Consider the following 57,671-nt stretch of genomic DNA (forward strand, 5'->3'; position numbering starts at 1 on the left):
CCTCATGAATTCGCAAGTGCAACCGATGTTTTCGAAAAAGCATTGGAACACGAAAAAATTGTGACCAAAAGTATTTTCAATATCCTAAAAAACGCTAATGAAGAAGGCGATTTTGCAACCGTTTCGTTTTTGCAGTGGTTTGTAAATGAGCAGGTTGAAGAAGAAGCGAGCGCATCGCAACTGGTAACCAAAATCAAAATGGTTTCTGACAATCCTTCCGCGTTATACCTTTTCGATCAAGAACTGGCGCAACGGGTTTTCACTCCGGATCCTGCGAATTAATTTTAAGAAAGAATCATAAATCCTGCAACAATCCTTTAGTTGCAGGATTTTTTTATACATATATCAGTTCGGTTTTCAGAACTTTTTTCCCCAGTTTTTCCAGTACAGTTTGGTATTCGTCGATTTGGATTTGGTGTTTTTCCAGTTGGTCACCGGTTTTAAAATCGATAATTACATAACCATTTCCTGTATCGATCAGCCGGTCTGGCCGGTAAATCTTCGAATCGCCATTATCGGAAATCATGATGTCTTTTTCATTGATAACAACCTGGTTTTCGGCAAAATAGGCAGCGTATTTTTCATTCTTGATGATTCCTAAAATTCTTTTGCTAATTTCAATTTTTTCCTCAGTTGTGATAATTCCGTCTAAAAGATAAGCTTGCAGAGTTTTTTCAACATCTTTTTCTGAATTGATCTGGGCTAAAATTTCGTGTGTGAAAATTCCGATTCTCACTTTTTCCATTCGGTTTTGGTAATTTTTCGATGGAGTCGCGATTTTCACAGCTGCTGGATTAGCTTTTTTTTCGGATTTGAAAACAATCGGTTTGGTAAGCAAGTTATTTTTCTCTTCTTTTTTTTGTTTTTTTAAATTTTCCTCGGAAACATCGTACCAATCGAAGCTAGAGATTTCTGCGCCGGATTCATCTCTCGGAATTCTAGCTTTAATAAAATCATAAATTTCCAAATGATTCGCGGATTTATTAGGCTTTTCAATATAAAAGAACAGTTGCTCCACCGCGCGCGTCGTGGCTACATATTGCAAACAGAAGCGGTCAATTTTATTTTGGTAAATATTTTCCTGATTAAATTTGGCCAAATCTTCATCATAGACTTCAAGTTCTTTGCTGAAAGAATCGATGTTCACCGCTGAAAGTCCGTTTTCGGAATCGATGTGGAGCCAGTTCGTGAATTTCCCGTCTTTATTATCGTTTTCCATCGGAAGCATCACCACTGGAAACTCCAAACCTTTGGCTTTGTGAATCGTCATCAGTCGTATTGCATCCAAGTTTTCCGATGCTTGAATGGTGGTTTTCTGCGCTTCATCTTCCCAATATTTTAGGAAATCTTTCAAGGTAGAACCTGCGTTTTGAGAATAGGCGTAGAGCATTTCCAAATAATTGAAAAGGAAGTCCGTTTCCTTCTGCTGTACAGAAAATTCCTGCAGAAAATGTTCCACGAAATTATAAAGATTGAGTTGCAGCAAACCTTCGCTACTGAGCTGTAGATCGTATTTTTCAGCGAGAAACGTCTGTATTTCCGGCTTGTTTTTTAATGAGATTATTTCCATGACTTCCGAACTGAAATCGTTCATTTCAATTCTGCCTAAAACTTTTAAGTAATAAAGCATTTTCACAGGAAATTGTAGATTCTTAGGATCTTCTTCCCATTTCAGAAACTCTGTTAAAGCCAGTAAAGTTGAGGAAAGATTCAGCGTTAATCCCGATTCTGAAATGGTTTTGATGTAATCTTCTTTGCCTTCGTAATTTATTTTTAAGTTACCGAGCATTTGAGAAAAATTGAAGATATCGAAATTTCCGCGGCAGAGAATGGTGATGTCGGAAAGTCGGAAACCGTTGTCCAGACAGCTTTGGATATCTTTTTGCATTTTCTCGGAAACTTCTTCATAAAAGACTTTTTTAGTTGCGTTTTCAATCAAATTGATTCGAACCCGACCTTCAAGTTTCGATTTTGAAATTTGATGAGAACCAATTCCGAAGATATTTCGGTGCGATTCCTTGGTAAATTCGGAAAGATATAAATAAAGTTGATTGTTGAAATCCACAATGTTTTTGGCACTTCGCCAATTATATTCCAGATTTTCGAGCTGGGCTTTCACCAAAGAATTTTCTTCTTGATTAATGATGTCGAGCATCAGTTGCGAATCGCCGCCACGAAAACGATAAATGCTTTGTTTGGGATCACCAACCAGCGTAAAACTCATTTCGTCCGAAGAAACTGCGTGATCTCTCAATGGAACAAAATTCTGCCACTGAAGTGAGGAGGTATCCTGAAATTCATCAAAAAAATAATGCGAAAACTGGGTTCCTACTTTTTCATAAATGAATGATGAAGGCTCTTCGCGAAGGTTTTCATGAATTAAAATGTTGAATTTGGAAAGCAAAACCAAATCGTTTTCTTCTTCAATAATCGCGAGTTGATCCTGAATGTCTTTATTTACTTTCAAAGGGAGAAGTGCGCGCAGGATTTTTTGCTGTTTTTGTATTTTAATATAATTTTGAATGATTTTTTTACGACTTTCCAATAAAAAATCTAGAATTTCGAAGATTTCTGCCTCGCGGTCTTTTGATTTACCGGATGCACCTTTCAATATTTTATTCACGCGGTTTTCTTCTTGCTCGATGGTTTCGTAAATCAGCGGAATTTTCTTGTCCAAAAACTTTTTGAAAAATCCACCAATTCCATTCGCTCCATCAGCAAAATCACCTATTTCGAGGTTTTTCTCTTTCAACAATTCTAAAACAGATTCCGCAATATTAATAGAATCTTCGCCTAATGATTTGATGCTTTCACGAAGATTTTTCTTAGATTTTTCATAAACTTCCCAATTGAAATCTTTGTTGTCATTCAATTTGAAATAATGTTTGTCTTGAACATATTCTTTGGCAGAATCGTACAAACTTTTGTTCAAATTTACTCTTTCATCATTATCTAAATTATAATTTACAAAATCCAGGAACGCCTCTGAAATGGTATTTTCGCTACCGATATCTTCTAGCATTTTGTCCACGGCTTCCATTAAAAAAGGTTCTGGATTGATTTCTAGGTTGAAATTTTGCGCCAATCCTAATTCATAAGAAAAGCTCCTTACCAAACGCGAATTAAACTTGTCGATCGTTCCGATATTCAGCGTAGAGTAGTTGTGAAGCACATAATCTAGGATTTTTTTTGATCTTTCATGAAGGTCTTTCAAAGGAATTCGATGGCCCTGATCTTCTAATTTCTTTTGAATATTTTGTAAATCACCATTGGTTTCGTAGGAATCCGACGAAAATTTTTTCAACCATTCGATGATGCGATGTTTCATCTCGTTGGCGGCTTTATTGGTAAAAGTAAGCGCAAGGATATGTCTTATTTTATCCGATTGTGACGGGTGTTTCAGGCAGATTGCCAAAAGATTTAGAACCAAAGCGTAGGTTTTTCCCGAGCCGGCAGAGGCGTTGATAACGGTGTAGTTTTTTTGCATTGTTCGATTAAATTGAGTTTAAAAATAAAGAAAAAATTTGTCATTTAGAAAAAAAATATTACTTTTGCAGTCCAAAATGAGATGTAAATTATGTTAATAATCCCAGTAAAAGATGGCGAAGCTATCGACAGAGCGTTAAAAAAATACAAAAGAAAATTTGATAAAACAGGAGTTGTAAGAGCTTTAAGAAGCAGACAGCAATTCATTAAACCTTCTGTAACATCAAGACAAGCTAAATTGAAAGCTGCTCACAAGCAAAGAAACTTGAGCAGAGACGAGCAGGCTTAATCAATATTTTCTTTAGAAAATACTTCAATCACTTTTCAAATAACTATATTTGAAAAGTGATTTTTTGTTTTATGCCATCATGATAGAAAGATTTCTCGAATATATCTCCGTAGAAAAGCGCTATTCTCCTCATACTTCCATAAGTTATCGGAAAGATTTGGAAGATTTTGCATTATTTCTCCTGGAAACCGAGGCGCATCAGGAATTCTCAAAGGTTGATAAAAAGGTGGTGCGAAATTTCATGGTGGATCTTACCGAAAAAAAACTTTCTAAAAGATCTATTAACCGAAAACTTTCAACTCTTAGGAGTTTTTATCTTTTTCTTTTAAAAATTGGTGAAATAGAAGTTTCGCCGCTTGAGAACATATTTTCTTTGAAATTCTATGTGGAGAAGCAAATTCCGTTTTCCCAAGAGGAAATGAGCAACCATCAGCTTGCGGAATTTCAACCGAAGAAAAAAAGCTTATTGAAAGAAGTGATTATTGATACACTTTATCAAACAGGTATCAGAAAAGCAGAACTTATGAATCTGCTCATGGAAGACGTAGATTTCAGCAATTTGGAAATTAAGGTAATAGGTAAAGGAAATAAAGCGCGGATCATTCCAATTTCTTCTGGTCTTGCGCAGAAAATGCAGGATTATTTGAAAGATCGTAAACCCCTGAAAGACCACGATTCGTATTTCTTCATCAATGCAAAAGGAAAAAAACTGAATGATAAATTTGTCTATTCAACAGTTAATTCCTACCTTAGTCTTGTAACTTCGAAGAAGAAAAAGAGCCCTCATATTTTGAGACATAGTTTTGCAACACATGTCTTGGAGCATGGGGCTGAAATTTCTAAAGTGAAGAAAATCATGGGGCACTCGTCGCTTGCATCAACGCAGGTGTACACAAGCTCTAATATAGAACAACTAAAAAAAGTTTTTAACAATGCTCATCCAAGAGCTAAAAAAAATGTAGAGTTATGAAAATTTCAGTACAGTCAATCGGATTGACACCACACGCACCACTTGAAGAATATATTGAAAAAAAGTTAAGCAAGCTGGAGACTTATTATGATAAAATTGTAGAATGTAAAGTATATCTGAAAGTGGAGAACAAGTCGGATAAAGAAAACAAAACTGCCGAGATTATTTTGGCTGTTCCGGGTGATGATATCGTGGTAAAGAAGACAACTTCAAGTTTTGAAGAAAGTTTAGATCTTTGTGCTGAGGTTGCTAAGAAGCTGTTAATCAAGAAAAAAGAACTCGCTTAAAAAAAAATGTGATTTTTTTTCTAAAATAATTTGTAGAATTCAAAAAAACTCCCTTATATTTGCACTCGCAAAAAGAGATAAGCGTTCTTTTGAAATCTATTTGCCTCCATAGCTCAGTTGGCTAGAGCAGCTGATTTGTAATCAGCAGGTCGTGGGTTCGAGTCCCTCTGGAGGCTCATTTTTGTAAATTAAGATATTGGGGAGATTCCAGAGTGGCCAAATGGATCAGACTGTAACTCTGCTGTCTTACGACTTCGCAGGTTCGAATCCTGCTCTCCCCACTTTTTTTACAAAAAATTTGCAGGTTCAAAAAAAAGTTTTAAATTTGCACACCGTTTGCCAACAAACACAAAAATGCGGAAGTAGCTCAGTTGGTAGAGCGTCAGCCTTCCAAGCTGAATGTCGCGAGTTCGACCCTCGTCTTCCGCTCAAAGAAAATCACAACCAACAAAGGATTGTGATTTTTTTTTAAAGTTTTGCCGACTTAGCTCAGGGGTAGAGCGCTTCCTTGGTAAGGAAGAGGTCGTGAGTTCAAATCTCATAGTTGGCTCTGTAGAAAATCCCTCGATTTTGGTTGAGGGATTTTTTTTTGAAACAATGTAATGGAACTGCAAAATTGACGTCATTGTTTGTACAAAAAGGATGATGTTAAATAAATTGTAAAATCATTAATGATTTTCATAAATAAATAATTTTCCTTAAATTTGCAATCCGATATTATAAGGAAACCAAGGTTGTCGCAATATTTGTCGATTGAATATTTATTTTTTTTTAAAAAAAATTTCCAATATTCAAAAAATCACTATATTTGCGCACTGAAAATTTTAATAAATAATTAAATAAATAATTAAATCATGGCAAAGGAAACGTTTAATCGTAACAAACCACACTTGAACATTGGTACCATCGGTCACGTAGACCATGGTAAAACTACACTTACTGCTGCAATCAGTAAAGTATTATCTGATAAAGGATTCGGTACTGCAAGAGATTTCTCCTCTATCGACTCTGCACCAGAAGAAAAAGAAAGAGGTATTACTATCAACACTGCTCACATCGAATATGAAACTGCAAACAGACACTACGCTCACGTAGACTGTCCAGGTCACGCCGATTATGTAAAAAACATGGTTACTGGTGCTGCGCAAATGGACGGAGCTATCTTAGTAGTAGCTGCAACTGACGGACCAATGCCTCAAACTAGAGAGCACATCCTTCTTTGTCGTCAGGTAAACGTACCAAGAGTATTGGTATTCATGAACAAAGTGGATATGGTAGATGATCCAGAATTGTTAGAATTAGTAGAACTTGAAGTTAGAGATCTTCTTTCTTCTTACGAATATGACGGTGATAACTCTCCAGTTATCCAAGGTTCAGCTCTAGGTGCTCTTAACGGAGATCCTAAATGGGTTGCTACTGTAGAAGAATTAATGGATGCTGTTGATTCTTGGATCGAACTTCCAGTAAGAGATCAAGATAAGCCATTCTTGATGCCAATCGAAGACGTATTCTCTATTACTGGTAGAGGTACTGTAGCAACTGGTAGAATCGAGGCTGGTGTTATCAACACTGGAGATCCAGTAGATATTGTAGGTATGGGTGATGAGAAATTAACATCAACTGTAACTGGGGTAGAGATGTTTAGAAAAATCCTTGACAGAGGTGAAGCTGGTGATAACGTAGGTATCTTGTTGAGAGGTATTGAGAAAACTGACATCAAGAGAGGTATGGTTATCGCAAAAGCAGGTTCTGTAACTCCACACAAAAAATTCAAGGCTGAGGTTTACGTTCTTTCAAAAGAAGAAGGTGGTCGTCACACTCCATTCCACAACAAATATCGTCCTCAGTTCTATGTTAGAACTACTGACGTTACAGGTGAGATCTTCTTGCCAGAAGGTGTAGAAATGGTAATGCCTGGTGATAACTTAACTATTACTGTAGAATTGTTACAACCAATCGCTCTTAACGTAGGTCTTAGATTTGCGATCAGAGAAGGTGGTAGAACAGTTGGTGCAGGTCAGGTAACTGAAATCTTAGATTAATTTCTAATTAAATAATAAAGTTCCGTAGGGAAACTTACGGAACTTTTTTTAATCTACGGGCATCGTCCAATGGTAGGATACCGGTCTCCAAAACCGTTGATCAGGGTTCGAATCCTTGTGCCCGTGCAAATAATAGATAATGAGTTTAGTTGATTTTTTAAAAGGTTCTTATACCGAATTTAAAGATAAAGTAGAGTGGCCAAAATGGCCAGATCTGCAATCTTCCACTATTGTAGTTACTATTTCTACTGTTATTTTAGCATTGTTTACTTTCGGTGTAGATTCATTATTCAGTAAATCTATCACCAATTTAATAACGATATTAATCAACCTGTTCAATTAAAATTATTTTCCAAAATGAGTGACTTGAAGTGGTATGTTCTGAAATCCATCAGCGGACAGGAAAATAAGGTGAAGGCCTATATTGAGAATGAAATGAAGCGTCTTGGTTTCGAAGCTTACGTAACCCAAGTGGTCATTCCAATGGAGAAGGTGATCCAAATGAGAAATGGGAAAAAGGTTCCGAAAGAAAAACCTTATTACCCAGGTTACTTAATGGTAGAAGCTAATTTGATGGGAGAAATTCCTCACATCATCAAAAATATACCAGGAGTAATTTCTTTTTTAAGTTTGACAAAAGGTGGAGATCCGGTTCCGATGCGTAAAGCAGAAGTAAACCGAATGCTTGGTAGAATGGATGAACTTTCAGAGTTCGCAGTAGATATTGAAATCCCATATGTTGTTGGTGATAGCGTAAAAGTAATCGACGGACCCTTCAACGGATTTAATGGTACAGTGGAAAAAATCCATGAGGATAAAAAGAAAATAGAAGTATCTGTAATGATATTTGGTAGAAAAACGCCGATGGAACTTAGCTTTATGCAGGTGGAGAAAGTGTAAGATACTTATAAAATATTATAAAAAGACTGTTCAAAAGAGCAGTCTTTTTATTTGGAAAAATCTCAAATGTGTTCGCCAGATTTCTTCTGTAAGTACGGCTCGATCAAAATTGAAATAAAATTTTTATAACTCATTACTAAAAATCAGTGGATTACACTTGCAGATTCAAAAATAATTCTTAATTTTGCAGTCCGAAATATAAGCTCGGTAGGTGAGAATCAGAGTTTATATAGAATAATAAATGCTTCCACATTCATTATTTACTAATTTTTAAAACAAAAAAATGGCTAAAAAAGTCTTTAAAATGGTTAAACTCCAGGTTAAAGGAGGGGCAGCAAACCCTTCTCCACCAGTTGGACCAGCACTAGGTTCTGCCGGTGTGAACATCATGGAGTTTTGTAAACAATTTAACGGAAGAACGCAAGACAAGCCTGGGCAAGTTTTACCTGTAGTAATTACAGTATACGAAGACAAATCTTTTGAATTCGTTATTAAAACTCCACCAGCTGCGATCCAATTATTAGAAGCTTCTAAAGTGAAGAAAGGTTCTGGTGAACCAAACAGAGCGAAAGTAGGAGCGGTTACTTGGGCACAAGTACAAAAAATCGCAGAAGATAAAATGACAGATCTTAACTGTTTTACGTTAGACTCTGCGATGACTATGATCGCAGGTACTGCAAGATCTATGGGATTGAGAGTAACAGGAACTAAACCAACTAACGCTTAAAACTAGTAGAAATGGCAAAATTAACAAAAAAGCAAAAGGAAGCTTTAAGCAAAATTGAGAAAAACAAAGTATATACTCTTGACGAAGCTTCTGCTTTGGTTAAAGAAGTGAACTTTGCAAAATTTGACGCTTCTGTAGATATCGCAGTTAGATTGGGTGTTGATCCTAGAAAAGCTAACCAAATGGTAAGAGGGGTTGTATCCCTTCCTCACGGTACCGGTAAAGATGTAAAAGTTTTGGCGCTTGTAACTCCTGACAAGGAAGCAGAAGCTAAAGAAGCTGGTGCAGATTACGTAGGTCTTGATGAATACTTACAGAAAATTAAAGATGGCTGGACAGATGTTGACGTAATCGTTACCATGCCGGCTGTAATGGGAAAACTAGGTCCATTAGGTAGAGTATTAGGTCCAAGAGGATTGATGCCAAACCCTAAATCTGGAACTGTTACCATGGAAATCGGTAAAGCTGTAACTGAAGTGAAAGCTGGTAAAATCGATTTCAAAGTTGACAAATACGGTATTATCCACGCTGGAATTGGTAAAGTATCTTTCGATGCTGCTAAAATTAAAGAAAACGCACAAGAATTGGTGCAAACTTTACTTAAATTGAAACCAACTGCAGCTAAAGGTACTTATGTAAAAAGTATTTACTTATCTTCTACCATGAGTCCTGGTATTGCAATCGATACTAAATCTGTAAACTAAAATCTGATAAGACAATGACAAAAGAAGATAAAGTATTAGTAATACAAGAAATAAAAGAAATGTTACAAGACGCGAAAGTGGTTTATGTAGCAAATCTTGAAGGAATGAATGCTGCGTCGACTTCAGATTTTAGAAGACAAGCATTTAAACAAAACATTACACTTAAAGTTGTAAAAAATACATTGTTGCAGAAAGCAATGGAACAAATCGACGGAGTAGATTACTCTGAAATGTTCCCAACTTTCAAAGGAAACACAGCGGTAATGGTAGCTGATACAGCTAACGCACCAGCTAAATTAATACAGGGATTCAGAAAAAAAGCTGAATTCCCTGCTTTGAAATCTGCTTTCTTACAAGAGACTTTCTACATCGGTGATGAAAACTTAGGCACTCTTGCCAACATCAAGTCAAGAGAAGAAATGATCGGAGAAATCATCGGATTGCTTCAATCACCAATCAGAAACGTACTTTCTGCTCTTCAAAACAAACCGGAAACTGTTGAGGCAAAAGCCGAAGAAACTGCTGCTCCAGCTGCTGAAGAAACCAAAGTAGAAGAAACTGCAGCTCCAGAAGCTAGCGCTGAAGCTACGGACGCACCTAGTGCAGAGTAATTAGACTCAAAAAAAATCAAAATAAATCGTTCAACAAATTAAAACATTACAAAATGTCAGATTTAAAAAATTTAGCGGAAACGCTAGTAAACTTAACCGTAAAAGACGTAAATGAATTAGCTGCTATCCTTAAGGATGAGTACGGAATCGAGCCAGCTGCTGCTGCTGTAGTTATGGCTGCAGGTGGTGGTGAAGCTGCTGAAGAAAAAACAGAATTCGATGTAATCCTTAAATCAGCTGGTGCTTCTAAATTAGCAGTTGTTAAATTGGTAAAAGATTTAACTGGTGCTGGTCTTAAAGAAGCTAAAGATATGGTAGATGGTGCTCCTGCTCCAATCAAAACTGGTATCTCTAAAGACGAAGCTGAAGCTTTGAAAAAACAATTAGAAGAAGCTGGTGCAGAAGTAGAATTGAAGTAATCATTACTCAATAATATAATAGAAGCGACAGGTTTACACCTAGTCGCTTTTTTTTTATGTTAAGTTTTGTTATTGTTGATAATAAGTCTTTATTTTTATTACCTTTGCAAAGTGAAAAAAAATTTATTTCCTTTCCCTGAGAAAGTAAAGTTTAGTGCCATTATATTACCAAAATGCTGGCATTTATCTTTTTTATTAACTTTTTTTTCACTTTTTACACTTTCTGCTCAGAAAATTCATGTAGACTCTCTCGCCACAGCAAATATTACTGTCGTTGGAGATGCCTGTATTTATTCAAAAGACGAAGCGTTCAATGAGCAAATATCAAATAACAAAAACCTACAGCAATATTCCAAAGTCATTAGATTTAATGATAATAAAATAAGAATTATTGCGAAAAATTCTGATGTACAGTCTTCTACAAAACAAAACTTTGCAAGGGCTAAGCCAGAGAAAAAGCTCTTAGTTTCCAAGAAGAAGACTATTGAAATATCGGATTTACCCGAGAAAGAAATTCCGTTGAAAATTTCTAATGGTCTTGCCGGTACTCGGTTTCTAACCGGAAACGCTTTGGGAAATATTCCTTTTATTTCTCCCAGTAATAATTATTATAATTCAAAGAAATGTATAATTAACTACTGTAATGATTGTAGTTCATTGCTAGAGTTCTTATATCTAAGCAATTTTCTTTTAACGCATAATATTAATAGATTACAGAATAAAGTTGCTGCCTTTTCTGTAAGACCACCGCCGCAGATTTAATTGATCATACGTTTTTTACTAGGTATTCTCTTTGGGAATAGTTTTCCAAGGCGAATTATATATTTATTAATAATAATCTTTTATGAAAAAATTAAATCTATTTTTAATTATAGTGGCTTTTTTATTGGGTAATCACTTTCTTTTTTCTCAAGCTGCAGACAAACTTTATTTATCATTGGCGTCAACCGGACGAATTTATGATATAACATCATTAGCCGGAGGAGCTTTACCTACACCGGTTGCAACAACTCCAACAATACCAGGAGGAACCAATGCTAATGCAAGTAATCTTGCTGTGGGTTATGATGCGCCAGGTGGTAATCCTTCAACTATAGTTTTTATTGAATCTAATAGTACAGCAGGTGCTGCTCTTTATAAAAATGCAACAGCTATTGCAGGAGCCACAGTACCTGTTGCAGTTGGAGGTATCGCAACCAATAACGTTCCTGGTCCTTATTTTGGAAATGTTTATGGTTTTCAATCTAATACTAAGACTATTTATCCAATTTATCCATCCGGAACTGCTATACCTATTACCAGTACAGATACTGACTGGAATAATGGAACTACGTTTGGAACCGATACATTCTTTGATTATCAGAATAATATTTACATGTTTGTGAATAATGGTACGGCAAGATATCTTTTCAAAATTTCTATTGCTACGGGAGTTGCTGAAAAGGCAATCTCGGCTCCTATCTCAGGTAGTGCGAGTTTTGAAAATTTACCTACAACAATAGGGATTCAGGGGATGGCTTATTTTCAAGGTTATGTATATATTGCAACTCCTACCGCTAGTAATACTGTTGAAGTTCGTAGGATTAATATCTACGATGGAACATCTATATTATCTGCAACATATACAGGAGGTAATCATCAAAATTTAGATTTAGCAACCGTTGTTGCATATTATGTTCCTTTTACATTAACTTGTAGTGGTATTACGCAAAGCCCTACAACACCATTTGTTGAAGGTGTTGCAAGCAATGGCGAAAGAGTACTTAATATTCCAATTACTAATGTTTATGAACCTGGGACATATACTATCAATATAACAGGAGCAAATTTCAATAGCTCATCAACAGTTAATATTACATCTTCAACAACCTCTATAAATGTCCCTCTTGTATATGATGGAGGAGGGAGTTCGGGAACAAGAACAATAAGCGTTGACCTTAACGGAAGCACCACTGCTTGTAGTGTAAATGTTGTTGTAGAAAAAGATACTGATAAAGATACCATTCCGGATTATTTAGATCTTGACGATGATAATGATGGGATTTTGGATTGTGATGAAAAAGGATTTGCGCCAAATTCTTCGGTTAGTACTATTTTTAAATTTAACGGAAGTACTTCTCAAATCAGTTCAAATGAATTAAGATTAACTCCAGATGCAGGTACTCAAAGCGGTAATGCTTGGAGTTATGGTAAAGTAGATTTTGCGAAAAGTTTCACAATTTCTTATAGTGCGTATTTTGGGACAAAAGATGCAGCTGGTGCAGATGGTATTGCAACTGTATTTCATAATTCTCCATTAGGAGTTAATGCTACAGGAATTGTAGGTATGGGAATCGGAGCACAAGGAATTGCCAATGGTATTGTATTAGAGATTGACACTTTTGATAACGGTACAGGGGTTGGCGATATCGGTAATGACCACGGTCAGATTTGGGTAGCTAACAATCAGAGTGGTGCTGGTTTGTTAACCACTGCTAAGGATCTAGGAAATGTTGAAGATGGTGCCTATCATAATATTGTTGTGAATTGGAACTTTGCTACTAAAACTTTATCATTTACTTTAGATGGTATTAATGCGGGTGCATACACTTTTCCGGCAGGAACTCCAATTACGAGCTATTTTGGAGGTGTAAGCAAGGTTTATTTTGGATATACAGCATCTACAGGAGGTTTTAATAATGATCAAAGAATAAGATTTAATAATTTCTGTTCAGATTTACCACTTGAACTGGATTCAGATAATGACGGAACGCCTAATCATTTAGATGTAGATTCAGATAATGATGGTTGTGCAGATGCTATAGAAGGTGGTGATAATATTACTCAAACAATGCTAAATGGGAGCAATGCAATTGGTTCAAATATCTCTGGCACTTTAAATTCACCCGCAATTGCTACAGTAGATGCAAATGGTGTTCCTGTTATTACTAATACAGGTAGTACATTTAATGTGGACGGACAAGCTCAAGGACAAACAGCAGGAAGTTCTGCTAATGCATCTGTAAATGGATGTTATTGCTACAAACCAGCACAAACTTCTGGCACAATTTTAGACACCAACCACGGCATTACAGCTCTTGGCAGAGCTGGTGCAGACAACAGCAATTGGCCTATGGTAAGAAAAGGAGCTTGGACAGCACTTGAAGCCAAAACCAAAGGTTTCGTAGTCAATAGACTTACAGATGCTCAAATCACTGCTATTCCTAGTGCTGATCTTAGAGAAGGAATGATGGTATATAACATTACCCAAGACTGTCTCCAAATCAACATTGATGGTACATCTACGGGTTGGAGATGTTTCAACACTCAAACTTGCCCTGATTAATTATTTAAATTTGAGATAACATGAAAAATATATTTTTAACATTAACCTTATTTTTTGCTACTGCTCTTTCAGCTCAAGTAGCCATAGGAAAAGCTACCGTTTCTTCACCTGCAGTATCATTAGAATTTTATGATAATGCAGATAACACCAGAGGAATTATTCTTCCTTGGGTCACTTCTACAGTAGCAGTAACAGGAGCGGTAAACGGAACAATAGTCTACAATACTGCAGACAGAAAAGTTTATGTAAAGTATGCTTCTGGATGGAGAGACCTTAGCGTAGATACCACAGGAACCGTAACCACTACTTTACAGGATACTCTTTCAGATCAAGATTCTGCAAAAGTGCTTATCGGTGGAGATCCTGCTACTGATACCACCCCGGGAATTTTAGTCTTAGCAGACACTAATAAAGCGATGGTTTTGCCTAAAGTAGCCTCTCCTCACCTCAACATTGTAAACCCATCTCCCGGAATGATGGTCTATGACACTACCAAAAAACAATTGGCAGTGTTCAATGGTACTGTTTGGAGTTTCTGGAAACCGTAAGCGACGGAGTTTAAATGAATTTTAACAAAATTTTATAATAGACCATCTCTTCGGAGATGGTTTTTTACTTGTGAAAGCGAATTAATTTACCTAAATTTGCACTCCTTTTGGCGCTAACCATTGTACATAAATCACTAAAATATTGTAAATCAGCTCTTTCTGTTTTCTGAAAGCGGCTTTTCTCTATTTACAGATTTCACTATTGTTTAGCGTTGAAAGATCAAAAAGTATTTTGCACTACTCCGTGAAAAGATATACCGGCGTTGCAGTTAGAATAAGCCCATTTTTGATAAGAGCCAAGTCTATTTGTTAGCGCCTATCTTCTTGTTTCTCTTACTCTTAAAAGGTTTTTTCTGATATTTTTTAAAACAAAATATTTTTTAACCCTCATTCTTTAAAATTTTTATGAGTAAATCTAAAGCAGTCGCTAAAACTCAGGGGAACGAAAGAATCAATTTTTCCGCAGCAAAAGGAAAAATTGAAACACCTGACTTTTTGGACATTCAGATCCAATCTTTCAAAGAATTTTTCCAGTTGGACACCCTTCCGGAGCAGAGAGTAAACGAAACTCTTTACAAAACCTTTGAAGAAAATTTCCCAATTACCGATTCCAGAAACCAGTTTGTACTGGAGTTTTTGGATTATTTGGTTGATTCACCGCGCTACTCGATCGACGAGTGTGTGGAAAGAGGACTGACCTATTCAGTTCCTTTGAAAGCCAGACTAAAATTGTATTGTACTGACCCTGAACATGAAGATTTTCAGACCGTTGTGCAAGACGTTTATTTAGGTCCGGTTCCTTATATGACGCCTTCTGGTTCATTTATCATTAATGGTGCAGAGCGTGTTATCGTAACTCAGTTACACCGTTCTCCGGGGGTATTCTTTGGTCAAACTTACCATGCCAACGGAACGAAGTTGTATTATTCCAGAATTATTCCTTTCAAAGGGTCTTGGATGGAATTTACAACCGATATCAATAACGTAATGTACGCTTACATCGACCGTAAGAAAAAATTACCGTTAACTACCTTGTTAAGAGCAATCGGATTTGAATCTGATAAAGATATCCTTCAAATTTTCGACCTTGCAGAAGAAGTAAAAGTTTCTAAAGCAGCATTGAAAAAAGTAGAAGGAAGAACTTTGGCAGCGAGAGTTTTGAACACATGGTTCGAAGATTTCGTTGATGAAGATACGGGTGAAGTAGTTTCTATCGAAAGAAACGAAATCATCTTGGATAGAGAAACTATTCTTGAAAAAGAACATTTAGACCTGATTTTGGATGCTGGTGTGAAATCAATTTTGATTCACAAAGAAAATTCAAACGAATTCTCTATCATCCAAAATACTTTACAAAAAGACCCTACCAACTCCGAAAAAGAAGCGGTGGAGTATATCTATCGTCAGTTGCGTAACGCAGATCCGCCAGATGAGGAAACTGCAAGAGGAATTATCGAAAAATTATTCTTCTCAGAACAGCGTTATTCATTAGGAGAAGTTGGTCGTTACAGATTGAACAAGAAATTAGGATTAAATATTCCTGAAAAAACGGAAGTTTTAACCAAAGAAGACATCATTTCCATCGTTCGTCACTTGATCGAATTGGTAAACTCCAAAGCGGAAGTTGATGATATCGACCACTTGTCAAACAGAAGAATTAAAACTGTTGGTGAGCAATTGGCAGGACAATTCGGTGTTGGTCTTTCAAGAATTGCAAGAACAATCCGTGAGAGAATGAACGTTAGAGATAACGAAATCTTTACTCCAATTGATCTTGTTAATGCTAAAACTTTAACATCTGTAATCAACTCATTCTTTGGTACCAACCAGCTTTCTCAGTTCATGGACCAAACCAACCCGCTATCAGAAATCACGCACAAGCGTCGTCTTTCTGCACTAGGACCTGGTGGTTTATCAAGAGAAAGAGCAGGTTTCGAGGTGCGTGACGTTCACCATACTCACTATGGTCGTATCTGTCCGATCGAAACTCCTGAAGGACCAAACATTGGTTTGATTTCTTCTTTAGGAATCTATGCAAAAATCAACAACTTAGGTTTCATCGAAACTCCTTACCGTAAAGTAAACAACGGAAAAGTAGATTTGAAAACTCCTGCAGTTTTCTTAAACGCAGAAGATGAGGAAGATAAAGTTATTGCTCAGGCGAACGTTGAAATGAACGAAGACGGAACAATTTCTACAGACCGTGTAATTGCACGTCTTGATGGTGATTATCCGGTAGTTGAACCTCAACAGGTTGATTTGATCGATGTGGCACCGAACCAGATTTCTGGTATTTCCGCTTCATTAATTCCGTTCTTGGAGCATGATGATGCGAACCGTGCATTGATGGGATCCAACATGATGCGTCAAGCTGTTCCTTTGTTGAAGCCACAAGCTCCAATCGTAGGTACTGGCTTGGAACAACAAGTTGCTAAAGACTCCAGAATTTTGATTAATGCTGAAGGAAACGGTACTGTAGAGTATGTAGATGCGGATAAAATCACCATTAAATACGAAAGAAGCGAAGACGATGATTTGGTGTCATTCGAATCTGCTACGAAAACTTATAAACTGACCAAGTTCAGAAAAACCAACCAAAGTACAACCATCACTTTGAGACCAAACGTAAGAGTAGGCGACAAAGTTCAAAAAGGTCAGGTACTTTGCGACGGTTATGCAACCGAAAACGGAGAGTTGGCATTAGGTAGAAACCTTGTGGTGGCCTTCATGCCTTGGAAAGGGTATAACTTTGAGGATGCGATCGTAATCAACGAGAAAGTAGTTCGTGAGGACTGGTTTACTTCGATCCACGTGGATGAATATTCATTGGAAGTTCGTGATACCAAATTAGGTATGGAAGAATTGACAGCAGATATTCCAAACGTTTCTGAAGAGGCAACCAAAGATCTTGATGAAAACGGTATGATCCGTATTGGAGCTGACGTGAAACCTGGAGATATTATGATTGGTAAAATCACTCCAAAAGGTGAATCTGATCCAACTCCAGAAGAAAAACTATTGAGAGCGATCTTCGGTGACAAAGCCGGTGATGTGAAAGATGCTTCTTTGAAAGCTGATTCATCATTAAGAGGGGTTGTAATTAACAAGAAATTGTTCTCTAGAAACATCAAAGACAAAAAGAAAAGATCCGAAGAGAAACTGAAACTTGAGGAAATCGAAAATACGTACAAAGCGAAATTCGATGAATTAAGAAATACCCTTCTCGAAAAATTAGGAACTCTGGTGAACGGTAAAACTTCACAAGGAGTGAAAAATGATCTTGATGAAGAAATCATCGGAAAAGGAGTGAAATTTACGACTAAATTACTTCAAAGTGTTGAAGATTATGTAAACGTAAGTGGAGCAGACTGGACCGTAGATGCCGATAAAAATGAATTGGTTAAACAGTTGATTCACAACTATAAAATCAAATTCAACGATATTCAAGGGGTTAAAAACCGTGAGAAATTTGCAATCTCAATTGGTGATGAACTTCCTGCAGGAATTATCAAACTTGCAAAAGTTTATGTTGCTAAGAAACGTAAACTGAACGTAGGTGATAAAATGGCAGGACGTCACGGTAACAAAGGGATCGTTTCCCGTATCGTTCGTGAAGAAGATATGCCATTCCTAGAAGACGGAACTCCTGTTGATATCGTGCTGAATCCACTTGGGGTACCTTCACGTATGAACATCGGGCAGATCTACGAAACTGTTCTTGGATGGGCTGGTCAGAAATTAGGATTGAAATTCGCTACACCGATCTTCGATGGGGCTAATATCGATCAAATTACCGAGTACACCAATCAGGCAGGTCTTCCGGAATTCGGGTCAACTTATCTATATGATGGTGGAACTGGCGAGAGATTCTCTCAACCGGCAACTGTTGGGGTAATTTACATGCTGAAACTCGGTCACATGGTTGATGACAAAATGCACGCACGTTCTATCGGACCTTATTCATTGATTACGCAGCAGCCACTTGGTGGTAAAGCGCAGTTTGGTGGACAAAGATTCGGTGAGATGGAGGTTTGGGCACTCGAAGCATTCGGTGCATCCAATATCCTTAGAGAAATCCTTACCGTGAAATCGGATGACGTGATTGGTAGAGCGAAAACTTATGAAGCAATCGCGAAAGGTGAAGCAATGCCTGAACCAGGTATTCCGGAATCTTTCAACGTATTACTTCACGAGTTGCAAGGTCTTGGCCTTGATATAAGATTGGAGGAGTAAGTTAAAAGTTTAATTATTAAAAAATTAAATCATTAATTAACTCCAAGACGATAAGAACGAAAGTTATTTTTAAAGCTTTCAATCTTTTAATCTTTTAATCAAAATAAAAAATGTCAAATAAAAATAAAACAAGTAATTTTAGTAAAATTACGATCGGTCTTGCTTCTCCTGAATCTATTCTACAGGATTCAAGAGGTGAAGTTTTAAAACCGGAAACCATTAACTATAGAACCCACAAACCGGAAAGAGACGGTCTGTTCTGCGAGAAAATCTTCGGTCCTGTGAAGGATTACGAATGTGCTTGTGGTAAATACAAAAGAATCCGATACAAAGGAATCGTTTGTGACCGTTGTGGGGTAGAAGTTACCGAGAAAAAAGTTCGTAGAGAAAGAATTGGTCACATCGGATTGGTAGTTCCTGTAGCTCACATCTGGTATTTCCGTTCTTTACCAAACAAAATCGGTTACCTTTTAGGTTTACCTTCCAAAAAACTGGACATGATTATCTATTACGAAAGATATGTTGTGATCCAGCCAGGTATTGCTAAAAAAGCAGACGGTTCCGATTTCGAAGACAAAGAATTTTTAACAGAAGAAGAATATCTAGATATTTTAGATACACTTCCTGCTGAAAACCAATATCTTGATGATTCTGACCCGAATAAATTTGTTGCCAAAATGGGAGCAGAAGCGGTTGAAGAATTATTGAAAAGAATCGACCTAGATACTCTATCTTTCGATTTGCGTCACAAAGCACACAACGAATCTTCAAAACAAAGAAGAACTGAAGCCCTAAAAAGATTAAATGTTGTTGAAGCCATCCGTGGTGCAAACACCAGAATGATCAACAAACCGGAATGGATGATTATGCGTGTTCTTCCTGTTATTCCACCAGAACTAAGACCATTGGTTCCATTGGATGGAGGGCGCTTCGCAACTTCAGATTTGAATGATCTTTACCGAAGAGTAATCATCAGAAACAACCGTTTGAAGAGACTTTTAGAGATCAAAGCTCCGGAAGTAATCCTTAGAAACGAGAAGCGTATGCTTCAGGAATCTGTAGATTCATTATTCGATAATACAAGAAAATCTTCTGCTGTTAAATCTGAATCTAACAGACCATTGAAATCTCTTTCAGATTCATTGAAAGGGAAGCAAGGTCGTTTCCGTCAGAACTTACTTGGTAAGCGTGTGGATTATTCAGCTCGTTCGGTAATTGTTGTAGGTCCAAACTTACAGCTTCACGAATGTGGTATCCCGAAAGATATGGCTGCAGAACTTTACAAACCGTTCATCATCAGAAAACTGATTGAAAGAGGTATTGTAAAAACCGTAAAATCAGCAAAAAGAATCATCGACAGAAAAGAACCTGTAGTTTATGACATCCTAGAAAACGTAATGAAAGGTCACCCAGTTCTTTTGAACAGGGCACCTACCTTGCACAGACTGGGAATCCAGGCGTTCCAGCCAAAAATGATCGAAGGTAAAGCAATCCAGTTGCACCCATTGGTTACTACGGCATTCAACGCGGATTTCGATGGTGACCAGATGGCGGTTCACTTACCTTTAGGACCGGAAGCAATTTTGGAAGCTCAATTATTGATGTTAGGTTCTCAGAACATCTTGAACCCGGCAAATGGTTCTCCAATTACGGTACCATCTCAGGACATGGTTTTGGGTCTTTATTTCATGACCAAACAATTGGATTCTACAGATACTATGAAGGTGAAAGGCGAAGGTTTAGCTTTCTATTCACCGGAAGAAGTAGAAATCGCTTACGCAGAAGGACAAGTTTCTTTAAATGCTAAAGTAAGATGTAGATTGCCAATCAAAGAAGATGGCGTGATTACTACCAAGTTAACTGAAACTACCGTTGGAAGAATTTTATTTAACCAAATTGTACCAAAAGAATCAGGATATATCAATGAGCTTTTAACTAAAAAATCATTGAGAAATGTTATTGGTAGAGTATTGGCAGATACCGATTTCCCGACGACTGTGAAGTTCCTTGATGATATGAAGAACTTAGGTTATTCTAATGCATTCAAAGGAGGTTTATCATTTAGTTTAGGAGATATCGTGATCCCTGCGGAAAAGAAAACCATGATCGCGGAAGCGGTTGCTAACGTGGACGAAATTAAGGCCAACTATAACATGGGTCTTATTACAGACACCGAAAGATATAACCAGGTGATCGACGTTTGGACCAATACCAACGCGGGATTAACAGAAATGATCATGAGCAGAATGAAAACCGACCAAGGTGGGTTCAACTCTGTGTACATGATGCTTGATTCCGGTGCAAGGGGTTCCAAAGAACAGATCCGTCAGCTTTCAGGAATGAGAGGTTTGATGGCAAAACCACAAAAAGCGGGTTCTACCGGTGCGGAAATTATCGAAAACCCAATTGTTGCGAACTTTAAAGAAGGTCTTTCGATCCTTGAGTACTTTATCTCTACTCACGGTGCACGTAAAGGTCTTGCGGATACCGCTCTTAAAACTGCCGATGCTGGTTACCTAACCAGAAGATTGGTAGACGTTGCACAGGATGTGATCATTACTGAAAACGACTGTGGAACTTTAAGAGGAACAGAAATTACTCCATTAAAGAAAAACGACGAAATCGTAGAGAGACTTTCTGAAAGAATCTTAGGTAGAGTTTCTCTTCACAATGTTTACGATCCGGAAACAGATGAAGTAATTGCTTATGCTGATGATTTGATTAACGAGGCACTAGCCAAGAAAATCGAAGCAGCAGGAATTGAAGCAGTAGAAGTACGTTCACCACTTACTTGTGAAACCACGAAAGGAATCTGTGCGAAATGTTACGGACGTAACCTTGCGACAGGTAAACCGATTCACATGGGTGAAGCAGTAGGAGTTATCGCAGCACAGTCTATTGGTGAGCCCGGAACCCAGCTTACGCTGAGAACCTTCCACCAGGGTGGTACTGCAGGGAATATTTCAGAAAATCCATCGATTGTTGCACGTCGCGACGGTATCGTGGAAATGGACGAGGTGAGAACGGTAACTTCGGAAAACGAAGAAGGCGTAAAAGCTGAAATCCTTGTGTCTCGTTCAACGGAATTCCGTTTGGTTGCAGACAATGCTGCGCGTACCCCTTTAATGATTGCCAACGTTCCTTACGGTTCCGAATTACTGGTAAAACCAGGTGATAAAGTGAAAAAAGGCGATGTAATTGCGAAATGGGATCCATACAACGCGGTAATTATTGCTGAATCTGCCGGTAAGGTAGAGTACGAAGACATCATCCAGGGTATTTCATTCCAGTTGGAAATCGATGAGCAGACTGGTTTCGAAGAGAAAGTTATCTCTGAATCAAGAAACAAGAAAGCCGTTCCTACTTTAAAAGTAGTAGATTCCAAAGGTGTTGAGCAGAAAGCATACAACTTACCAGTAGGAGCTCACTTAATGGTAAATGATGGTGAGAAAATTAAGGCGGGTAAAGTCTTAATCAAAATTCCTAGAAAATCTGCAAAAGCAGGGGATATTACAGGAGGTTTACCAAGAGTAACCGAATTATTCGAAGCGAGAAATCCTTCTAATCCTGCTGTAGTTACAGAAATTGACGGGGTAGTTTCTTATGGTAAAATTAAGAGAGGTAACCGTGAATTAATCGTAGAATCTAAAACTGGTGAGATTAAGAAGTATTTAGTTAAACTTTCTAACCAGATCCTTGTTCAAGAAAACGACTTCGTTACTGCCGGTTCGCCACTTTCCGACGGATCGATTACTCCGGACGATATCCTGAAAATCAAAGGACCAACTGCGGTTCAGGAATATTTGGTTAATGAAATTCAGGAAGTTTACCGACTTCAAGGAGTGAAAATTGATGATAAACACTTCGAAATCATCGTTAGACAGATGATGACGAAAGTATCGATCGTTGATGGTGGCGACACCCAATTCCTTGAAGGTGCATTAGAGCATAAATTCGATTTCTTGGAAGAAAACAACCGTGTATTCGGATTGAAAGTAGTAACCGATGCTGGTGATTCAAAAGAATTTAAACCAGGACAAATGATTACTGCTAGAGAACTAAGAGACGAAAACTCTAAACTGAAACGTGAAGATTTAGCGTTAGTACAAGTGCGTGAAGCATTACCTGCAACTGCAACCCCGGTATTACAAGGGATCACCAGAGCAGCGCTACAAACCAAATCCTTCATGTCGGCAGCTTCATTCCAGGAAACTACAAAAGTTCTCAACGAGGCAGCAGTATCCGGAAAAGTAGATTACCTAACAGGTCTGAAAGAAAACGTAATTGTAGGTCACAGAATCCCTGCAGGTACCGGTCTTAAAGATTATCAAAATGTAATCGTAGGGTCTAAAAAAGAATTTGAAGACTTGAACTAAATAAGATATTAGACAACAGACATCAGATTTCAGATATTTAACCGCTGAAGTCTGCTGTCTAAAGTCTAACATCTAAAATCTAACATCTAATATCTAAAATTTAAAAAAAAATGGACAACAACCAAAACAACGACCAAAACAACATCAACATCAACTTAAACGAGATGATCGCAGCAGGTGTTTACTGTAACCTAGCTTTAGTAAATCATTCTCCTTCAGAATTCGTGGTAGATTTTATCCAATTGATGCCGGGTGTGCAACAAGCTAACGTTCGTTCAAGAGTAATCTTGGCACCTTTGCACGCAAAAAGAGTATTGAATGCATTACAACAAAATGTTGCTAACTATGAGCAGCAATTTGGCGAAATTAAAGAGGTTGAGCCTTTCGTAGTAGGTCAAAATAACGTTCAGGCATAAGCCAAAGCGTTTTGTAAAATACAGATCCCAACTTCACGGTTGGGATTTTTTTTTTCATTGAGATGGATAATAATTAAATTTTATTACAAAGGGACATCTTAATAAGGATTACCGCAAAATTAAGATTGGAGCGCAGATTTATTGCAAAAAACTGCTGCAAATGGGTAAAAATTCCCATTTAGAAACCGTGCTCAAATTTAGCACGCTACCATCGCGATAAAAAATCTCACCATTAGAACTTCTCAGTTAAATACTTCCAATAGCGTTTAGGCAACCATTGAACGTGCAGTTTCATGTTTTTTCTTTCCATAATATTGGTTTTGAAAAAATAACGTTGCCATAATTTTTGGTATTTCTTTTCTTCCTCATGGTGAAGGTTTTGCGAATTTCTCATCATTAAAATTTGATCTTCTTCCGGATAAAAAAAATCTGCGTTTACCATGTCATAGAAGATTCCGTAATTTCTCTTCAAATCGAAAATCATCAATTTCTGATCTTGATATCGATTTTTAAAATGATTTAATACCAAAGGCAATACATTAAAATCAGGCTCTACTTTCGAAAAATAAACATCATCCTTTAATTTCTCAAAACGCACAAATGCTGTCATCCGGTGTTTTTCCCTGCCCACACTTTTGCAGATTTTAGAAATTTCTAAAATATCCGGATTCCCAAAATCCTGAAGAACATTTTCATTAGGATGTTTCAGCGAGTGTTGCACAGCACTTAGAATCAATCGTTCACGATCTATTCTTTCAGAAAGATAAACCCATAGTAAATTTTTGATGCCTTCCTTGCCTAAATTTTTCTCCAATCTTTGCAGTACGCGATCCGCTTTATCGTTTTGGGCAATCACTTCGTACACTTCAGCGAAGAAATTTTCCTGTTGATAGTTTGATGAACTGATGATTTCTGCGTCCTTAAATTTATATTCGAAAATTTCGAAAATAGCGGTCAGCAAACCTTCAAAACTTCCGTCATATAGCAGGATGTTCATATTTTAAAATAAACTAAGCTGTTGAGAAAATGGATTTTGAAATTTGGACTTCATACCGGAAAGTAAAATTTTTCTCAAATTTTGCTCATCAATCAAGCGGTTGAAAATATTTTCACTTTCAAACTCCACAAAATATTTGGCTCTGTTTACAGCAACCCCCATTTTTTGAAGATGATCCAAAGTAAGCTTCTGGAATTTTCTGGCCATCAAAATTTTACCAGTCGATTTTGTCCCAATTCCGGGCACGCGCAAAATCATCTCTTTCGGCGCAGTGTTGATGTTCACAGGGAAATTCTCACGATTTCTTAGCGCCCACGCTAATTTTGGATCCACTTCCAGATCAAGAAACGGATTATTTTTATCTAAAATTTCATCAGCACCAAATCCATAGAAACGCATCAGCCAATCCGCCTGATATAAGCGGTTTTCCCTGAGAATGGGAACTTGAGAATGGATTGAAGGAAGGCGGCTGTCTTCCAAAACGGGAACATAACCTGAATAATAAACGCGTTTTAGATTAAAGTTTTGGTAAAAATGATTGGCTACTTTTATGATTTTTAAATCGGTTTCGTTGGTGGCTCCCACGATCATCTGTGTAGATTGACCGGCAGGTGCGAACTTTGGAATTTTCTTAAAGATTTTTCTTTCGTCTTTATACAAAATCAATTCGTTTTTAACAAAATCCATCGGCTTTATCATTTCTGCGTGGGATTTGTCGGGAGCCAACAGTTTCAAACCTTTCTCTGTCGGAATTTCGATGTTGATGGACAGTCGGTCTGCATAAAGCCCTGCCTCCTTCATCAGTTCTTCGCTAGCTCCAGGAATTGATTTTAGATGGATATAACCATTGAAGCGATGCTCGGTGCGTAACTTCTTGGCAACACGAACCAAGCGTTCCATGGTGGTGTCTGCATCTTTGAAAATTCCTGAACTTAAAAAAAGACCTTCAATATAATTTCTGCGGTAAAAATTGATGGTTAAATCCACAACTTCTTCCACCGTGAAAGCGGCACGTTTAATATCGTTTGATTTTCGAGAAACACAATATGCACAATCAAAAATACAGTGATTAGTCAACAAAATTTTAAGCAAGGAAACGCATCTCCCATCTTCGGTGTAGGAATGGCAAATACCCGAAGCATGGCTATTTCCTAAACCACCATTGTTTTTACGGTTTCCGCCACTTGAAGAGCAGGAAACATCGTACTTTGCAGCATCTGCAAGTATTTCTAATTTTTCCTGAATGCGTGAGAAATCCATTATATTATGTTAAATTAAATAAACAAATTTAATAAAAAATGATGAAAAAGAGTAGTTTTTCGATAATAAAATCTGAATTATTTTTTAAAAAAAAATCCCATCCGAAGATGGGAATAATTGCTTGTTGAAGAGGGGTCTTATAGCGGAACCATTTCCGTTACTTCTACATCGTAGCCACCGACCAATGGTTTTTGGTTGACGTTTTGGGTGATCACGCGGAATTTGGTAATTCCTAAATTCTTTAAGATCTGGGTTCCAATTCCGTAATCGTGGAAGTTGGAAGCTAAAGTAGGTCTTTTCTCCTGCCCATCTTGGAAATCGATAAACTGTTGCAACTTTCTCAAGGTGTTTTCCGCGTTCGATACATTGTTGATGAATATGATTGCACCTTTTCCTTCGTCATTAATCATTTTGGTGATTTTTTCTAGCAATGGTTTTTCACCGGTAGAAAGTCTGTTGAGCACATCAAAATAAGAATTAGATGCCTGCACCCGCACCAAAACTGGTTCATCTGCTACCCAGGTGCCTTTCGTTAAAGCAAAATGGATCTGGTCGGTGCTGGTTTCTTTAAATGCATAAAAATCATAGTCGCCATAGAAGGTTTTTACTTTTCGCTCTTCGATGCGCTCGATCAAATCGCCTTTTTTCAGTTGATAATGAATAAGATCCTCGATGGAAATAATTTTCAAATCATGTTTTTTTGCCAACTCTACCAATTCCGGAAGACGAGCCATTGATCCATCATCGTTCATGATTTCACAAATTACGCCTCCTTCTTTTAGGCCTGCAAGCTTTGTTAAATCAATTGCTGCTTCGGTGTGACCGGCTCTTTTCAGTACGCCACCTTTTTTTGCTCTCAGCGGGAAAATATGACCGGGCCTCATGAAATCGGTTGGCTTTGTATTTTCGTCCATCAATGCTAAAATGGTTTTGCTTCGGTCACTTGCCGAAATACCGGTAGAAACGCCTTCTCCTAAAAGATCTACAGAAACAGTAAATGCGGTTTCTTTCGGATCGCTGCTTCGGGTTACCATGATGTCGAGCCCTAGTTCGTCGCATCTCTTTTCAGGCAGTGGAGTACAAATAAGCCCTCTTCCGTAGATCGTCATGAAGTTGATGATTTCCGGAGTGGTCAATTCTGCTGCGGATAAAAAATCGCCCTCGTTTTCACGGTTTTCGTCATCTACTACGATGATTATTTTTCCGTTTCTCAGGTCTTCTATTGCTTCGGGAATAGTATTAAGTTGAATATCTGACATTTTACTTTTTTAGATGGCGCAAAGATACTGAGTTTTAAGAAAGTGGCAAGGATAAATTGGGAATGGATTCCAAAAAAACGCTCGCAGATTTTACAGATTGAGCAGATTCATATTGGAACCAATCCGCTAAATCGGCTGAATCCGCGAGAGATTCTTATTGATGAAGAAAACTCTCGCAGATTTTACAGATTGAGCAAATTCATATTGGAACCAATCAGCAATATCAGCAGAATCAGCGAGAGATTCTTATTGATTAAGAATACTCTCGCAGATTTTACAGATTGAGCAGATTCATATTGGAACCAATCCGCTAAATCGGCTGAATCCGCGAGAGATTCTTATTGATTAAGAATACTCTCGCAGATTTTACAGATTGAGCAGATTAAAATTGGTATGAATCCGCAGTATTAGCATAATCAGCGAGAGATTTTTATGAGTTTTAGATCATTCCGTCGACAGCCGTTTTGATGATTTCGTAAGATTTCAAACGCGCTTGTTCATCGTAGATATGTGAAGTAATCATCAATTCATCCACCTGAAAAGCTTCCTGAAAACTAGTGAGTTTTGATTGGATGGTTTCTTCACTTCCAATAAAACTGTAATGCAACATTTTCAAAACGTGGGCTTTTTCCATCGGGTTCCATAACTCGTCGATGTCCTCTACTGGCGGTGAATAGGGCTTTCTGTCGTTTCTGATAATGTTGAGGAAAGCTTGGTGAAGTGTTGTTGATAATTTCTTCGCTTCTTCGTCGGTTTCAGCGGCAATTCCGTTCACACAAGCAATAGCATAAGATTCCGGGAATTTCTCGCTCGGTTTGTAATTTTCTCTATAAATCTGAAATGCATGAACCATCATATCCGGTGCGAAATGACCAGCGAATGCATAAGGCAAGCCCATTTCCGCGGCAAGCCAGGCACTGTCGGTGCTCGATCCCAAAATATAAATCGGGATATCGCAACCTTCACCGGGAATGGCTCTAACCAAACTCGTGGAGTTTTCTACCGAGAAATATTGTTGCAATTCCTGTATTTGCCTCGGAAACTGTTCATTGATGATCATTGGATTTCTGCCTAACGCTTTGGCTGTTAAACCATCCGTTCCGGGTGCTCGCCCCACGCCGAGATCGATTCTTCCCGGGAATAAGCTTTCCAGAGTTCCAAACTGTTCGGCAATCACAAGTGAGCTGTGATTCGGCAGCATAATTCCGCCTGACCCTACACGGATTTTCTCGGTTCCGTTGGCGATAAAGCCTATTAATACAGAGGTTGCGGAACTTGCGATACTCGGCATGTTGTGATGTTCGGCAAGCCAAAATCGTTTGTAACCCAATTTTTCTGTGTGCTTTGCTAATGTTAAACTCTCGTGGAAAGAGTCGTGTATGGTTTTATTTTGTTTTACGGGAGCTAAATCCAGGACCGATAATTCGAATCTTTTCATTGTCATTTTTTATTTAATTAAAGCATTACAAAAGTACGTTCTTTCTTACACCAATTTTCCTTCTAGTGATATTTAAAACAAATTATAAAGATATTTTAAAACTATCTATCAATTTTTATTGAAATTTGCGTTTTATAGAAAATACCAAAATGCAAAGATTTTTTATTGCCATATTCTTGATTTTAAGTTTCAAAATATTTTCGCAAACTACTGCGGTAACTGCTTCCCCACAGGATTTTTATTTTCCGAAAATAAAATCTTCGATTACGATGCCTGTGAAAATTCCGCTTTCCGAGATTGGCAATATCATCAATGCTTCGGTAAAAGATTTGATTTTTGAAGACAGAGCCTTCACCGATAATAACAATGATCAGTTTAAAGTGAAAGTTTGGAAAACCCGCGCTATCAGATTAGTTGGCGGAACTCAACAGAATCTTTTAATTGAAGTTCCTTTGAAAATTTGGGTGGAAAAAGGCATCGGAACTTTTGGGGTTTATACCTATCAGCAAACGACTTTCGAAACGGTGATGTATTTTAATATGCAATTGACCTTCAATAATAATTGGAAAATGACGACCCAAACCTCGCCGATGGGTTTCAAATGGGTGAAAAAACCGGTTTTGGATTTCGGAAGAATTCAGGTACCGATTACTTCTTTGGTGGAAGAAAGTTTAAAGAAACAACAAGCCGATTTCTGCAAAACCATTGACGAAATGATGGTTGCTCAGCTAAATTTTCAGCAGTATGCGGTGATGGCGTGGAACCAATTTGCCCAACCATTCCATGTTTCGGAGGATTACAATACCTGGCTGAAAATCACTCCCGTGAGTGTGAATGTTTCGCCACTCGTTTTTTATGGCAATCAAATCGAAGCAAATATCGGAATTGATGCTTTTTCGGAAACTTTTACCGGTCAAAAACCTGCCGCAACACCTTTAATTAAATCAATTGCGAATTTTAATTTTGTTCAGACTTTACCGCAGAAATTTCTTCTGCAAACTACCGCCAATATTCCATTTACAGAAGCTACGAAAATTGCGGAACAGCTGTTTTTATGGAAAGAATTCGATTTCCGAGAGGGAAAATCCAAGATTAAAATCAATGCTGTGAAAGTGTTTGCGGAAAACGAAAGGGTGATGATTGAAGCGACTACCGAAGGTGCGGTAAATGGAATTTCTTACATTTCCGGAGTTCCCGTTTACGATGAAGTGCTTCGGAAAATTGTTTTAAAAGACACAAAATTTAAGTTGAAGACCAAAAATATTCTTCAGAAAACCGCCACATTGCTTTTTCAAGGTAAAATTGTGAAAATGATCGAACAAGAATACGGAATTCCAACCGCCGAACTGGAAGATTCATCCAAAAAAAGCATCGAAGAAACCTTTAATAAAGAATATTATAAAGGACTTAAAATGGAAGGTAAAGTGTTTAAAGTCAAGCCGACACAAATTTTACTTAATCCAAATGGCATCACCGCGGTAGTTGATACCGAAGCCCAAATGAAATTGCGGGTTCAAGGAATGTAAGTGTTTTTCTAAATTTGTTTTTTTACTTTTTAAAAAAATGCTATATTTGCAAACCTAAATGGTTCTTTGGCCGAGTGGTTAGGCAGTGGTCTGCAACACCATCTACAGCGGTTCGAATCCGCTAGGAACCTCCAGAAAGCAAGCCTCTGAATTTCAGATGCTTGCTTTTGTTTTTTGATATAATTTATTATTTTTAACGTTTCTTTAACCCTGCTTTGGTTTCGTTTTTGGCGTACGTTCAATATTAAATTTAAAGTTATGAAAGCAATTATCAATACAAAAGCACAAAATAAATTTACTTTTGGTTTTAAAAATATAGTTGTAGCAGGTTTTGCGTCGGTTTTGATGATTACGGCTTGTACAAAAGATAATACCGTTGCAGAAAAATCTTTGGAGCAACAAAAAATGGAATTTCAATCCAGACAGTTGGAGATTGAGAAACAAAAATTAGCCATCGAAAAAGAAAAAATGGCTTATGAAACTCAGAGAAAAGCAGATAGTATTGCTGAGGTAAATAATGCAAAAACTCAGGCTGCTGCAGCAAAACCTCAAGTAATCAGAGAGACCAAAACGGTTTATGTGAATAATACACCGAGATCATCAAGCTCAAGTTCGAATTCAGAAACTTATGCTGGAACTTCTCAAGGAACAACTACTTCTCAGAAGCAAGGGATGAGTAAAGCTGCTAAAGGAACGATTATCGGTACTGTAGGTGGTGCTGCCGCTGGTGCGATTATTAGTAAAAAGAATCGTGCTGCAGGTGCAGTAATTGGTGGTATCGTAGGTGGTGCCACAGGTTACACCATCGGTAGAGCTGGAGATCGAAAAGACGGAAGAGTACAGTAACGGAAAATTCCCGGACGATATAATTAAAAGATTGCTTATTTTTAAGCAATCTTTTTTTATGTTGTATATTTTCTTCTCGATGGTGGTTCTTCTTCCCGTTTTTGCGGGTTGGGGACAACTCTTCCGGAAAATTGCAGGAGAACTATTCAGCGGCATTGCAGGGCAGTTATTTACCGGAATTTTTGCGGTTTCGTTGGTTTGGGCTATTACTGCTTTCTTTTTTCCTCTTAATCTTAAAGTGGAATTAATCACCATCATTATTGGGTTGATGGGATTTTTTTATTATAAAATCTACACTCAGTTTTGGAGTTTTTTGCGTGAATCTCCGCCTGCATTTTTCGTGATTTTATTGTTCACCATTTTCTTTGGTTCGTATTATCCTTTCATTCTCGATCACTTTGGATATTACGTTCCTACAGTCAAATGGCTTTCGGAATTCGGATTGGTCAAGGGAATTTCCAATCTCGATCCTACGTTGGGACAAATGTCGGCGTGGCATGTTTTGCAAGCCGGCTTTTCCAATTTTTCCGATCCTTTTCTTCGGCTGAATACCGTTCTTTTGATTATTTATTCGATTTATATTTTTGAAAAAAAATCATGGATTCATCTGGTTTTCTTGCCATTCTTATTTCTGTTCGCTCAATCTCCGAGTCCAGATTTGCCGGTGATTGTTTTGTCTCTAATGCTCCTCAATGAAATATTAAACACAAATAAAAATGCCATACTTCTTTTCGCTTTTTCGACATTTGTTTTCTTTATCAAACCGACGATGATTTGGCTACCCATCGCTGTTTTTCTGTATGCATTGATGGTTTTGAAATCGAAAATTACTTTCGTTGTTCCCGGAATTTTGATTTTAGTTTTAATGATTTTTAAAAACAGTTGGGTGTTCGGATTTCCCATTTTCCCAGTACAGTTTCCCGATTTTGGAATCAGTTGGAAACCGAATTCCGTTCTATTAGCGAATTCCGCGGAAATGGCGTTGCTCAAAACTTTTGACATGCAATATTCTTATCAGGAAATTCAGGAATTTTCTTCTTTTGATTTCGTTAAAAACTGGCTTTTTTTAAAGGGAATTAAAGGAATTATTCATCAGTTCTTTGTGTTGAATTTATTGGCTTTAATGATTTTTGCGATCCGAAAAAATTCAAAAATAGTTTGGATTATTTTCTTTTCGTTAATGATTAAAAGCGTAGCGGTACTGCTGTTTTCTGCGCAATATCGTTTTTTTCTCGATGTATTTTTTGCCGTGTTTTTTGTAATTTTTTTTCAGTGGTTTTCAAAGAAAAATTCTTTGAGGGTTTTCTTTGTTTTATCATTTATTACAGGCACTTTTCTTACTTTCCCTAAACTTACAAAAACGGTTTTTCCGAGTTTTAACTTAGGATATTTTATGACGGGCTTTAGCGAAAATCAATTTTTTAAACCAGCAAGTTTCGAACTAGAGAATTATAAAACCTACCAAATCGGTAATTTGAAATTCAACGTCGTACAACAGTATCCATTTAGTTTTGATACACCTTTGCCTTCAATTTCCCCGTATTTTCTTCAAAAATATTTGGAAGCAGGAATTTTCCCACAATTGCAAGGTAAGGCCTTAAAGGAAGATTTTATTTGGAGAAAAATGAGTGAGGAAGAAAAAATTCAACTTCAAAAAATAATCAGCAATTTCCCACCCGAATATCTCCGCTGAAAACATCAACCTTTTCCTTTCTGTATGGGCTATTTCGCAACTTTTGATTAACTTTGTATCATGTTCAATTTAGGAAATTTTCTTACCCTTTCTACCTTTGGCGAAAGCCACGGAATCGCTTACGGCGGAATTATTAATAATTTTCCTGCTGGTTTGGAGGTAGATTTAGATGAGGTTCAGCATCAGCTTGATCGCAGAAAACCCGGTCAGTCGGCTATTGTAACGCAACGAAAAGAAAGCGATACCGTGAAGTTTCTGTCCGGAATTTTTGATGGAAAAACTACTGGAACGCCGATCGGATTTACCATAGAAAACGAAAATCAAAAATCAAAAGATTACGACCATATTGCTCAAGCTTATCGTCCGAGTCATGCTGATTTTACTTATGATCAAAAATTCGGAATCCGAGATTTTCGCGGTGGCGGCAAATCTTCAGCGCGAGAAACGGTCAATTGGGTAGTAGCAGGAAGTTTGGCGAAACAACTTCTCCCGGAAAATGTGGAAATCAATGCATATGTTTCTTCCGTCGGTGAAATTTTTTGTGAAAAACCTTATCAGGATCTAGATTTTTCTAAAACCGATTCTAACGATGTTCGTTGTCCGGATGCCGAAACTGCCGAAAAAATGATCGCGAGAATTAAAGAAATCAAAAAGGAAGGCAATACGATTGGCGGAACGATAACTTGTGTGATCAAGAATCTTCCGGTAGGAATTGGCGAACCAGTTTTTGGAAAATTGCAAGCAGAATTGGCGAAAGCGATGATGAACATTAACGCTGCAAAAGGTTTTGAATACGGAAGCGGTTTTTGTGGAGCAAAAATGACCGGCAAAGATCACAACGATTTATTTAATTCCGATTTTTCTACCATAACGAATCTTTCAGGCGGAATTCAAGGGGGAATTTCCAACGGAATGGATGTGTATTTTCGGGTAGCTTTCAAGCCAATTGCAACAATTTTGCGGCCTCAAGAAAGTGTCGATAAAGATGGAAATTCTGTCACGGTTGAAGGAAAAGGAAGACACGATCCTTGCGTTTTGCCAAGAGCAGTTCCTATTGTGGAAAACCTGGCCGCTTTTGTACTAGCGGACTTATTTTTGATTAATCGTTTGCGAAGAATTTAATTTCAAAAACAAAAAGTTCAACCTATTTTATTTAAAAGAACATGGAAAAATATTGGGAAAATGCAATTACCTTTGATGAGTATATGCAAGTAGCAAAACAACGGGCCGAAAACCCTGCGGAAGGCGATCATTATAAAGATTATTACGAACTCGGGTTGCAAAGAATGGAGCGAACGCTGAAAACTTTCAAGGTAAATCCTGAAATGCTGGAAAAATTGAAATCGAAAAATTTCGATGGAAAAGTTTTAATTATTTCGGAACCTTGGTGTGGCGATGCAAGTGCGACTGTTCCTGCGGTTTCTCAGTTTTTTGCAGCAGCCGGAATTGAGGTAAAGATCTTTTTAAGAGATTCTGATCCGTCTTTAATCGATCAGTTTTTAACCAATGGAACGCAATCCATTCCTAAAATTGTACTGCTTAATTCTGACTTTTCGGTGAAGAATGTTTGGGGTCCTCGCCCAGAGTACGGAACGCAATTGCTCAAAAAATTCAAAGAAAATGAGGAAACGTATCCTCGCGAAGAATTTTATAACGATTTGCAAGTATATTATGCGAAAAACCGTGGAGCAGATGCTATCGAAGAAATTATCAATTTAATTTAAGATGAAATTTTTAAGACAAAACTTTTTTTATATCATTGCCGCGGCGGTTATTGCGGTGCTTTACCTTTTTCCTTCCGTTAAACTGAAGCTCAAGGATCTTTTTTTTCCGGTTGCCGCGATTGAGAATGCAATTACTTTGCAGGATTCGGACTTGGATGTTCAGTTGAAAGGCATTAATGTAGCCAGTACCAATCTGAAAAATTTTAAAGGAAATAAACTGATTTTTCTGAATTTCTGGGGAACTTGGTGCCCTCCGTGTCGGGAAGAATGGCCAACGATTCAAAAACTCTATGAAACTAAGAAAGATAAAGTAGATTTCGTGCTCATTGCAATGCAGGATGAAGAAGCTGCGGTGGTGAAATTCTTGAAAGAGAATAATTATACCGTTCCGGTTTACATTGCTCAAAGTCCGATTTCGAATAATGTGTTGCCAAAAGTTTTCCCAACCACTTTTTTACTCGACAAAAACGGAAGAATTCTTCTGAAAGAAGATGCTTCGAAGGATTGGAACAGCAAATCTGTACACGATTTTATTGATAATGTAACGAAATAATATTTAACAGAAATTACGAAATTGTGGTATAGAATTTGAAAAATATATAGCGTTTTAAAAAATCAAACACAAACATGAAACTCTCAAAAATTGCCCTTGCTAAAGAAGCTTTCAAACACAAAGGCTTCATTCAAAAAATCCCTGTAATTGCACGTATGATGAAATCGGTGATGTCGAAAGGTGGCTATAAACCTGAATACAAAAACGTGATTCTTCCCGGTTTGGTGTTCGTTTACCTAATTTCTCCATTGGATATTTTGCCCGATTGGATTCCGGTGATCGGAGTTTTAGACGATTTGGCGCTTTTGGCTCTTGCGATTCCGATGTTGATTTCCGAAGCTGAAAAATTTGTCGCTTGGGAAGAAGAACTAAAGAATAGTAAGCAGATTTCTGAAGCAGAAATCATCAGTTAATAATGATTAATTTATTAAAAGTCGCTAAGGAAACTTGGCGACTTTTTTCTTGTTAAATTTTCTAGAATTTCCAAGCTGTTCTTTTTATTCAAAAAAAATCAGGAAATTTGCACCAATGAAAAAACTCATCTCCATTGTAGGAACCACCGGAATTGGCAAAACCAAACTCGCCATTGAATTAGCGAAATATTTCGATACAGAAATTGTTTCCTGCGATTCCCGACAGTTTTTTAGAGAGATGAAAATCGGTACCGCAATGCCGACCAGCGAAGAATTAGCGCAGGCAACGCATCATTTTATAGGCAATCTTTCGGTGGAAGATTACTACTCCATCGGGCAATTCGAAAGGGAAGCGATCGCAAAAATTGAAGAGTTATTCACTAAAAATGAAGTGGTGATCATGGTTGGAGGCAGTATGATGTATGAAAAAGCGGTTATCCAAGGATTGAACGATTTGCCGGAAGCAGACGAAATAAAGCAAAGAAAGTTGGAAAAAATTTTCAACGAAGAAGGAATTGAAAGTGTACAAAAAATTCTTGAAAAACTAGATCTGGAATATTTTAACATCGTAGATAAAGATAATCCCAGACGACTTTTCCGGGCTATTGATGTGATTTGGCAAACCGGAAAAACGTATACCGAAAATATTTCTGTTCAGTTGAATCAGCGGAATTTTGAGGTCATTCGAATCGGGATTTCCGCGCCTCGCGAAACGATTTATGAAAGAATCAACCGGCGTGTGGATGTTATGTTGGAGAATGGATTGATTGACGAAGCGCGTTCACTGATTGATTTTCGAAAGCATATTGCCTTGCAAACCGTCGGATATTCCGAACTTTTCCGATATTTTGATGGAGAATGGAGTTTGGATTTTGCGGTGGAAGAAATCAAAAAAAATTCCCGAAGATTTGCCAAAAGACAACTGACTTGGTATCGCAAAGAAACCAACATCCATTGGGTGAATTTTGAAAATTCATTGCAAGAATCCTTATCTTTGTTGAGTAATTTAAACATCAAATCTAAAATTAATTAAAATGGCAAATACTCCTTCCAATATGCTTGAACTGGGCACAAAAGCTCCATTTTTCGAACTTCCAAATCCTTCGCATTCCAATGAATTGCAGACACTAGATGAGTTGAAAGGCGAAAAGGGAACCCTCGTTATTTTTATGTGTAACCACTGTCCGTTTGTGTTGCATGTCATCGATAAACTCGCGGAATTATACGAAGATTATCAGGAGAAAGGTATAGAATTTATTGCGATCAATTCCAATGATACCGATAAATATCCAGCAGATTCACCTTTGAAAATGGCGGAATTTCAGGTGGAAAGAAAATTTGATTTTCCTTATCTTTTTGATGAAAGCCAGGCGATTGCTAAAGCTTATGATGCAGCTTGTACCCCCGATTTCTTCTTCTTCGATGAAAAACTGGATCTCGTTTACCGCGGACAAATGGATGATTCCAGACCGGGAAATCAAAAGGAAGTTACTGGCGAAGATTTAATTATCGCTTTCGAAAATCTGCTCGCAGGTGAACCACAAGAAGAACTGCAAAGACCAAGCATGGGTTGCGGAATTAAGTGGAAATAATTTTCAGAATACATACAAAAAACGCATCTTCGGATGCGTTTTTTTATTTAAAGAAAGGGTTGTAAGTTTTCTCAAACCCAATTGTTGTCGGGTTTCCATGTCCACTGTACACCGTGGTTTTGTCATCCAATACGAATAATTTTGTTTGAACACTTTCGATTAATTGTTCATAATTTCCTTTGTAAAGATCAGTTCTTCCGATACTACCTTCGAACAACACATCTCCGGAAATCATCAGCTTTTCAGCTTCCGAATAATAGGCAACACTTCCCGGTGAATGTCCTGGAACGTGTAGGATTTTCAAGGAATCTTCATCTAGTTTCACGATTTCATTTTCTTTTATAAATTGAATGGTACCTTCAAATGGTTTAAAGAAAAAACCAAAACGGTTCGCATCCATCGGATTTCGGTCGAGAATTTCATTTTCAATTTCGTGCAATAATACCGGAACTTTGTACAAATCATACATTTTCTGCAAACCCAATACATGGTCGATGTGCGCATGAGTGAGCAAAATATTCTGGATTTTTAACCCTTGGTTTTCAATAAATTGTTGCAAAGCAGTGGTTTCAGCATCGGTGAAATTTCCCGGATCGATGAGGTATGCGTTTCTATTTTCATTAAAAACTACATAAGTGTTTTCCGAAAAAGGATTGAAGGTAAAGGATTTTATATGAAGCATAAATGATGTTTTTGAAAGTTCAAAAATACGCTTTTGTACAACAATTTGCAGTGAGTGGCAACAAAACGTCGTTATTTTCGTTATTTTCGTAGTGATGAAATTTTTACCTTTTCTTTTTTTGATGATTTTTTGTTCCGTTTTGGGGCAAGATATCCGCAGTATTCAATTGTTTAATCCACAAACGAATGATGAAACTCCTGTGATTGGCTTTAATGACCAGCTTATTTTAAAGTTTGATGATCTTTCCAACGGAAGCAATATTTATCGATATACCCTGAAACATTACGACCGAAACTGGAAGGAAGACGGACTTTTTTTCACCGAATATGCCTCCGGAAGTCTCAATGCGTTGATCGATCAATTTGAATATTCTTTCAATACGAATCAGCCGTACACTCATTATTCCTTGGCGTTTCCGAATGATAAAATCCGGCCGAAAATTTCGGGAAATTTTGAGATAATCGTTTATCTGGATTCAGAGAATAAAAAGCTATTTACCAAGCGTTTTTCGGTGGTGGAAGATGGAGCGAATGTGGGTGTTGCGATTAGCAGAATTTCGGATGCTCGCCGTCCGGAAATCAATCAAAGGGTAGAAGTACAAGTCGTTGGAAACAACGCTTCGCTGCTGCAAAATATCAATTCTGTCAGTTTAAATATTTTACAAAATAATAACCAGAATATGCTAATCACCAACCAAAAACCAAGTTCAGTACTGGGAAATCGAATTCTTTTCCAGCAAATGAATTTGGTTTTTCCGGGAAATAATGAGTTTTATTATTTTGATAATAAAAACATGAATCAAGCTTTCGATATGGTTGCTGGAGCAGAAACGGTGGACGGAGTTAATCATACTTACCTGCATCCAGTGTGGGCTTTTCCGCTCAATTATCAATATCAACCGGACGTCAATGGCGCTTTTTATTTCCGACGAAGCGATTTGGGAATTGAGCGCGATGCCAATCGCGAAGCCGATTATTCCTGGGTTTATTTCGCATTAGATTCTGAAAAAACAGATAAGAAAATCCATGTTTTGGGTGGTTTCAACGATTTCGTTCCAAGCAAAGAAAACGAAATGGTATATGATGAAAATGCAAAAAAATACATTGCAAAAATCTATTTGAAACAAGGATTTTACAATTATATTCTCGCAACACAAAACCAAGATGGCCTTCTAAATTTCGGGGAAATCAACGGAAATTTCTGGCAAACCGAGAATTTGTACCAAGCGTTTTTATATTACCAACCATTCGGCAGAAATTACGATGGCCTGATCGGTTATGGTGAATTTCGAACTCCGGTGCGGTAATTTAAACCAAGTAAAATTCATTCAGTTTTTCCTCACAAAGCGTTTTCACCACATCAATCCAGCGGTCTTCATCATTCAAACACGGGATGTAATTGAAGTTTTCGCCACCTGCGAGTAGAAATTCTTCTTTACCCTCCATCGAAATTTCTTCTAATGTTTCTAGGCAATCGGAAACGAAAGCCGGACAAACAATTGCAAGGTTTTTCACTCCTTTTTTAGGCAAGTTTTCTAATGTTTCATCGGTATATGGCTCCATCCATTTGTCTTTTCCCAATCTGGATTGGAAAGAAATGACCGTTTTTTCTTTGGGAATATTAAGTTTTTCAATCACCAATTCAGTGGTTTTGAAGCACTGATGTCTGTAGCAAAACTGATGACTCGGATTGGTTTCGCGTGAGCAGCAATCGTTGAGGTTGCAGGTTTTTGTAGGATCGGTTTTGTAGATATGTCTTTCTGGAACGCCGTGGTAAGAAAACTGCAGCGCATCGAAATTTTCAGGAAGTTTCTCGCGGATGCTTTCGGTGAGACAATCAATATAGATATCGCGATTGTAAAATGGTTGCACGTAATTAATTTTCACCTGTGGGAAGTGTTTTTTGCGCACTTCTTCGGCTTTATCAACCACCGTTTCCGTTGTGCTCATCGCATATTGTGGGTATAGCGGGAACAAAACAATTTCGTTAACGCCTTGTTCTGTCAATTTTCGAATGCCGGTTTCGATGCTTGGTTCAGCGTATCGCATCCCGATTTCAACCGGGACATCTACCAACTTCTGGAGTTTTTGTTGAATTTTTTTGGTAATGACGATCAGCGGCGATCCTTCATCAGTCCAAACCGTTTTATAAGCTGCTGCAGATTTTGGTGGTCGTGTATTGAGGATGATTCCCTGCACTAAAAGCGATCGGAAAAACCATCGGTAATCGATCACTTTTTCATCCATTAAAAACTCATCGAGGTAATCTTTAACGTCTTTAACGTCTGTAGATTTTGGCGAGCCGAGATTAACTAGTAATATTCCTTTCTTTGACAAAATATTTATTTTTTAATTTGACCACAAAAGTCACAAAAGCATTATTTAAGATGCAACTTATTTCTCCATAAAGATCAAATAAATTACATTAATTCTTTATAATATTGATTGACCATGGTTTCCTGACCTTCGTGGTATATATTTTTCACATTAAAATTGATTAACACACCTTTCGGAACTTTTAGAATATTCATATAATTTAAAAGTTTTGCCCGGTGAATATCTTCGAAACTTTTTACTGATTTTATTTCCAAAACAATGAGATCCTCAATTAAGAAATCACATCGAAAATCACAAAATAATTTTTTGCACTTGTAAACTACATCAACTTGAATTTCAGATTTAAAATCGATACTCCTTAGTTTAAATTCTTCTTTTAAAGCTTCATGATATACTTTTTCCAATAAACCAGGCCCCAATTCCTTGTGCACTTCAATACAAGCGCCAGTTATTCGGTACGTGAGGTCGGTAAGATAAGATTGGGTAACCATTTTTTATTAAAAAATACTTTTAAGGAAACAAAGAATTGAGGTTCTTATTTTTCCTTATAAAAACAAAAGAATTACTTTCTACTTTTGTGACTTTTGTGGTTGATCACATTTTTATCCGTTTACGGCTTCCACATTTTCTACCAATTCCGGGAGAAACTGTTTCAATACGTTTTCAATACCTCCTTTCAAGGTCGCTGTGGAACTCGGACATCCGGAGCATGCGCCCTGCAAAAGCATTTTAGCGGTTTTGGTTTCCGAAACATATTCGATTAAGGATATTTTTCCACCATCGCCTTCAACAGCCGGTGCAACATATTCATTCAGGATGTCCGAAATTTTCTGTTCGCTTTCGGTGTAATCTCTGTTGATGATGCTTTCTACCGGACTTTCGTGTTTCTGAGGTTCCAGGTTGGAAATTTCGCCACCATTTTGAAGGTAATCTGCTACGAAAGCGCGTACCGCTACCATTACTTCATGCCATTCTACGGATACATTTTTGGTTACCGCTACAAAATTATCGGAAATGAAAACTTCTTTAGCAAAATCGAATTCCTTGAAAATTGCTTGTGCCAATGGAACTCCATCGGCCTCTTCGCGGGATTTCACTTCCACAAAACCATCGATTAACAATTTGTTTGAAACGAATTTCATGACCATGGGATTCGGCGTCATTTCCGCATAGATCTGGTACATCTCTCTTTTTTTCTGAAGATAAATTCTCGGATTAGCGAGCAATTCGTCTTCGATAACATTTTTTAAATTTTCTGAAACGAATTCCCATTCCACCGTATCTTGTTTTGCTACAGCAATAAAATTAGCGGTGATGAAGATTCTTTCCACAAAAGGATAATTAAAAAGCTCCTGTGCCAAAGGAATTTCCGATATATCTGAATTTCTATCAAGCTCCAATGAACCCGGAATTAAGTTGTAGTCGGCTACAAACTTCAATACTTTTGGGTTTTCGGTTGGCTCTATCAATATTTGTCTCATTTTATTTATTTAAATTTGAAAGGCAAAAATACGGATAAGATATCAGAAATCGGGCAAGAGATTTTAGACATTGTCAATCATCAGTATTTTTGTTTTTTTAAATATCGAAACTTACGTTTCAACTTAATATTAATGAATAAATCGATTATAATATGGCTTTAATAAAAGAACTTCTCGGCAAAAGTCCACAAATCGGAGAAAATACTTTTTTAGCAGAAACCGCAACCATCATCGGCGATGTAACGATGGGGAAAGACTGCAGCATTTGGTACAATGCGGTGATCCGCGGCGATGTACATTTCATCAAAATGGGAAATAAGGTGAATGTGCAGGATAACGCAATGCTTCATTGTACTTATGAAAAATTTCCGCTCGTTATCGGTAATAGTGTTTCCATTGGGCACAACGCGATTGTTCATGGCTGCACTTTGCACGATAATGTACTGATCGGAATGGGATCCATTGTGATGGACGAATGTGTGGTCGAAAGCAATTCGATTGTTGGCGCTGGAAGTGTGGTTACACAGGGGACTCACATCAAATCCGGGGAAGTTTGGGGTGGAATTCCTGCAAAGAAAATCAAAGATATATCTGCCGAGTTGTTGGAAGGTGAAGTGGAGAGAATTGCCAATAATTATGTAAAATATTCATCGTGGTATAAAGAAGATTAAATTTTAGCCGAAACACCGTTTTAGAAATCAAGATTTCAGAACAAATTGCTGAGATGCTCGTTTTTGGTGCAGTTTTTGGAGTGCCAAAAGCAACCTTTAAAATAACAAAGATGAAGCTGAAACTTAAAGAATTGTGGCAAACGATGAAAGATACGTATAAGGATTTTTCGTCCCGAGATTTAGGTACCGATTCAGCTTCTCTGGCTTATAACGCTATATTTTCCATCCCCGGACTTTTAATTATCATCATCTGGGTTGCCGGAATTTTCTTTGGCGAAGAAGCTATTCGTGGTCAGGTGACGCGCCAAATCGATGGAATGATGGGGCGCGATGCTGCCAAAAGTGTGCAGGAAATGATTGTTAATGCGATGGTTGATAAGAAAAGCTTCTGGATGAAAGTCGTCGGGATTGCATCTTTGGTTTTCGGTTCTACCACTTTGTTTTTTCAGCTTCAAAAATCATTAAACAAGCTTTGGGATGTGGAGGCGACACCGAAAAAAGCCTGGCAAAAATATATTCTCGATCGGGCGAGTTCGCTCAGTATGATTCTCATCATTGGGTTTTTGCTTTTAATTACTTTTTTGCTTTCCACCCTAATCGGTTTGTTGAATAATTGGGTGATTTCACAATTCGGCTTGTCGACATTTGAACTGGTTTATGTAGCTAATATTGTCATTGGATTTATTGTGACGACGCTGCTTTTTGCGCTGATGTTCAAAGTTTTACCTGATGCTGAAATTCCATGGAAATCAGTGTGGTCGGGTGCGTTTTTCACCTCTCTACTTTTCACTTTAGGAAAATATTTGCTTACCTATTATTTTGAATCGTTTAAACCTACCTCCGCATTTGGAGGTGCAGGATCGGTGATTTTAATAATGATGTGGATCAATTATACTTGTCAACTGATTTTTATCGGTGCCATTTTTACCAAAGTGTACAGCAAAAGGAACGGACTTGAAATCAAGCCTTCCGCACATGCCAAATGGGCAATTACTCACCAAGATGCTGAAGTAACTTTAAGTCCTAATGTCCAAAAGACAATCATCATTGATTCAGATTCCAAAAAAATCCACGATTCCTCTATTTAAGTAGCTTTAAATTCCTCCGCTTCCGTATATGGGAACAGCTTTGTTGTCTTCACAGCGAATTCCGGTCGGTGGTTGCACCATTGCGCAATCCGACATCAAACCGTATTTTTTATTAAAAGCAGTACTCATGTTGGTATATTTTTGTATCATGGGTAGGATTTCATTTTCTACATTTTTATGATAGGTTAAATAAAAACCAGGTCCACCACAGGGTTTTGCACCAGCAGGAGCAATTCGCCAATCCGCCGGATCTGTGCAAGCGACACTTTTGGATAGGGAATCGATTTGCATACGCAATTCTTGCATCATCTCTTTGTCGTTTTCAGCTTCATTGATGGGTTTCAGGGTGATGTCTTTCGGCAAATTGTCCACCGATTGTTTTGTTTTGCAAGATGTCGTTGCCAATAAAGCGAACACCATTAAGGAATAAATTTTCATGTCAGAATTTTTTTTTGATTGTTTTTCTGAATCAAAAATAAGGCCTTTATTTTTTATTTAATTAATTTTGACTGATGAATGAATCTCTCTTCAATTTAGTTGAACATACTAACCGCAGTATATTTCTCACCGGGAAAGCCGGAACCGGGAAAACCACCTTCCTGAACGATTTTGTGAGTAAAACCCGCAAAAAATATATCGTGGTTGCGCCCACAGGAATTGCTGCAATCAATGCAGGTGGTGTGACGATTCATTCCATGTTTGGGCTGCCTTTGCGCACTTTCCTTCCCACCACGGATCGGGTCGATAGCAATATTGCCAATAATATCGCCGATTTGATGCACCATTTCAAATACCGAAAAGACAAGCTGAAACTCCTTCGCGAGATTGAAATCATTATAATCGATGAGGTTTCCATGTTGCGTGCCGATGTTTTGGATATGATGGATTTCTCTTTAAGATATATCAGAAGAAACCAACAGAAATTCGGAGGTGTTCAGATGCTTTTTATTGGAGATCTTTACCAACTTCCGCCGGTCGTTCGACATGAAAATGTGTTGAAACAATACTATAATTCCCCATTTTTCTTTGATAGTCTTGCGCTCAGTCAATTGCCTTTGATCACTTTGGAACTCACCACCGTGTATCGGCAGAAAGACGAAAAGTTTCTTGAAATTTTAAATGAAATTCGCGACGGAAAAATTGGCGATATCGATTTTGAAACTTTAAATAAAAGATATCTTCCGGATTTTGAACCGACCACCGAATCTTATGTTTATCTGACTTCGCACAACAAAATGGCGGACGAAATCAACCAGAAAAAACTGGCAGAACTTCCCGGAAAACCAAAAATTTATCAAGCAGAAATCATAGGCAATTTTAATGAAAACCAATATCCGAATGATGAAAAATTAGAGTTGAAAACCGGTGCGCAAATTATGTTTATCCGAAACGATGCGAGTGGCGAAAAGCGGTATTTCAACGGGAAATTGGCAGAAGTGGTTGGGGTTGATGAGCAGGAAGTCCGCGTCATCATCGATGGGGAAGATGGAATTTATACCCTCAAAAAAGAAACCTGGGAACAGAAAAAGTACTCTTTGGATGAAGACAAAAGCATTAAAGAAGAGGTTTTGGGAAGTTTCAAACAGTATCCCATTCGCTTGGCTTGGGCGGTCACCATTCATAAATCTCAAGGATTAACATTTGATCGACTCATCATCGATGCCGGAAAATCTTTTGCGTCGGGCCAGGTTTATGTCGCCCTGTCGCGTTGCCGAACTTTGGAAGGGATTGTTTTAAAGTCTAAAATCACGCCCGAAGTTATTTTCTCGGATCGCAGGGTTGCCAGATTTCAGGATGAAACCCACGCGAACAACCGGATTGAAGAAATTTTAAATACCGAAAAATACGATTACAGCATCCGCAAAATCATCAATCGTATTTCTTGTGGATGGATGATGCAAGATTTGGAAAAGTGGCATTACGCCGCAATTCAAAGCCGTGGATTGGATAAAGATAAAATAAAATTCCTGTACCAAGGCATCAAACCTGAAGCCGCAAAATTGGCAGATGTTTTCGGGAAATTTGAAAAGATCATTCAACAGAAAACCCGAAAATTTATTGAGGGAACCGAAGAATGGAACGAAATAGAAACCAAAGCAAAAGGGGCGGTGAATTTCTTTTTCACGAATGTAAATGCTAAAATTTTTGCTCCGTTGAAAGATTTTTATGCCGAAACAAAAGGCGTAAAAGGTTTAAAACAATACAATGAAGATTTCCGAGTATTTTTGGATGATTTGGAAGATTACTTAAATGATCTAAAGCAAGTTTATTTGTTGGAGACTCCGCTTTTCGATAAAGAAAATGAAGTGGAAGTGACGACCAAAATCGCCAAAGTTCCGTCTCATATTCTTACTTTTCAGCTTTTTGAAGAAGGAAAAACCATCCCCGAAATTGGTAAAGAAAGAGGTTTGGTCACCGAAACGATTTACGGCCATCTCGCAAAATTTGCAGAAAGGGGATTGCTCGATCTCACCAGAGTTTTCGATAAAGAGAAGATAAAACTTTTCGAAAAAGAATTCAAAAAAACAGCGACCACGAAACCTTAACAGAATGGAAAAAAGTACTTCCCAACGATTTTGAATTCAATGAAATTCGCTTGCTGCTCAATCATTTTAATCATAAAAAATCAGAAAAAAAATAATTGGTGTTTCTTGCAGATTTAGCTGATACTGAAAATTTATTTAGTAAGACAAGAATCAGCACAATCAGCACAATCAGCGAGATTTTTTTTAATCTTACATTAATTACCAGAATTAGTGAGAATGGTTACGCTTTCTTTCGGTTTTGAAATTGCTTAATCATCGTGTAGAAAACCAAAAATCCTAAAACAAAAATTGAAATTCTCGTCAGCAAATCGCCGGAGCGTGTGTAGAATGTCATTTTATCATAAAGATTCACTTTCGCAAACAATGCAGTTCTGTCACCGTACAGCGTATCCGCCATCACATCGCCTCTCGCGTTGATGTGGGCAGAAATTCCACTATTGGCTGCTCTCGCAATTTCCCGTCGGGTTTCTATCGCGCGGAGTTTGGCGTATGCCATCAGCTGTTGATGACCTTGTGTGACGCCCCACCAAGAATCGTTGGTCATGATGCCAAGAAAATTGGCTCCATTTTTCACATATTCCGTCACATACTCTCCGTAAATACTTTCGTAGCAAATGACAGGAGCAATTTTTCCTTTATTGAAAGGATTGCTGAAGACTTTCCTTTCTTTATCGATTCCGAGGGAAGCAATCGTGCCGCCGAGATTCAGCATGGCATCTCCGAGAATGGGCTTCAACACATGTATGTATGGGAAAATCTCGACGCCCGGTACCAATTTTCCTTTGTGGTAAACCTGCACTTTTTGGTTCGGAATGATTTGTACTGCAGAATTATAGCTGTCCACATACGTTCCGTCCGCGGTTTGATAAGCTGTTTCCGATTTTTTAGCGGGATCTTTATAAAATTGATGCGAAGAAATACCGGTAGTGAAAATGGATTTCGGATGTTGGGCGAGGAAGCTTTTCACCTTATTAAGCAAAGTGCTTTGCTCAAAACCGCTTTCGGAAATCGAACCATAACCGGGAATCGAAGTTTCCGGACCGATGTAATAATCAATGGGGTTGGCTTGATTGATCTTCGGAGAGTTTTCTTCGGCTAAAGTCAACAATTCATTTAAAATCGTTAAACTGTCTTTCGAATATTTCTCGTTATAAGGATCCAGGTCGGGTTGAAGCATTAAAACATTTACCGAGCCGATGGGTTTTTCATCGAAATTCTGATATTTCATCGTGGAAATCAGTATCGGAAGGGCGATTGCGGCAGCGAGAATTGCGGCGTTGATGACCAAGGATTTTCTTTTTCTTCCGGCTTCCCAAATTCTTAACGTATAAAATGCGTACACATTAATCAATAAAATCCAGAAACTTCCTCCTGTTGCTCCCAAGGTGTCGTACCATTGAATCAGTTTTGGGTAATCAGCAAAAACATTTCCCAGATTCAGCCAAGGCCAAGTGAGTTCCCAGCTGAGGTGGAATTTCTCGAAAGCCATCCATATCGCTACAAAAAATACCAAACCGAAATACGTTCCCTGAATTTTTTTGTACCAATGATAAAGTTGGAAAACTAAGGAATACAGCAACGAATTCACGACCACCGGAATCGCTACCGCCAAAATAGAATGACTGCCATCCGGGTTTTTGGAACCATAAAGCCAACCGGTGGTTACGATATTCCAAATCACAAAACATAAGTATGATAGCGCGAAAATGAGACTTCCTTTGTTTTTAACCTTCGAAAACTTCGAAATGTCGTGTTCCATGATTAAGAGAGGAACCAGAGCGAAAAAAATAAAAAACGGAATGCCGTAAGTAGGCCAGGAAATGCTCAAAAGCAGGGCAGAAAATAAAGAGAGTATGAGATATTTCATCGGACTTTTTTAAGCGTGATCGGTTTGTTGGATGGTGATTTTACCATCGCAAATTTACTGAAAATATTTGGGGATAATTACCGGATTGTGGGTTTGTAGATGATTGTTAACGATTTTTAAATTGCAGAAGGTCATAAAAAAAATAAAGCGGACCGAAGCCCGCTTTTATTGGTTGAATGCAAAAATTTCTGCCGCAATTTTTTAATATTGGTGTGCAAAAATTCAGAATTTCTTCTCAAACTCCACGCTTGCGCCGTTCATTTCACCTTTCATTGGCGGAGACGTTTTGGTGATTTTAATTTTAATAAAAGAAATCTGCGGAAATTTTTCGTGGATTTTTTTGATGATTCTTCCTGCGACATGCTCCAAAAGTTTGCTCGGAATCGCCATTTCATCATGAATGATCTCATTCAAATCGGCGTAACTGATGGTGTCATTCAAATCATCGGTTTCTGTGGCTCTCCAAAGGTCCGCATGGAATTCGGCATTGACCAAATAAGAAGTTCCAATGATATTTTCCTCCGGCAAAACACCGTGATACGCGTAGATTTTTATGTTTTCGAGGTAAATTTTCATTATTATGTACAAGTACGATTTTATTTGATCGTTTTACTCATTTCCAGCATCGCCTCGATTGGTTTCAAGGCCTTTAGGCGAAGCTCTTCATCGATTAAAATTTCCGGAAGTTCGTATTTCATGCACAGGTACAATTTCTCCATCGTATTGCGCTTCATGTAGAAGCATTCCGAGCAGTTGCAGCTTTCATCGAAAACCAAGGCGGGAATAAGTTCTTTTTGAGGTGCGCGCTTTTTCATTTCATGCAGGATTCCTTCTTCGGTGGCTACAATAAATTTTTGTGAATCATCCTTTTCCACAAAGTTCAATAGCGCCGAGGTAGAGCCGATGAAATGCGCCAGATCCAATACCGGAGTTTCAGATTCCGGGTGGGCAATGAGTTTAGCATCAGGGTTTTCGGCTAATTGTTGCGCAATTCTTTCCATCGAAAATGCTTCGTGGACGATGCAGCTTCCATCCCAAAGAATCATGTCGCGACCTGTTTTCTTAGAGAGATATCTACCTAAATTTTTATCCGGTGCGAAAATAATCGGGCGGTCTTTTGGCAAGGCTTCGATGATGGTTTCCGCATTGGAACTCGTTACAATGATGTCGGATTCTGCCTTGGTTTCCGCGTTACAGTTGATGTACGTCGCAATAAGTGCATCCGGATATTGCTCACGCATTTTGCGTAGCCCTTCACCGCTGCAACCATCTGCAAGGGAGCATCCGGCCTGAGTATCCGGTAAAACTACTTTTTTAGTCGGGTTCAGGATTTTTGCTGCTTCCGCCATGAAATGTACACCACAAAAGGCGATCATATCCGCATCGGTGTCCTTTGCTTGTCTGGCCAGTTGTAATGAATCTCCCAAGAAATCCGCAATATCCTGAATATCGGCTGGTTGGTAATAATGTGCGAGGATTACAGCGTTTTTCTCTTTTTTAAGGTCGAGAATCGCCTGTTTCAATTCCTCGCCTTGTGGAATTTTGATGTCTTCAATATTCAAAAAACCTCTTACCGGAAGGTTTGCTCTGGCTTTATCTAAAGTTTCTGTACTCATTGTAATGAATTTAATAAGGGTTAAAAATAGTAAATTTCATCGAAACGGATTATGAAATTTCGATTCCGAGGTGCGACAGCAATCCGGAAAGGTGGTGTTGCGAAAATTTGGCTTTTTGCAGAAAGTTGTTTTCCGGAATAATTCTGAAATTCAATGCTTCGGTGAAATCAGCTTTTTCGAGATGGGTTTGATCAAAAACGCTGCCCGAAAGGTCAGAATGTTTGAATGAACTTTCCATGAGATTTGCTTGGGTAAAATCGGTTTCATGAAGGATGCAATGATCGAAAACCGTTTTCCTAAGGTCTTTGTTAAAGAAAATGGAATGCGTAAGGTTGCAATTTTTATAATGGAAACGCAGACCGAAATCGTTTGCCGGCTCAAAATCGACACCAATTATTTTACAATTGTTGAAATGTACGTCCCGAAAGGCAGTTTTCTCGATGATGATCAAACTCAAATCGCAGTCATTAAACTCGCAGTTTGAAAATGAAATTCCGCTCAGTCTGCTTGCATAAAAAATGCAGTTCTCGAAAACACAATTCTCGTATTCACCAATTTCCAAAGGATTTTGGGTGAAATCTTTTTTACTGAAAGTTTCGTCGGAAAGTGTGTTCATTGATCAATTATTTTCTCCGTTTCTTTTATTTAAAATTTTTAATTAAAAACATTTCGGATTCGGACGGATAAAAGTATAACTAAATTCCTGAACGAAAAGTTCTGAAGAAATAATTCTTTGTGAAGACAAGTCTGCCTGGACCATTGTGTTTTTATCTTCGATATTTAAAATTTCGCCCATGGAAGGGTGCTCCGGCGCAACAAAATTATAAATTCCTGCCGGTTTATCAGAGTGGAGGAGTAGGTCTATCGAGGCTAAAATGTCTTCATAATGAATATAATTGACCAATTTTTCGGGGTGAGGAACCTTCTTGTTGTTAAAAAAGTTTTTCAGTGATCGCTCATCGCCCATCAACCCGCCAAGGCGTAGGATAATGGTTTGTGGATATTTTTCCAGTACTTTCATTTCGGAATTTAAAATATCTGCCCGTAAATGATCAGTGTCATTTTCGGTAAAAATTCTGTTTTGCTGAGGATAGATTCCCGTCGAGCTGAAGAGAATTGTTTTTGGAAAAACGTTGCTGATGCTTTCGAATCCTTGATGCCAACTGTTTTGGGAAATCGGCATGCTGAAAATGGCTATTTCCGCGTCATTCAGAAAATCAGTTTCGGAAACTTCATTGAAATCCAGCAAGTGTACTTCTGCAGCTACCGTTTTCAACTCCGTGATTTTATCGGGAGTAGTGGTGGTCACGATGACGTGGTGATTTCTTTCAGTAAGGTACTTGGCAAGTCTTTTTCCTACCCATCCGCCGCCGATAATGGCAATTTTCATTGGTGCAGAAAATTATTCAGGATCTGTTGCACCGAAGTTTTGGCTTCATCCAAATCACTGTTCACCACGATTTCATCAAACTGATCTTTAAAAGTCATTTCTTCGGATGCTTTTTCCACTCTTGTTCGGATGGTTTCCGCGTCATCAGTGGCTCTGGAAACCAGTCTGCGTTCCAGTTCTTCGATGGATGGTGGCATGATGAAAATCGAACGCGCCTGATCACCGAAATATTTTTTAAGGGAAATTCCACCCTGTACATCCACATCGAAAATTACCGTTTTGCCTTTGTTCCAGATGCGTTCCACTTCCGATTTCAGGGTTCCGTAATATTTGTCGGTATATACTTCTTCGTATTCCACGAAGGCATTTTCGGAAATTTTTTGTCTGAATTCATCGGGTGTGATGAAATAATAATCGATGCCGTTTTGTTCGGTGCCGCGTGGATTTCTGGTGGTACAGGAAACCGAAAAAGCCAGTTCCGGAAATTGTTCCAGGCAATGCTTTACCAAAGTGGTTTTGCCACTTCCTGAAGGAGCTGAAAAGATGATGACTTTGTTCATATTTGGCTAGTGGTTAATGGCTAATGGCTCTTTTATAAAACATTGAGCGTTTGTTCTTTGATTTTTTCGAGGTCGTCTTTCATCATCACTACCAGTTTTTGTATTTCGGCGTGGTTGGCTTTCGAACCTAAAGTATTGATTTCCCTGCCGATTTCCTGGCAAATAAACCCGAGTTTTTTTCCGTTGAAATCTTCATCCTGCATTACCTCTTGGTAGTATTTTAGGTGTTGCGCGAGTCTTACTTTCTCTTCCGAAATATCCAGCTTCTCGGTGAAATACGCCATTTCCTGGTAGAATCTGGTTTCGTCGATGGTGTCGAAATCCTTCAGGGTAGCACGGTATTTTTCTTTGATGATTTCTATGCGGATTCCTTCGTAGGGAACCACCATAGCAAGATTGTTTTCGATATTTTGGATATTGCGTTTCAATTCCTCCTGCAGATTCTGGCCCTCTGTTTTTCGGAAATTGTTGAATTTTTCCAATGCATTATGGAGCAATCCGTTGAGCAGCAGCCATTCGTTTTCATTCAGCTCATCCGGTCTTGTGGAAATGGCTTCGGGCATTCTGATGGCCATTTTTAAGTATTCGAAATCCGGACCATCGCCAGATATCATTCTCAATTCGTCCATATAGGACTTCACCAAATCATGATTAATGTTAACATCATTGGAGTCTGTCAGGGTTTCCAAATTAATATAGCAATCTACCTTTCCGCGCAGGATGTTGTCGTTGAGCAGCTTTCGGATTTCAAATTCTTTCTCTTTGTACCGTAAAGGCATTTTGATGCTCAGATCAAAAGATTTGCTGTTGAGGGATTTGATGTCGACGGTGATTTTTTTTCCTTCGAAAACGCCCTCGCTTCTTCCGAAGCCTGTCATGGATAAAATCATTGATTTGCTTTAGTGGGCAAAGATAAATATTTCCAAACTTTTTATCATTAAAAAAAAGAAGCGTAAAAAAATCGCAGAGTTCCGAAAAGATTATTTTATATCTTTGCATCTATCATTAAAGATTAAGTAATATGCTAAAATCGCTTTTCCACTGGAAAGTTCTTGTAAATATTCTTCTGGCAGCAGCTGTTTTCACAGGATTGGTTTGGCTTACCTTCCGTTGGTTGGAGATTCATACGAATCACGGCAAAGAAATCGCTGTACCCAATGTAGTGAATAAGTCGGTTCATGATGCGATCCGTATTCTGGATGATTCAGGATTGGATTATGAGGTAGATAGTGGTAAATTCGAACCAAAATACCGTCCGTTTCAGGTATTGCAAATTTATCCTTCGCCGGGTTCCCGCGTGAAAGATGGCAGAACCATTATCCTTAAAGTAAATCCTAAAACATTTGCCCAAGTTTCCGTTCCGGATGTGCTCGATCGATACAAAGGTTTGGCGTTCAGACAATTGGAGCAGGTTGGATTGAAAGTTGGTGATACTATTTTTGAACCAAGCATTCAGCGTGATGCGGTCATCAGAATGATGTTCAATGGCACCACTTTGAAACCCGGAACATTGTTGCCAAGATTTTCAACCATTGATTTGGTGATTGGAGCAGGACCGAAAAGAAATATTACCGTGCCGAATTTGGTAGGATTAACCGTTCAGGAAGCCAAAGCGATTATTGCTCAAAATCTGTTCGAAGTAGGATTGGTAGAGCATGAAGACGGCGGACAAGACGAATCCGATATCGTTTATTACCAAGATCCGGCTTCTTTCGATGTTCGGGATCAGGGGATGCAGATTGATATTTGGGCCAGTAAAAAAACACCGGCGCAAATGGGTGCTAAGATTAATCAATTGAACAGCATTTATCGTGTAAAAATTGATACCACGGTTCCTCCTGTTCGATATGACGAACCAGTTTATGTGGAACCTGCACCGAGAATTTCAGAACCTAAGAAATCAACGCCAAAAGCGGAAACTCCAAAAACGGAAGCGCCAAAGACAGAAACTCCTAAAACAAGTGCTGCGAAAACTACTACCGAAACTAAACCTAAAACAACGACCAGCAGTACTGCTCCGAAAACCACGACCACTACGGTAAAACCGGCTGAAAAACCCAAAGCCAAAAAGGTCATCGTTGAATAGTATTAGATAATCCGATAAATACCTAAAGCTTCAGCGAAAGTTGAAGCTTTTTTACACTCATGCGCGAAGAAAACGAAGAATTTTTAGACGAAGAATTGCTCAGTCAGGAATCCCCGGAAGCCGAGTCGGCGGGGCTGTACGAACACCTGAATATTAGCGTAGATAAAAAACAGGAACCGTTGCGGATTGATAAATTTCTTTTAATCTTCCGCCAAAACTCCTCACGAAACAAGATTTCCCAAACCTGCCGCGCCGGAAATGTGGTGGTAAATGGCGTTCCCGTCAAACAAAATTACCGCGTAAAACCCGGCGACCAGATTTCGGTATTGCTTGCTCATCCACGACGTGAAAATATTATCATTCCTCAGGATATTCCGGTTAATATTGTTTATGAAGACGATGATTTGGTGGTGGTAGATAAAGCCGCAGGAATGGTGGTTCACCCCGGACACGGCAATTATCACAGTACTTTGGTGAATGCCTTGGCTTTTCATTTTGAGAAAAATGGGTTAAAATCTGACCTCGATCGGGTAGGATTGGTGCACCGAATCGATAAAGATACTTCCGGATTGCTTGTTGTTGCTAAAAACGAATATGCACTGAGTTTTCTTGCCAAACAGTTTTTCGAAAGAACGACCAAAAGATTGTATTGGGCTTTTGTATGGGGAAATTTGGAAGAAGATCAGGGAACCATCACAGGACATATCGGAAGACACTTAAAAAATAGAATGCAGATGGCGGTTTTCGAAGACGGAAGTTACGGGAAGCATGCGGTGACCCATTATAAAGTCATCGAAAGATTTAAATACATGACCTGGGTAGAATGCAAACTCGAAACCGGAAGAACCCACCAGATTCGTGCACATTTCAAACATATCGGGCATACTTTATTTAATGATGAGCGCTATGAAGGACATCATATTTTAAAAGGAGTCAACCTTCCCAAATACAAACAGTTTGTGAAAAATGTCTTCGAAGTATTGCCGAGACACGCTTTGCATGCGCACACGCTCGGATTTATTCACCCGACGACCAAACAAGAAATGTACTTCGAAAGTCCGATGCCCGCCGATATGGAAGAGGCGATCGAAAAATGGAGACGTTATTTAGAAGCGTAACCCTCAAAAGTTTTTTATATTTGTACCCGTTAAAACCCATCATGATGAGGAAAATAGGAACTGCAATTTTCATTTTTCTTTCCTTTGTTTTTTATAAAGCCCAGGAAACCCTCCCTTTCTATCAGCAGTATTTGCTCGATGGCGACTTCCTTTTCAATCCTGCGCAGTACGGTAAAACGGATGATGTGGTGCTGAATTTGAACTATCAAAAACAGTTTTCCAACTTCGACGAGTCGCCCAATGTACAATCGATTGGAATTCATGCCAATATTTTCGACCGGGTAGGAGCCGGAATTTCATTTTTCAGAGACCAAAACGGACCGATTTCCTCGAACGGAATTGGTGCCGGAGCTTCTTATTTTATCCCAATTGATGACGATGGCGAACGCAAAAGCCAGTTTTCCTTCGGTACGAATGTGAATTTCTACAACATGCATATCGATTTGGCGAAACTCAATCCACAAGATCCCGGCGATCCTACTTTGAGTTCCGATACCAACAGTCTTTTTCTCGTGTATGCGAATTTAGGTATGGCAGTTACTTACCGCAATTTCTTTGGAGGGGTTTCGGTAAATGATATTGCACTGACCAACGATATTCCTATTGTCAACGGCATCGAACCGGAACCTACGAAGTTCAATTTCAATGCGGGCTACGATTTTTATTTGAATGAGCAATTCTTCGTTTCGCCTTCTGTATTGATGAATTTCAGTACCAATGCTTCCCGAATGACCGATTTGAATCTGATGGCTACGGTTTTGGGTGATACTAATTCATTCTCTGCGGGAGCCAGTTTCCGAACTTCAAAAAACCAATACGGAAACCAAAATCTCGGAATTTCTCCGATCATCAAAGCAAAACTGAACGGTTTTACCTTTGGCGCGACCTATAATTTCGGACTTTCAGATATTCAGCAATATGCAGGAAATAGTTTCATGCTTAGCGTGGGGTACAACATTGAAAACTTTATCAATACGAGAGGGTATAGGTATTAGGAGGTGATGCAAGTTAGGATGGAAGCGGGGAGATGGAAGCTGGAAGAATTTGGCAATTTGAAAATGAGTCAATTTGGAAATGGGGGAGGACGCAATAAGCTTTAAGCAATACGCAGTACGCTTTATGCAATTGTCAATTATAATGGTTCTTGCTGATTTTACAGATCTTTTCATACATTGTACATCGTACTTTTTACATTGTACATTTAAAATCTAGCATCTCGGTTCTTGCATCTTGATTCTTTTCTTTTTTTTTACCACAAAAGCGGCAAAAGTTTTTTTTCTTGTTTTTTAGTAGTGCAAAGACGCTTCGCTTTCAAAAGGGTTCTGCTCAATTGGCTAGATCGGCTAGATTTTTATTATTCTCTCTGATTTCCATAATGTGACTGAGTTTTTCATACTCCATCCTTCATCATCCATCGTACATTTAAAATCTAAAATCTAAAATCTAAAATCTAGAATCTAGCATCTCGGTTCTTGCATCTTGATTCTTTTCTTTTTTTTTACCACAAAAGCGGCAAAAGTTTTTTTTCTTGTTTTTTAGTAGTGCAAAGACGCTTCGCTTTCAAAAGGGTTCTGCTCAATTGGCTAGATCGGCTATATTTTTATTATTCTCGCTGATTTCCATGATGTGACTGAGTTTTTCATACATCATCCTTCATTATCCATCGTACATTTAAAATCTAAAATCTCGGCTCTTGCATCTTGACTCTTTTCTTTTAACCACAAAAGCAGCAAAAGTTTTTTTCTTGTTTTTTTTAGTGAAGCAGAGACGCTTCGCTTTCAAAAGGTTTCTGCTTAATTGACTTGATCGGCTAGATTTTTATTATTCTCGCTGATTTCCATGATGTGACTGAGTTTTTCATACATCATCCTTCATCATCCATCGTACATTTAAAATCTAAAATCTAAAATCTTGGTTCTTGCATCTTGGCCCTTTTCTTATTACTCTCGCTGATTTTGCGAATTCAGCGGATTTCTGTGATGTGACTGAGTTTTTCATACTCCATACTCCATACATCCTCCTTCATTCCCATCTTTTATAAATTGGGATATTTATCATGATCTTGATGGGTATTGAAAACAGAATAAATATAAACCAATTTTTCTTCTTCTTCAATGCTAAAAAATAGCATATAGGGAAATGACTCAAAAGGGAGAGCCCTTAAATTTTTATATCGAATTTGAAAGAAAGGATTGGTTTCTAAAGATTGATAGGCCTTTTCTAATTGTTGATCAAAAGACTGCAACACTGCAAAAGATATCTCGGAATAATACTCATAGATTTGGTTTATTTCTTCCTGTGCACGACCAAGAATAACCAGATTATAACTCATGTTTTTTGCGGATTTTTTTCAAAGCATCTCTTGCGGAAATGAAATCATTTTTATCCGATTTTAGTCTTTCATCGAGAAGGGTTTTCTGTTGATCGGAAAGCTCAAATGATTTTAAATATTCTTCGAAATGAAATTTTTTTTCCAACGCTTCCCATTCTTCAATAGGGATAAAAACTCCGGTCGGCTTTCCTTGTGAATCTTTGATGTATTGTAAGTTCATTTTTTCTTTTTTGAAGAAATAAAATTAAGCAGAATAATTGGGAAGAACAAATTCAATATTTGAGCAATGCATTCATTATCAAAAAAATATTGAGTACACTGTACGCAATACGCTTTATGCTAGGAGTGTTGGGGTGGTTGAGAATGCTTTAAGCAATAGGCAGTACGCTTTAAGCTTTATGCAAGGAGTTATAGATTTTTTTTACATCTTATATTTAAAATCTAAAATCTAAAATCTAGCATCTAGCATCTCGGTTCTTGCATCTTGGCTCTTTTCTTATTATTCTCGCTGATTTTGGGGATGGGGCGGATTTTTTTTAACGCAAAGGCGCTAAGAGAATTTTTATTGATGCGTGTGTTTAGGGTGCAAAGGCGCTTCGCTTAGCAAAGGGTGTGTGGATTTTTCATTTATAATCTAAAATCTAACCTCTAACCTCTAACCTCTCTTAAAAAAATAATTTTCTCTACCTTTGACGATCCGATAGCATAAAGCGTACTGCCTATTGCTTAAAGCATAAAAAACACTCAAAAACGTGCTCTACCTTCATATTCCTTTTTGCAAACAGAAATGCAGTTATTGCAATTTTCATTTTTCTACTTCACTGACGTTTAAAGATGAAATGCTTGCAGCCATTAAAAAAGAAATTTTCTTACGCAAAGACGAACTCCAATCCAAAACTTTAAAATCTCTGTATTTCGGTGGTGGAACGCCGTCTATCCTGAAAGTGGACGAACTGAATGCGTTCATGGATGAGGTGTTGAAGTATTTTGCATTTGATCCCGATATTGAAATCACCCTCGAAGCCAATCCCGACGATTTGGATGCGCAATTTCTAAAAGGATTGTCCCAATCTCCGGTGAACCGACTTTCGATTGGAACCCAAAGTTTTTTTGATGCAGATTTAAAGCTGATGAACCGTGCCCACAACACCGGACAAGCTGAGGATTCCATTAAAAGAGCACAGGATTTCAGTTTTGAAAACATCAGCATCGATTTGATTTACGGTTCCCCAACTTCGGATTTCGAGATTTGGAAAGAGAACCT

General features: G+C 38.1%; 53 protein-coding genes, 6 tRNA genes and 1 pseudogene (2 of these 60 cut by a window edge). 41 read left to right on the plus strand and 19 right to left on the minus strand.

Annotated elements, in window-relative coordinates:
• A protein-coding gene (locus AP75_RS06600; protein WP_031501561.1) for a ferritin crosses the window boundary here: on the plus strand, positions 1-282 show its 3' portion. It extends 228 nt beyond the left edge of the window; only the last 282 of its 510 coding nucleotides appear in the window; its start codon lies beyond the left edge, outside the window; its stop codon occupies positions 280-282.
• Positions 283-334: 52 nt separating this feature from the next.
• Here AP75_RS06600 and AP75_RS06605 read toward each other — a convergent pair whose 3' ends face one another.
• On the minus strand, positions 335-3,487 hold the full coding sequence (locus tag AP75_RS06605; protein ID WP_088263939.1) for a UvrD-helicase domain-containing protein: 3,153 nt from the start codon (positions 3,485-3,487) through the stop codon (positions 335-337).
• A gap of 90 nt (positions 3,488-3,577) precedes the next feature.
• Here AP75_RS06605 and rpsU point away from each other — a divergent pair, with 90 nt between their 5' ends.
• From rpsU to AP75_RS06710, 21 genes are all read left to right on the plus strand, one after another.
• Positions 3,578-3,775, plus strand: a complete 198-nt coding sequence (gene rpsU / locus AP75_RS06610; protein ID WP_031501370.1) for a 30S ribosomal protein S21 — start codon at positions 3,578-3,580, stop codon at positions 3,773-3,775.
• Positions 3,776-3,854: 79 nt separating this feature from the next.
• Complete coding sequence (locus AP75_RS06615) at positions 3,855-4,745, plus strand: tyrosine-type recombinase/integrase (protein ID WP_088264028.1); 891 nt, start codon at positions 3,855-3,857, stop codon at positions 4,743-4,745.
• Entirely contained in the window at positions 4,742-5,032 is a 291-nt protein-coding gene (locus AP75_RS06620) for an HPF/RaiA family ribosome-associated protein (protein ID WP_088263941.1), read from the plus strand. The genes AP75_RS06615 and AP75_RS06620 overlap by 4 nt, the downstream gene beginning before the upstream one ends.
• A 102-nt stretch (positions 5,033-5,134) precedes the next feature.
• Positions 5,135-5,208: transfer RNA gene (locus AP75_RS06625), tRNA-Thr, on the plus strand.
• Between the two features lie 22 nt (positions 5,209-5,230).
• Positions 5,231-5,313: transfer RNA gene (locus AP75_RS06630), tRNA-Tyr, on the plus strand.
• Between the two features lie 75 nt (positions 5,314-5,388).
• Positions 5,389-5,461: transfer RNA gene (locus AP75_RS06635), tRNA-Gly, on the plus strand.
• 49 nt (positions 5,462-5,510) lie between these two features.
• A tRNA-Thr gene (locus AP75_RS06640) sits at positions 5,511-5,582 on the plus strand.
• Positions 5,583-5,886: 304 nt separating this feature from the next.
• Positions 5,887-7,074 carry an elongation factor Tu gene (tuf, locus tag AP75_RS06645; RefSeq protein ID WP_088263943.1) on the plus strand — a complete coding sequence of 396 codons (1,188 nt, stop codon included), beginning with the start codon at positions 5,887-5,889 and terminating at the stop codon, positions 7,072-7,074.
• 55 nt (positions 7,075-7,129) lie between these two features.
• Positions 7,130-7,200: transfer RNA gene (locus tag AP75_RS06650), tRNA-Trp, on the plus strand.
• A gap of 13 nt (positions 7,201-7,213) precedes the next feature.
• The gene (secE, locus tag AP75_RS06655) at positions 7,214-7,417 is read left to right on the plus strand and encodes a preprotein translocase subunit SecE (RefSeq protein WP_051872474.1); all 204 of its coding nucleotides are present in this window, start codon (positions 7,214-7,216) and stop codon (positions 7,415-7,417) included.
• A gap of 14 nt (positions 7,418-7,431) precedes the next feature.
• Positions 7,432-7,974, plus strand: a complete 543-nt coding sequence (gene nusG, locus AP75_RS06660) for a transcription termination/antitermination protein NusG (RefSeq protein ID WP_031501374.1) — start codon at positions 7,432-7,434, stop codon at positions 7,972-7,974.
• 283 nt (positions 7,975-8,257) lie between these two features.
• The gene (rplK, locus tag AP75_RS06665; protein WP_031501375.1) at positions 8,258-8,701 is read left to right on the plus strand and encodes a 50S ribosomal protein L11; all 444 of its coding nucleotides are present in this window, start codon (positions 8,258-8,260) and stop codon (positions 8,699-8,701) included.
• Between the two features lie 11 nt (positions 8,702-8,712).
• Positions 8,713-9,405 carry a 50S ribosomal protein L1 gene (gene rplA / locus AP75_RS06670; protein ID WP_031501376.1) on the plus strand — a complete coding sequence of 231 codons (693 nt, stop codon included), beginning with the start codon at positions 8,713-8,715 and terminating at the stop codon, positions 9,403-9,405.
• Positions 9,406-9,419: 14 nt separating this feature from the next.
• Complete coding sequence (gene rplJ, locus AP75_RS06675; RefSeq protein WP_031501377.1) at positions 9,420-10,016, plus strand: 50S ribosomal protein L10; 597 nt, start codon at positions 9,420-9,422, stop codon at positions 10,014-10,016.
• Positions 10,017-10,069: 53 nt separating this feature from the next.
• Positions 10,070-10,435 (plus strand): 50S ribosomal protein L7/L12, encoded by a 366-nt coding sequence (gene rplL / locus AP75_RS06680; protein WP_031501378.1) that lies wholly within the window; start codon positions 10,070-10,072, stop codon positions 10,433-10,435.
• Between the two features lie 111 nt (positions 10,436-10,546).
• A complete protein-coding gene (locus AP75_RS06685) occupies positions 10,547-11,197 on the plus strand; it encodes a hypothetical protein (protein WP_031501384.1) in 651 nt (216 codons plus the stop codon).
• An 82-nt stretch (positions 11,198-11,279) separates the two neighbouring features.
• The gene (locus AP75_RS06690; protein ID WP_088263945.1) at positions 11,280-13,760 is read left to right on the plus strand and encodes an L-type lectin-domain containing protein; all 2,481 of its coding nucleotides are present in this window, start codon (positions 11,280-11,282) and stop codon (positions 13,758-13,760) included.
• A gap of 20 nt (positions 13,761-13,780) precedes the next feature.
• Positions 13,781-14,308 carry a hypothetical protein gene (locus AP75_RS06695; RefSeq protein ID WP_031501381.1) on the plus strand — a complete coding sequence of 176 codons (528 nt, stop codon included), beginning with the start codon at positions 13,781-13,783 and terminating at the stop codon, positions 14,306-14,308.
• A 405-nt stretch (positions 14,309-14,713) separates the two neighbouring features.
• Positions 14,714-18,541, plus strand: a complete 3,828-nt coding sequence (gene rpoB / locus AP75_RS06700) for a DNA-directed RNA polymerase subunit beta (RefSeq protein WP_031501380.1) — start codon at positions 14,714-14,716, stop codon at positions 18,539-18,541.
• Between the two features lie 110 nt (positions 18,542-18,651).
• A complete protein-coding gene (gene rpoC / locus AP75_RS06705; protein ID WP_088263947.1) occupies positions 18,652-22,917 on the plus strand; it encodes a DNA-directed RNA polymerase subunit beta' in 4,266 nt (1,421 codons plus the stop codon).
• A 110-nt stretch (positions 22,918-23,027) separates the two neighbouring features.
• On the plus strand, positions 23,028-23,333 hold the full coding sequence (locus AP75_RS06710) for a DUF3467 domain-containing protein (protein ID WP_031501385.1): 306 nt from the start codon (positions 23,028-23,030) through the stop codon (positions 23,331-23,333).
• 232 nt (positions 23,334-23,565) lie between these two features.
• Here AP75_RS06710 and AP75_RS06715 read toward each other — a convergent pair whose 3' ends face one another.
• From AP75_RS06715 to ribB, 3 genes are all read right to left on the minus strand, one after another.
• Complete coding sequence (locus tag AP75_RS06715; protein WP_031501386.1) at positions 23,566-24,330, minus strand: TIGR03915 family putative DNA repair protein; 765 nt, start codon at positions 24,328-24,330, stop codon at positions 23,566-23,568.
• 3 nt (positions 24,331-24,333) lie between these two features.
• Positions 24,334-25,590 carry a putative DNA modification/repair radical SAM protein gene (locus AP75_RS06720; protein WP_031501387.1) on the minus strand — a complete coding sequence of 419 codons (1,257 nt, stop codon included), beginning with the start codon at positions 25,588-25,590 and terminating at the stop codon, positions 24,334-24,336.
• A gap of 137 nt (positions 25,591-25,727) precedes the next feature.
• Positions 25,728-26,849 (minus strand): 3,4-dihydroxy-2-butanone-4-phosphate synthase, encoded by a 1,122-nt coding sequence (gene ribB, locus AP75_RS06725; RefSeq protein WP_031501388.1) that lies wholly within the window; start codon positions 26,847-26,849, stop codon positions 25,728-25,730.
• Positions 26,850-26,891: 42 nt separating this feature from the next.
• Between ribB and AP75_RS06730 the strand changes: the two genes are divergently transcribed.
• Complete coding sequence (locus AP75_RS06730; RefSeq protein WP_088263949.1) at positions 26,892-27,134, plus strand: hypothetical protein; 243 nt, start codon at positions 26,892-26,894, stop codon at positions 27,132-27,134.
• Positions 27,135-27,288: 154 nt separating this feature from the next.
• On the opposite strand, the gene AP75_RS06735 is transcribed toward AP75_RS06730, so the two are convergent.
• Entirely contained in the window at positions 27,289-28,287 is a 999-nt protein-coding gene (locus AP75_RS06735) for an LLM class flavin-dependent oxidoreductase (protein WP_185116475.1), read from the minus strand.
• A gap of 149 nt (positions 28,288-28,436) precedes the next feature.
• On the opposite strand from AP75_RS06735, the gene AP75_RS06740 reads away from it, so the two are divergent.
• The 10 genes from AP75_RS06740 (at position 28,437) to AP75_RS06785 (ending at position 36,634) form a co-directional block, all read left to right on the plus strand.
• Positions 28,437-29,813: a DUF4403 family protein gene (locus AP75_RS06740; RefSeq protein WP_088263951.1), complete on the plus strand. Its 1,377-nt coding sequence runs from the start codon at positions 28,437-28,439 to the stop codon at positions 29,811-29,813.
• 60 nt (positions 29,814-29,873) lie between these two features.
• A tRNA-Cys gene (locus AP75_RS06745) sits at positions 29,874-29,947 on the plus strand.
• A 124-nt stretch (positions 29,948-30,071) separates the two neighbouring features.
• A complete protein-coding gene (locus tag AP75_RS06750; protein WP_051872475.1) occupies positions 30,072-30,659 on the plus strand; it encodes a YMGG-like glycine zipper-containing protein in 588 nt (195 codons plus the stop codon).
• A gap of 58 nt (positions 30,660-30,717) precedes the next feature.
• The gene (locus AP75_RS06755) at positions 30,718-32,352 is read left to right on the plus strand and encodes an LIC_10190 family membrane protein (protein WP_088263953.1); all 1,635 of its coding nucleotides are present in this window, start codon (positions 30,718-30,720) and stop codon (positions 32,350-32,352) included.
• Between the two features lie 60 nt (positions 32,353-32,412).
• Positions 32,413-33,474, plus strand: a complete 1,062-nt coding sequence (gene aroC / locus AP75_RS06760; RefSeq protein WP_088263955.1) for a chorismate synthase — start codon at positions 32,413-32,415, stop codon at positions 33,472-33,474.
• Positions 33,475-33,515: 41 nt separating this feature from the next.
• Positions 33,516-34,076 (plus strand): thioredoxin family protein, encoded by a 561-nt coding sequence (locus AP75_RS06765; RefSeq protein ID WP_031501393.1) that lies wholly within the window; start codon positions 33,516-33,518, stop codon positions 34,074-34,076.
• A 1-nt stretch (position 34,077) separates the two neighbouring features.
• Positions 34,078-34,629 carry a TlpA family protein disulfide reductase gene (locus AP75_RS06770; protein ID WP_088263957.1) on the plus strand — a complete coding sequence of 184 codons (552 nt, stop codon included), beginning with the start codon at positions 34,078-34,080 and terminating at the stop codon, positions 34,627-34,629.
• A 74-nt stretch (positions 34,630-34,703) separates the two neighbouring features.
• Positions 34,704-35,042, plus strand: coding sequence for a DUF1232 domain-containing protein (locus tag AP75_RS06775; protein ID WP_031501394.1), 339 nt, complete (start codon positions 34,704-34,706; stop codon positions 35,040-35,042).
• Positions 35,043-35,157: 115 nt separating this feature from the next.
• Positions 35,158-36,075: a tRNA (adenosine(37)-N6)-dimethylallyltransferase MiaA gene (gene miaA / locus AP75_RS06780; protein WP_031501395.1), complete on the plus strand. Its 918-nt coding sequence runs from the start codon at positions 35,158-35,160 to the stop codon at positions 36,073-36,075.
• A 1-nt stretch (position 36,076) separates the two neighbouring features.
• Positions 36,077-36,634, plus strand: coding sequence for a thioredoxin family protein (locus tag AP75_RS06785; RefSeq protein WP_031501396.1), 558 nt, complete (start codon positions 36,077-36,079; stop codon positions 36,632-36,634).
• Positions 36,635-36,677: 43 nt separating this feature from the next.
• On the opposite strand, the gene AP75_RS06790 is transcribed toward AP75_RS06785, so the two are convergent.
• Positions 36,678-37,316 carry an MBL fold metallo-hydrolase gene (locus tag AP75_RS06790; protein WP_088263959.1) on the minus strand — a complete coding sequence of 213 codons (639 nt, stop codon included), beginning with the start codon at positions 37,314-37,316 and terminating at the stop codon, positions 36,678-36,680.
• A gap of 94 nt (positions 37,317-37,410) precedes the next feature.
• Between AP75_RS06790 and AP75_RS06795 the strand changes: the two genes are divergently transcribed.
• Positions 37,411-38,622 carry a type IX secretion system plug protein gene (locus tag AP75_RS06795; protein ID WP_031501398.1) on the plus strand — a complete coding sequence of 404 codons (1,212 nt, stop codon included), beginning with the start codon at positions 37,411-37,413 and terminating at the stop codon, positions 38,620-38,622.
• Between the two features lies 1 nt (position 38,623).
• On the opposite strand, the gene hemH is transcribed toward AP75_RS06795, so the two are convergent.
• The 3 genes from hemH to AP75_RS06810 form a co-directional block, all read right to left on the minus strand.
• A complete protein-coding gene (gene hemH / locus AP75_RS06800) occupies positions 38,624-39,652 on the minus strand; it encodes a ferrochelatase (protein ID WP_031501399.1) in 1,029 nt (342 codons plus the stop codon).
• A gap of 83 nt (positions 39,653-39,735) precedes the next feature.
• On the minus strand, positions 39,736-40,143 hold the full coding sequence (locus AP75_RS06805) for a GxxExxY protein (protein ID WP_031501400.1): 408 nt from the start codon (positions 40,141-40,143) through the stop codon (positions 39,736-39,738).
• A 111-nt stretch (positions 40,144-40,254) separates the two neighbouring features.
• Positions 40,255-41,133, minus strand: a complete 879-nt coding sequence (locus AP75_RS06810) for a NifU family protein (RefSeq protein WP_055042446.1) — start codon at positions 41,131-41,133, stop codon at positions 40,255-40,257.
• 152 nt (positions 41,134-41,285) lie between these two features.
• Between AP75_RS06810 and AP75_RS06815 the strand changes: the two genes are divergently transcribed.
• The gene (locus AP75_RS06815) at positions 41,286-41,804 is read left to right on the plus strand and encodes a gamma carbonic anhydrase family protein (RefSeq protein ID WP_031501401.1); all 519 of its coding nucleotides are present in this window, start codon (positions 41,286-41,288) and stop codon (positions 41,802-41,804) included.
• A gap of 110 nt (positions 41,805-41,914) precedes the next feature.
• Complete coding sequence (locus AP75_RS06820) at positions 41,915-42,892, plus strand: YihY/virulence factor BrkB family protein (RefSeq protein ID WP_051872477.1); 978 nt, start codon at positions 41,915-41,917, stop codon at positions 42,890-42,892.
• Positions 42,893-42,898: 6 nt separating this feature from the next.
• Here AP75_RS06820 and AP75_RS06825 read toward each other — a convergent pair whose 3' ends face one another.
• On the minus strand, positions 42,899-43,330 hold the full coding sequence (locus tag AP75_RS06825) for a hypothetical protein (RefSeq protein WP_031501403.1): 432 nt from the start codon (positions 43,328-43,330) through the stop codon (positions 42,899-42,901).
• A gap of 74 nt (positions 43,331-43,404) precedes the next feature.
• On the opposite strand from AP75_RS06825, the pseudogene AP75_RS06830 reads away from it, so the two are divergent.
• Positions 43,405-45,533 (plus strand): annotated as a pseudogene (locus AP75_RS06830) (helix-turn-helix domain-containing protein).
• 125 nt (positions 45,534-45,658) lie between these two features.
• On the opposite strand, the gene lnt reads toward AP75_RS06830, so the two are convergent.
• The 7 genes from lnt to AP75_RS06865 form a co-directional block, all read right to left on the minus strand.
• Positions 45,659-47,305, minus strand: a complete 1,647-nt coding sequence (gene lnt, locus AP75_RS06835) for an apolipoprotein N-acyltransferase (protein ID WP_031501404.1) — start codon at positions 47,303-47,305, stop codon at positions 45,659-45,661.
• Positions 47,306-47,527: 222 nt separating this feature from the next.
• A complete protein-coding gene (gene folB, locus AP75_RS06840; RefSeq protein ID WP_031501405.1) occupies positions 47,528-47,887 on the minus strand; it encodes a dihydroneopterin aldolase in 360 nt (119 codons plus the stop codon).
• Positions 47,888-47,901: 14 nt separating this feature from the next.
• The gene (gene nadA, locus AP75_RS06845) at positions 47,902-48,921 is read right to left on the minus strand and encodes a quinolinate synthase NadA (protein WP_031501406.1); all 1,020 of its coding nucleotides are present in this window, start codon (positions 48,919-48,921) and stop codon (positions 47,902-47,904) included.
• 49 nt (positions 48,922-48,970) lie between these two features.
• The gene (locus tag AP75_RS06850) at positions 48,971-49,537 is read right to left on the minus strand and encodes a pentapeptide repeat-containing protein (protein ID WP_031501407.1); all 567 of its coding nucleotides are present in this window, start codon (positions 49,535-49,537) and stop codon (positions 48,971-48,973) included.
• 42 nt (positions 49,538-49,579) lie between these two features.
• Positions 49,580-50,311, minus strand: a complete 732-nt coding sequence (locus AP75_RS06855) for an NAD(P)-binding domain-containing protein (protein WP_051872476.1) — start codon at positions 50,309-50,311, stop codon at positions 49,580-49,582.
• Entirely contained in the window at positions 50,308-50,871 is a 564-nt protein-coding gene (gene gmk, locus AP75_RS06860; protein ID WP_088263961.1) for a guanylate kinase, read from the minus strand. The genes AP75_RS06855 and gmk overlap by 4 nt, the downstream gene beginning before the upstream one ends.
• Before the next feature lie 32 nt (positions 50,872-50,903).
• Positions 50,904-51,761 (minus strand): YicC/YloC family endoribonuclease, encoded by an 858-nt coding sequence (locus AP75_RS06865; RefSeq protein WP_031501409.1) that lies wholly within the window; start codon positions 51,759-51,761, stop codon positions 50,904-50,906.
• A 131-nt stretch (positions 51,762-51,892) separates the two neighbouring features.
• Here AP75_RS06865 and AP75_RS06870 point away from each other — a divergent pair, with 131 nt between their 5' ends.
• From AP75_RS06870 to AP75_RS06880, 3 genes are read left to right on the plus strand one after another with little or no spacing between them, the layout of a single operon-like run.
• Positions 51,893-52,957 (plus strand): PASTA domain-containing protein, encoded by a 1,065-nt coding sequence (locus AP75_RS06870; protein WP_031501410.1) that lies wholly within the window; start codon positions 51,893-51,895, stop codon positions 52,955-52,957.
• A gap of 59 nt (positions 52,958-53,016) precedes the next feature.
• The gene (locus AP75_RS06875) at positions 53,017-54,075 is read left to right on the plus strand and encodes an RluA family pseudouridine synthase (RefSeq protein WP_031501411.1); all 1,059 of its coding nucleotides are present in this window, start codon (positions 53,017-53,019) and stop codon (positions 54,073-54,075) included.
• Between the two features lie 41 nt (positions 54,076-54,116).
• Positions 54,117-55,070, plus strand: coding sequence for a PorP/SprF family type IX secretion system membrane protein (locus AP75_RS06880; RefSeq protein ID WP_031501412.1), 954 nt, complete (start codon positions 54,117-54,119; stop codon positions 55,068-55,070).
• A 1,040-nt stretch (positions 55,071-56,110) separates the two neighbouring features.
• On the opposite strand, the gene AP75_RS06885 is transcribed toward AP75_RS06880, so the two are convergent.
• Positions 56,111-56,407, minus strand: coding sequence for a type II toxin-antitoxin system RelE/ParE family toxin (locus tag AP75_RS06885; protein ID WP_031504519.1), 297 nt, complete (start codon positions 56,405-56,407; stop codon positions 56,111-56,113).
• The gene (locus tag AP75_RS06890) at positions 56,397-56,627 is read right to left on the minus strand and encodes a hypothetical protein (RefSeq protein WP_034767767.1); all 231 of its coding nucleotides are present in this window, start codon (positions 56,625-56,627) and stop codon (positions 56,397-56,399) included. The genes AP75_RS06885 and AP75_RS06890 overlap by 11 nt, the downstream gene beginning before the upstream one ends.
• 532 nt (positions 56,628-57,159) lie before the next feature.
• Between AP75_RS06890 and hemW the strand changes: the two genes are divergently transcribed.
• A protein-coding gene (gene hemW / locus AP75_RS06895) for a radical SAM family heme chaperone HemW (RefSeq protein ID WP_088263962.1) crosses the window boundary here: on the plus strand, positions 57,160-57,671 show its beginning. 613 nt of this gene lie beyond the right edge of the window; only the first 512 of its 1,125 coding nucleotides appear in the window; the start codon lies at positions 57,160-57,162; its stop codon lies off the right edge, out of view.

The organism is Kaistella haifensis DSM 19056 (assembly GCF_000735695.2).
Lineage (GTDB): Bacteria > Bacteroidota > Bacteroidia > Flavobacteriales > Weeksellaceae > Kaistella > Kaistella haifensis.

Bases quoted from the DNA above. Each gene is read 5' to 3' on its own strand.
- AP75_RS06605 (WP_088263939.1), bottom strand. From the start codon at position 3,487: ATGCAAAAAAACTACACCGTTATCAACGCCTCTGCCGGCTCGGGAAAA.
- rpsU (WP_031501370.1), top strand. From the start codon at position 3,578: ATGTTAATAATCCCAGTAAAAGATGGCGAAGCTATCGACAGAGCGTTA.
- AP75_RS06615 (WP_088264028.1), top strand. From the start codon at position 3,855: ATGATAGAAAGATTTCTCGAATATATCTCCGTAGAAAAGCGCTATTCT.
- AP75_RS06620 (WP_088263941.1), top strand. From the start codon at position 4,742: ATGAAAATTTCAGTACAGTCAATCGGATTGACACCACACGCACCACTT.
- tuf (WP_088263943.1), top strand. From the start codon at position 5,887: ATGGCAAAGGAAACGTTTAATCGTAACAAACCACACTTGAACATTGGT.
- secE (WP_051872474.1), top strand. From the start codon at position 7,214: ATGAGTTTAGTTGATTTTTTAAAAGGTTCTTATACCGAATTTAAAGAT.
- nusG (WP_031501374.1), top strand. From the start codon at position 7,432: ATGAGTGACTTGAAGTGGTATGTTCTGAAATCCATCAGCGGACAGGAA.
- rplK (WP_031501375.1), top strand. From the start codon at position 8,258: ATGGCTAAAAAAGTCTTTAAAATGGTTAAACTCCAGGTTAAAGGAGGG.
- rplA (WP_031501376.1), top strand. From the start codon at position 8,713: ATGGCAAAATTAACAAAAAAGCAAAAGGAAGCTTTAAGCAAAATTGAG.
- rplJ (WP_031501377.1), top strand. From the start codon at position 9,420: ATGACAAAAGAAGATAAAGTATTAGTAATACAAGAAATAAAAGAAATG.
- rplL (WP_031501378.1), top strand. From the start codon at position 10,070: ATGTCAGATTTAAAAAATTTAGCGGAAACGCTAGTAAACTTAACCGTA.
- AP75_RS06690 (WP_088263945.1), top strand. From the start codon at position 11,280: ATGAAAAAATTAAATCTATTTTTAATTATAGTGGCTTTTTTATTGGGT.
- AP75_RS06695 (WP_031501381.1), top strand. From the start codon at position 13,781: ATGAAAAATATATTTTTAACATTAACCTTATTTTTTGCTACTGCTCTT.
- rpoB (WP_031501380.1), top strand. From the start codon at position 14,714: ATGAGTAAATCTAAAGCAGTCGCTAAAACTCAGGGGAACGAAAGAATC.
- rpoC (WP_088263947.1), top strand. From the start codon at position 18,652: ATGTCAAATAAAAATAAAACAAGTAATTTTAGTAAAATTACGATCGGT.
- AP75_RS06710 (WP_031501385.1), top strand. From the start codon at position 23,028: ATGGACAACAACCAAAACAACGACCAAAACAACATCAACATCAACTTA.
- AP75_RS06715 (WP_031501386.1), bottom strand. From the start codon at position 24,330: ATGAACATCCTGCTATATGACGGAAGTTTTGAAGGTTTGCTGACCGCT.
- AP75_RS06720 (WP_031501387.1), bottom strand. From the start codon at position 25,590: ATGGATTTCTCACGCATTCAGGAAAAATTAGAAATACTTGCAGATGCT.
- ribB (WP_031501388.1), bottom strand. From the start codon at position 26,849: ATGTCAGATATTCAACTTAATACTATTCCCGAAGCAATAGAAGACCTG.
- AP75_RS06735 (WP_185116475.1), bottom strand. From the start codon at position 28,287: ATGAAAAGATTCGAATTATCGGTCCTGGATTTAGCTCCCGTAAAACAA.
- AP75_RS06740 (WP_088263951.1), top strand. From the start codon at position 28,437: ATGCAAAGATTTTTTATTGCCATATTCTTGATTTTAAGTTTCAAAATA.
- AP75_RS06750 (WP_051872475.1), top strand. From the start codon at position 30,072: ATGAAAGCAATTATCAATACAAAAGCACAAAATAAATTTACTTTTGGT.
- AP75_RS06755 (WP_088263953.1), top strand. From the start codon at position 30,718: ATGTTGTATATTTTCTTCTCGATGGTGGTTCTTCTTCCCGTTTTTGCG.
- aroC (WP_088263955.1), top strand. From the start codon at position 32,413: ATGTTCAATTTAGGAAATTTTCTTACCCTTTCTACCTTTGGCGAAAGC.
- AP75_RS06765 (WP_031501393.1), top strand. From the start codon at position 33,516: ATGGAAAAATATTGGGAAAATGCAATTACCTTTGATGAGTATATGCAA.
- AP75_RS06770 (WP_088263957.1), top strand. From the start codon at position 34,078: ATGAAATTTTTAAGACAAAACTTTTTTTATATCATTGCCGCGGCGGTT.
- AP75_RS06775 (WP_031501394.1), top strand. From the start codon at position 34,704: ATGAAACTCTCAAAAATTGCCCTTGCTAAAGAAGCTTTCAAACACAAA.
- miaA (WP_031501395.1), top strand. From the start codon at position 35,158: ATGAAAAAACTCATCTCCATTGTAGGAACCACCGGAATTGGCAAAACC.
- AP75_RS06785 (WP_031501396.1), top strand. From the start codon at position 36,077: ATGGCAAATACTCCTTCCAATATGCTTGAACTGGGCACAAAAGCTCCA.
- AP75_RS06790 (WP_088263959.1), bottom strand. From the start codon at position 37,316: ATGCTTCATATAAAATCCTTTACCTTCAATCCTTTTTCGGAAAACACT.
- AP75_RS06795 (WP_031501398.1), top strand. From the start codon at position 37,411: ATGAAATTTTTACCTTTTCTTTTTTTGATGATTTTTTGTTCCGTTTTG.
- AP75_RS06805 (WP_031501400.1), bottom strand. From the start codon at position 40,143: ATGGTTACCCAATCTTATCTTACCGACCTCACGTACCGAATAACTGGC.
- AP75_RS06810 (WP_055042446.1), bottom strand. From the start codon at position 41,133: ATGAGACAAATATTGATAGAGCCAACCGAAAACCCAAAAGTATTGAAG.
- AP75_RS06815 (WP_031501401.1), top strand. From the start codon at position 41,286: ATGGCTTTAATAAAAGAACTTCTCGGCAAAAGTCCACAAATCGGAGAA.
- AP75_RS06820 (WP_051872477.1), top strand. From the start codon at position 41,915: ATGAAGCTGAAACTTAAAGAATTGTGGCAAACGATGAAAGATACGTAT.
- AP75_RS06825 (WP_031501403.1), bottom strand. From the start codon at position 43,330: ATGAAAATTTATTCCTTAATGGTGTTCGCTTTATTGGCAACGACATCT.
- lnt (WP_031501404.1), bottom strand. From the start codon at position 47,305: ATGAAATATCTCATACTCTCTTTATTTTCTGCCCTGCTTTTGAGCATT.
- nadA (WP_031501406.1), bottom strand. From the start codon at position 48,921: ATGAGTACAGAAACTTTAGATAAAGCCAGAGCAAACCTTCCGGTAAGA.
- AP75_RS06850 (WP_031501407.1), bottom strand. From the start codon at position 49,537: ATGAACACACTTTCCGACGAAACTTTCAGTAAAAAAGATTTCACCCAA.
- AP75_RS06855 (WP_051872476.1), bottom strand. From the start codon at position 50,311: ATGAAAATTGCCATTATCGGCGGCGGATGGGTAGGAAAAAGACTTGCC.
- gmk (WP_088263961.1), bottom strand. From the start codon at position 50,871: ATGAACAAAGTCATCATCTTTTCAGCTCCTTCAGGAAGTGGCAAAACC.
- AP75_RS06865 (WP_031501409.1), bottom strand. From the start codon at position 51,761: ATGATTTTATCCATGACAGGCTTCGGAAGAAGCGAGGGCGTTTTCGAA.
- AP75_RS06870 (WP_031501410.1), top strand. From the start codon at position 51,893: ATGCTAAAATCGCTTTTCCACTGGAAAGTTCTTGTAAATATTCTTCTG.
- AP75_RS06875 (WP_031501411.1), top strand. From the start codon at position 53,017: ATGCGCGAAGAAAACGAAGAATTTTTAGACGAAGAATTGCTCAGTCAG.
- AP75_RS06880 (WP_031501412.1), top strand. From the start codon at position 54,117: ATGATGAGGAAAATAGGAACTGCAATTTTCATTTTTCTTTCCTTTGTT.
- AP75_RS06885 (WP_031504519.1), bottom strand. From the start codon at position 56,407: ATGAGTTATAATCTGGTTATTCTTGGTCGTGCACAGGAAGAAATAAAC.
- AP75_RS06890 (WP_034767767.1), bottom strand. From the start codon at position 56,627: ATGAACTTACAATACATCAAAGATTCACAAGGAAAGCCGACCGGAGTT.